Origin of the sequence: Sphaerisporangium rufum (genome assembly GCF_016863395.1) — a bacterium.
Taxonomy (GTDB): domain Bacteria; phylum Actinomycetota; class Actinomycetes; order Streptosporangiales; family Streptosporangiaceae; genus Sphaerisporangium; species Sphaerisporangium rufum.
Window position 1 is genome coordinate 1 of the sequence record NZ_BOOU01000056.1, and the last position, 50610, is coordinate 50610.

At 74.1% G+C, this 50610-nt stretch carries 45 protein-coding genes; 20 read left to right on the plus strand and 25 right to left on the minus strand.

Going from position 1 to position 50610, the window contains the following annotated elements; genetic code table 11:
- Positions 1–124: 124 nt before the first annotated feature.
- From sufD to Sru01_RS21075, 4 genes are all read right to left on the minus strand, one after another.
- A complete protein-coding gene (sufD, locus tag Sru01_RS21060) occupies positions 125–1249 on the minus strand; it encodes a Fe-S cluster assembly protein SufD (RefSeq protein ID WP_203989120.1) in 1125 nt (374 codons plus the stop codon).
- A 2-nt stretch (positions 1250–1251) separates the two neighbouring features.
- Positions 1252–2664 (minus strand): Fe-S cluster assembly protein SufB, encoded by a 1413-nt coding sequence (sufB, locus tag Sru01_RS21065; protein WP_203989122.1) that lies wholly within the window; start codon positions 2662–2664, stop codon positions 1252–1254.
- Positions 2661–3401, minus strand: coding sequence for a helix-turn-helix transcriptional regulator (locus Sru01_RS21070; RefSeq protein ID WP_203989124.1), 741 nt, complete (start codon positions 3399–3401; stop codon positions 2661–2663). Before Sru01_RS21070 ends, sufB begins: the two co-directional genes overlap by 4 nt.
- Before the next feature lie 136 nt (positions 3402–3537).
- Positions 3538–4644: an ArsR/SmtB family transcription factor gene (locus tag Sru01_RS21075; protein WP_239137619.1), complete on the minus strand. Its 1107-nt coding sequence runs from the start codon at positions 4642–4644 to the stop codon at positions 3538–3540.
- Positions 4645–4799: 155 nt separating this feature from the next.
- Between Sru01_RS21075 and Sru01_RS21080 the strand changes: the two genes are divergently transcribed.
- Positions 4800–6002, plus strand: a complete 1203-nt coding sequence (locus Sru01_RS21080) for an MFS transporter (RefSeq protein WP_203989126.1) — start codon at positions 4800–4802, stop codon at positions 6000–6002.
- A gap of 11 nt (positions 6003–6013) precedes the next feature.
- Here Sru01_RS21080 and Sru01_RS21085 read toward each other — a convergent pair whose 3' ends face one another.
- Positions 6014–6793, minus strand: a complete 780-nt coding sequence (locus Sru01_RS21085) for a VOC family protein (RefSeq protein WP_203989127.1) — start codon at positions 6791–6793, stop codon at positions 6014–6016.
- 178 nt (positions 6794–6971) lie between these two features.
- Between Sru01_RS21085 and Sru01_RS21090 the strand changes: the two genes are divergently transcribed.
- From Sru01_RS21090 to Sru01_RS21105, 4 genes are all read left to right on the plus strand, one after another.
- Positions 6972–7886 (plus strand): ABC transporter ATP-binding protein, encoded by a 915-nt coding sequence (locus tag Sru01_RS21090; RefSeq protein WP_203989129.1) that lies wholly within the window; start codon positions 6972–6974, stop codon positions 7884–7886.
- 133 nt (positions 7887–8019) lie between these two features.
- A complete protein-coding gene (locus Sru01_RS21095; RefSeq protein ID WP_203989206.1) occupies positions 8020–8733 on the plus strand; it encodes an ABC transporter permease in 714 nt (237 codons plus the stop codon).
- Positions 8734–8870: 137 nt separating this feature from the next.
- Positions 8871–9785 carry an EamA family transporter gene (locus tag Sru01_RS21100; protein ID WP_203989131.1) on the plus strand — a complete coding sequence of 305 codons (915 nt, stop codon included), beginning with the start codon at positions 8871–8873 and terminating at the stop codon, positions 9783–9785.
- Between the two features lie 484 nt (positions 9786–10269).
- Entirely contained in the window at positions 10270–10512 is a 243-nt protein-coding gene (locus Sru01_RS21105; protein ID WP_203989133.1) for a DUF5999 family protein, read from the plus strand.
- A 456-nt stretch (positions 10513–10968) separates the two neighbouring features.
- Here the strand turns inward: Sru01_RS21105 and Sru01_RS21110 are convergent, their stop codons facing one another.
- Entirely contained in the window at positions 10969–12321 is a 1353-nt protein-coding gene (locus Sru01_RS21110; protein WP_203989135.1) for an aldehyde dehydrogenase family protein, read from the minus strand.
- Positions 12322–12488: 167 nt separating this feature from the next.
- Between Sru01_RS21110 and Sru01_RS21115 the strand changes: the two genes are divergently transcribed.
- Together Sru01_RS21115 and Sru01_RS21120 are read left to right on the plus strand one after the other, a co-directional pair.
- Positions 12489–13595, plus strand: a complete 1107-nt coding sequence (locus Sru01_RS21115; protein WP_203989137.1) for a COX15/CtaA family protein — start codon at positions 12489–12491, stop codon at positions 13593–13595.
- A gap of 6 nt (positions 13596–13601) precedes the next feature.
- The gene (locus Sru01_RS21120) at positions 13602–14309 is read left to right on the plus strand and encodes a SanA/YdcF family protein (protein WP_203989139.1); all 708 of its coding nucleotides are present in this window, start codon (positions 13602–13604) and stop codon (positions 14307–14309) included.
- Between the two features lie 390 nt (positions 14310–14699).
- On the opposite strand, the gene Sru01_RS21125 is transcribed toward Sru01_RS21120, so the two are convergent.
- From Sru01_RS21125 to Sru01_RS21150, 6 genes are all read right to left on the minus strand, one after another.
- On the minus strand, positions 14700–15182 hold the full coding sequence (locus Sru01_RS21125; protein ID WP_203989141.1) for a cellulose binding domain-containing protein: 483 nt from the start codon (positions 15180–15182) through the stop codon (positions 14700–14702).
- A gap of 225 nt (positions 15183–15407) precedes the next feature.
- The gene (locus tag Sru01_RS21130) at positions 15408–16808 is read right to left on the minus strand and encodes a PrsW family intramembrane metalloprotease (protein WP_203989143.1); all 1401 of its coding nucleotides are present in this window, start codon (positions 16806–16808) and stop codon (positions 15408–15410) included.
- Between the two features lie 136 nt (positions 16809–16944).
- On the minus strand, positions 16945–18084 hold the full coding sequence (locus Sru01_RS21135) for an ROK family transcriptional regulator (RefSeq protein ID WP_203989146.1): 1140 nt from the start codon (positions 18082–18084) through the stop codon (positions 16945–16947).
- A gap of 11 nt (positions 18085–18095) precedes the next feature.
- Positions 18096–18968 carry a carbohydrate ABC transporter permease gene (locus Sru01_RS21140; RefSeq protein WP_203989148.1) on the minus strand — a complete coding sequence of 291 codons (873 nt, stop codon included), beginning with the start codon at positions 18966–18968 and terminating at the stop codon, positions 18096–18098.
- Complete coding sequence (locus Sru01_RS21145) at positions 18965–19960, minus strand: carbohydrate ABC transporter permease (protein ID WP_203989149.1); 996 nt, start codon at positions 19958–19960, stop codon at positions 18965–18967. The genes Sru01_RS21140 and Sru01_RS21145 overlap by 4 nt, the downstream gene beginning before the upstream one ends.
- Positions 19957–21327, minus strand: a complete 1371-nt coding sequence (locus tag Sru01_RS21150) for an ABC transporter substrate-binding protein (RefSeq protein WP_203989157.1) — start codon at positions 21325–21327, stop codon at positions 19957–19959. Before Sru01_RS21150 ends, Sru01_RS21145 begins: the two co-directional genes overlap by 4 nt.
- Before the next feature lie 156 nt (positions 21328–21483).
- On the opposite strand from Sru01_RS21150, the gene Sru01_RS21155 reads away from it, so the two are divergent.
- From Sru01_RS21155 to Sru01_RS21165, 3 genes are read left to right on the plus strand one after another with little or no spacing between them, the layout of a single operon-like run.
- Positions 21484–22524: a zinc-dependent alcohol dehydrogenase gene (locus Sru01_RS21155; RefSeq protein WP_203989159.1), complete on the plus strand. Its 1041-nt coding sequence runs from the start codon at positions 21484–21486 to the stop codon at positions 22522–22524.
- Positions 22521–23306: a sugar phosphate isomerase/epimerase family protein gene (locus tag Sru01_RS21160; RefSeq protein ID WP_203989162.1), complete on the plus strand. Its 786-nt coding sequence runs from the start codon at positions 22521–22523 to the stop codon at positions 23304–23306. The genes Sru01_RS21155 and Sru01_RS21160 overlap by 4 nt, the downstream gene beginning before the upstream one ends.
- Positions 23303–24637, plus strand: a complete 1335-nt coding sequence (locus Sru01_RS21165) for an MGH1-like glycoside hydrolase domain-containing protein (RefSeq protein WP_203989164.1) — start codon at positions 23303–23305, stop codon at positions 24635–24637. The genes Sru01_RS21160 and Sru01_RS21165 overlap by 4 nt, the downstream gene beginning before the upstream one ends.
- Here the strand turns inward: Sru01_RS21165 and Sru01_RS21170 are convergent.
- Positions 24589–25524 (minus strand): heme o synthase, encoded by a 936-nt coding sequence (locus Sru01_RS21170; protein WP_373869533.1) that lies wholly within the window; start codon positions 25522–25524, stop codon positions 24589–24591. The genes Sru01_RS21165 and Sru01_RS21170 overlap by 49 nt on opposite strands.
- A 525-nt stretch (positions 25525–26049) precedes the next feature.
- On the opposite strand from Sru01_RS21170, the gene tkt reads away from it, so the two are divergent.
- From tkt to pgl, 6 genes are all read left to right on the plus strand, one after another.
- On the plus strand, positions 26050–28161 hold the full coding sequence (gene tkt / locus Sru01_RS21175) for a transketolase (RefSeq protein ID WP_203989168.1): 2112 nt from the start codon (positions 26050–26052) through the stop codon (positions 28159–28161).
- A 12-nt stretch (positions 28162–28173) separates the two neighbouring features.
- Entirely contained in the window at positions 28174–29283 is a 1110-nt protein-coding gene (tal, locus tag Sru01_RS21180; RefSeq protein ID WP_203989170.1) for a transaldolase, read from the plus strand.
- 79 nt (positions 29284–29362) lie between these two features.
- Entirely contained in the window at positions 29363–30994 is a 1632-nt protein-coding gene (locus Sru01_RS21185) for a phosphoglucose isomerase-related protein (RefSeq protein ID WP_203989172.1), read from the plus strand.
- Positions 30994–32757, plus strand: a complete 1764-nt coding sequence (gene zwf, locus Sru01_RS21190; RefSeq protein ID WP_239137621.1) for a glucose-6-phosphate dehydrogenase — start codon at positions 30994–30996, stop codon at positions 32755–32757. Before Sru01_RS21185 ends, zwf begins: the two co-directional genes overlap by 1 nt.
- 67 nt (positions 32758–32824) lie before the next feature.
- Positions 32825–33721, plus strand: a complete 897-nt coding sequence (locus Sru01_RS21195; RefSeq protein ID WP_203989210.1) for a glucose-6-phosphate dehydrogenase assembly protein OpcA — start codon at positions 32825–32827, stop codon at positions 33719–33721.
- A 157-nt stretch (positions 33722–33878) separates the two neighbouring features.
- Positions 33879–34652, plus strand: a complete 774-nt coding sequence (pgl, locus tag Sru01_RS21200) for a 6-phosphogluconolactonase (RefSeq protein ID WP_203989174.1) — start codon at positions 33879–33881, stop codon at positions 34650–34652.
- Positions 34653–34657: 5 nt separating this feature from the next.
- Here the strand turns inward: pgl and add are convergent, their stop codons facing one another.
- Together add and Sru01_RS21210 are read right to left on the minus strand one after the other, a co-directional pair.
- Entirely contained in the window at positions 34658–35725 is a 1068-nt protein-coding gene (add, locus tag Sru01_RS21205; RefSeq protein ID WP_203989176.1) for an adenosine deaminase, read from the minus strand.
- 72 nt (positions 35726–35797) lie between these two features.
- Positions 35798–36568: a class I SAM-dependent methyltransferase gene (locus Sru01_RS21210; protein WP_203989178.1), complete on the minus strand. Its 771-nt coding sequence runs from the start codon at positions 36566–36568 to the stop codon at positions 35798–35800.
- Between the two features lie 335 nt (positions 36569–36903).
- Here Sru01_RS21210 and Sru01_RS21215 point away from each other — a divergent pair, with 335 nt between their 5' ends.
- Complete coding sequence (locus Sru01_RS21215; protein ID WP_203989180.1) at positions 36904–37506, plus strand: CGNR zinc finger domain-containing protein; 603 nt, start codon at positions 36904–36906, stop codon at positions 37504–37506.
- A 31-nt stretch (positions 37507–37537) separates the two neighbouring features.
- On the opposite strand, the gene Sru01_RS21220 is transcribed toward Sru01_RS21215, so the two are convergent.
- Both Sru01_RS21220 and Sru01_RS21225 read right to left on the minus strand, forming a co-directional pair.
- Positions 37538–38716, minus strand: coding sequence for a serine hydrolase domain-containing protein (locus Sru01_RS21220; RefSeq protein ID WP_203989182.1), 1179 nt, complete (start codon positions 38714–38716; stop codon positions 37538–37540).
- 38 nt (positions 38717–38754) lie between these two features.
- The gene (locus tag Sru01_RS21225; protein ID WP_203989183.1) at positions 38755–39132 is read right to left on the minus strand and encodes a hypothetical protein; all 378 of its coding nucleotides are present in this window, start codon (positions 39130–39132) and stop codon (positions 38755–38757) included.
- A 306-nt stretch (positions 39133–39438) separates the two neighbouring features.
- Here Sru01_RS21225 and Sru01_RS21230 point away from each other — a divergent pair, with 306 nt between their 5' ends.
- Positions 39439–40161 (plus strand): ThuA domain-containing protein, encoded by a 723-nt coding sequence (locus Sru01_RS21230; protein WP_239137623.1) that lies wholly within the window; start codon positions 39439–39441, stop codon positions 40159–40161.
- Between the two features lie 11 nt (positions 40162–40172).
- A complete protein-coding gene (locus tag Sru01_RS21235) occupies positions 40173–41213 on the plus strand; it encodes a Gfo/Idh/MocA family protein (protein WP_203989185.1) in 1041 nt (346 codons plus the stop codon).
- 202 nt (positions 41214–41415) lie between these two features.
- Here Sru01_RS21235 and Sru01_RS21240 read toward each other — a convergent pair whose 3' ends face one another.
- Complete coding sequence (locus tag Sru01_RS21240; protein ID WP_203989186.1) at positions 41416–42447, minus strand: GNAT family N-acetyltransferase; 1032 nt, start codon at positions 42445–42447, stop codon at positions 41416–41418.
- Positions 42448–42688: 241 nt separating this feature from the next.
- On the opposite strand from Sru01_RS21240, the gene Sru01_RS21245 reads away from it, so the two are divergent.
- The gene (locus Sru01_RS21245; protein ID WP_203989187.1) at positions 42689–44326 is read left to right on the plus strand and encodes an amidohydrolase; all 1638 of its coding nucleotides are present in this window, start codon (positions 42689–42691) and stop codon (positions 44324–44326) included.
- 66 nt (positions 44327–44392) lie between these two features.
- Here the strand turns inward: Sru01_RS21245 and Sru01_RS21250 are convergent, their stop codons facing one another.
- From Sru01_RS21250 to Sru01_RS21280, 7 genes are all read right to left on the minus strand, one after another.
- Positions 44393–44740 (minus strand): RNA polymerase-binding protein RbpA, encoded by a 348-nt coding sequence (locus Sru01_RS21250; protein ID WP_203989188.1) that lies wholly within the window; start codon positions 44738–44740, stop codon positions 44393–44395.
- A 77-nt stretch (positions 44741–44817) separates the two neighbouring features.
- Positions 44818–45051, minus strand: a complete 234-nt coding sequence (gene secG, locus Sru01_RS21255; protein ID WP_203989190.1) for a preprotein translocase subunit SecG — start codon at positions 45049–45051, stop codon at positions 44818–44820.
- A 129-nt stretch (positions 45052–45180) separates the two neighbouring features.
- Entirely contained in the window at positions 45181–45966 is a 786-nt protein-coding gene (tpiA, locus tag Sru01_RS21260; protein ID WP_203989192.1) for a triose-phosphate isomerase, read from the minus strand.
- A gap of 7 nt (positions 45967–45973) precedes the next feature.
- Entirely contained in the window at positions 45974–47161 is a 1188-nt protein-coding gene (locus Sru01_RS21265) for a phosphoglycerate kinase (protein ID WP_203989194.1), read from the minus strand.
- Complete coding sequence (gene gap / locus Sru01_RS21270; RefSeq protein ID WP_203989196.1) at positions 47161–48165, minus strand: type I glyceraldehyde-3-phosphate dehydrogenase; 1005 nt, start codon at positions 48163–48165, stop codon at positions 47161–47163. The genes Sru01_RS21265 and gap overlap by 1 nt, the downstream gene beginning before the upstream one ends.
- A gap of 207 nt (positions 48166–48372) precedes the next feature.
- Positions 48373–49353, minus strand: coding sequence for a DNA-binding protein WhiA (gene whiA / locus Sru01_RS21275; RefSeq protein ID WP_203989198.1), 981 nt, complete (start codon positions 49351–49353; stop codon positions 48373–48375).
- A gap of 138 nt (positions 49354–49491) precedes the next feature.
- A complete protein-coding gene (locus Sru01_RS21280) occupies positions 49492–50409 on the minus strand; it encodes a gluconeogenesis factor YvcK family protein (protein WP_203989200.1) in 918 nt (305 codons plus the stop codon).
- Positions 50410–50610 lie beyond the last annotated feature (201 nt).

Below are 50610 nucleotides of genomic sequence, written 5' to 3' on the forward strand. Positions count from 1 at the left end.
CACACGTCGTGCAGGGCGAACACCTCGCCGCCCCGGCGCACCAGCGCCACGGGCGTGCCGGCCACCTCGACGGCGGTCACGCCGCCGTCGGGGACGTCGGTGACCGAGCAGACCTTCACGAACGTCATCGCGCGAGCTCCGCCTCCACCGCGGCGAGCACGCGGTCGCGGATCTCCGGAACCTCGATCTTCTCCAGCAGCTGGGCGAAGTAGCCGCGCACGACCAGCCGGCGCGCCTCGTCGGCCGGGATGCCCCGGGCCTGCAGGTAGAAGATGTGCTCGTCGTCCAGCCGGCCGGACGCCGAGGCGTGCCCCGCGCCGGCGACCTCGCCGGTGAGGATCTCCAGGTTCGGCACCGAGTCGGCGCGGGCGCCGTCGGTGAGGATCAGGTTGCGGTTGAGCTCGTAGGTGTCGGTGCCGGTGGCCTCGACCCTGATGATCACATCGCCGATCCACACCGCGTGCGCCCCGTCGCCCTGCAGCGCGCCGCGGTAGTCGACGTTGCTGCGGCAGTCGGGCACGGTGTGGTCGACGAGCAGCCGGTGCTCCAGGTGCTGGCCGGCGTCGACGAAGTACAGGCCGGACAGGTCGGCGTCGCCGCCGCGCCCGGTGTAGGCCACCGACGGCGACAGGCGGACCAGGTCGCCGCCCAGGGTCACCACGAAGCCGCGGAAGGTCGCGTCCCGGCCGAGCCGCGCGTGGTGGTGCGAGACGTGCACCGCGTCGGCCGCCCAGTCCTGCAGGCTGACCACCTTGAGGGCGGCCCCGTCACCGACGACGAACTCGACGTTGTCGGCGTAGGTGGCGCTGCCCTGGTGGTCGAGGACCACCACGGCCTCGGCCATCGGCTCGACGGCGACCACGGTGTGGCCGTAGGCCGCGCCCGGCTGGGCGCCGCGCACGGTGATCACGGTCGGCCGGGAGGCCACCGCCTCCTTGGGCACCGTGACGACGGTGGCCTTCTCGAACGAGGCGTACGCCTGGGCGCTCACCCGGTCGGCGGGGACGAAGGACCGGCCGACGCGCGGGTCGTCGCGGCCGACGGTCTCCACCGAGACCTCCGGCGCGGCGTCCACCTCGACCAGCACGCCGCCGGTCGCCACGGCGCCGCCGTCGTGCAGGCCGCGCAGCCGCGACAGCGGGGTGAACCGCCACTCCTCCTCGCGGCCGGTGGGCACCGGGAAGTCCGCCAGGTCGTAGGAGCCCGTCGCGTCCAGGGTGGCGGCGCGGGGCTTGGAGTCGAGGCCCATGGTCAGCCCACCGCTCCTTCCATCTGCAGCTCGATCAGGCGGTTGAGCTCCAGGGCGTACTCCATCGGCAGCTCGCGGGCGATCGGCTCCACGAAGCCGCGCACGATCATCGCCATGGCCTCGTCCTCGTTCAGACCGCGGCTCATCAGGTAGAACAGCTGGTCGTCGGAGACCTTGGAGACCGTCGCCTCGTGCCCCATGGAGACGTCGTCCTCGCGGACGTCGACGTAGGGGTAGGTGTCGGAGCGGCTGATCTGGTCGATGAGCAGCGCGTCGCACTTGACGGTGGACGCCGAGCCGGCCGCGCCCTCCTCGATCTGGACCAGGCCGCGGTAGGAGGTGCGGCCGCCGCCGCGCGCCACCGACTTCGACACGATGGTCGAGGAGGTGTGCGGCGCCAGGTGCACCATCTTCGCGCCGGCGTCCTGGTGCTGGCCCTCGCCGGCGAAGGCCACGCTCAGCGTCTCGCCCTTGGCGTGCTCGCCCATCAGGTAGACGGCGGGGTACTTCATCGTGACCTTGGAGCCGATGTTGCCGTCGATCCACTCCATGGTCGCGCCCTCGTAGGCGACGGCGCGCTTGGTGACCAGGTTGTAGACGTTGTTCGACCAGTTCTGGATGGTCGTGTAGCGGCAGCGGGCGTTCTTCTTCACGATGATCTCCACGACCGCGCTGTGCAGCGAGTCGGAGGAGTAGATCGGCGCGGTGCAGCCCTCGACGTAGTGAACGTAGGAGTTCTCGTCGACGATGATCAGCGTCCGCTCGAACTGGCCCATGTTCTCGGTGTTGATCCGGAAGTAGGCCTGCAGCGGGATCTCGACGGTGACGTTCGGCGGCACGTAGATGAACGAGCCGCCCGACCACACCGAGCTGTTCAGCGCGGCGAACTTGTTGTCGCCGACCGGGATGACCGAGCCGAAGTACTCCTTGAACAGCTCGGGGTGCTCCTTGAGGCCGGTGTCGGTGTCGAGGAAGATGACGCCCTTCTCCTCGAGGTCCTCACGGATCTTGTGATAGACGACCTCGGACTCGTACTGGGCGGCGACGCCGGCGATCAGCCGCTGCTTCTCCGCCTCGGGGATGCCGAGCTTGTCGTAGGTGTTCTTGATGTCCGCCGGCAGATCGTCCCAGGACGCGGCCTGCTTCTCGGTGGACCGCACGAAGTACTTGATGTTGTCGAAGTCGATGCCGGTCAGGTCCGAGCCCCAGGAGGGCATGGGCTTCTTCCCGAAGAGCCGCAGGCCCTTCAGGCGCAGGTCGAGCATCCACTCCGGCTCGTTCTTCAGCCGGGAGATGTCGCGCACGACCTCCTCGGACAGGCCGCGGCGCGCCGTCGAACCGGCGACGTCGGGGTCGGCCCAGCCGAACTTGTAATTCCCGAGGCCGTCAAGCTCCGGGCGGTCGGTGACAGTCACCTTCCGGTCTCCTTGCTCGTCTCGATCGCTGTCTGCGAAGGGCTGATGGTCGCGCCCGGGGACGGGCCGGCCCGCTGGGCCGAAAGGGCGCGCGGGCTGACGTGGGTCGTGCAGACCCCGTCCCCGTGGGCGATGGTCGCCAGGCGCTGCACCGGGGTGCCGAGCAGCTCCCCGAACGCCTCGGTCTCGGCCTCGCACAGCTGGGGGAACTCGGCCGCCACGTGGGCGACCGGGCAGTGGTGCTGGCACAGCTGCTCGCCGCCGGACTTGGCCTCGCTGGCCGAGGCCGCGTAGCCGTCGGCGGTGAGCGCCTCGGCCAGCACGCGCACCCGCTGGTCGGCAGGCACCTCGCGCATCGCCGGGGCCAGCCGCCGGACCAGGCCAGTGACCTGTGACCGGGCGAAGTCGGCGACCGCCTGCTCGCCCGCGCGGGCGGCCAGGAAGCGCAGCGCGCTGCCGGCCAGGCCGTCGTAGGCGTGCTCGAAGGCGCTGCGCCCGGCATCGGTGATCACGAACAGCTTCGCGGGGCGGCCGCGGCCCCGCTGGCCGCGGGGCCGGACCGAGCGAGGCTCGATCATGCCCTCGGCGAGCAGCGCGTCCAGGTGGCGGCGCACGCCCGCCGGTGTCAGCCCGAGCCGCTCGCCCAGCGCGGCGGCGTTGATCGGGCCGTGCTCCAGGATCAGCCGGGCCACGCGGGCGCGCGTTCCGCGCTCCGCGCCCTTCTCGGCGTTCGTCATCCCGGTCACGTTTTTCACAACATCAGTGTGCCGTAATTCCTTCCCGCCGGACAACTTGAGTCGGGGTCACCCCGAATGTGGTTCGTCACGCAGGTAAGGCTTACCTAAGCTGGGGGAACGCGGCAGCCGGTGATCGTCAGGGGGCATCGGCGGGCGGATCCGGCCGCTGCGCGCGCACCAGCGCGTCACCGGCGGCAGTGCGATAGTAGAGCACCGAGCGGCCCGCGCGGCGCCGGTGCACCAGCCCGGCGTCCAGCAGCACTTTCAGGTGCCGGCCGACCGATCCGAGGCCCTGCCCGGTCAGCGCCACCAGATGGGTCGTGCTCAGCGGATCGGCCAGCAGCACCAGCACCGCCGCCCGGCCCGGGCCGAGCAGCCGGCCGAGCGCCGCCGGCGCCGGCCGGTCCGGATCGGCCAGCGCGCCCGCGCAGGGATACATGACGGCGAACCGCCCGTCCCGCGAGGAGACCCAGCCGCGACCCGCGGTGACCGGGACGAACAGCAGCCGGGCGCCGGCGAGGTCGCGAGGCGGGTAGTCGTAGGCGTTGATCTGCAGCCGGCCCTCCCCCAGCCAGCGCATGCCCGGCCGCATGCCGTCCAGCGCCGCCACCCAGCCCGCCCGGCCCGCCCGGCCGCTCCGCGCCACGATGTCGGCCTGCAGGATCCGGCGGCGGCGCGGCCAGTACGGCCGCACCGACTCCCGCCAGACCCGCTCCAGCAGCGCGGCGGCGCGCTCGGCGAGGTCGTCGCGGCACAGCGGCGCGGGCGGCGGGCCGCCGAGCGCCACCGCGAGGTCGGCTTGGACCTGCTCCGGCGGGCTCCGCCGGACCCGGGCGACCTCCGCCTCGAACGTCTCCTCCTCGCCGGTCGGCGTGGGGATGAGGAAGTCGGCGATCCACCGAGGGCGCAGTGCCGCCCGGAGCAGCAGCGCGGCCGGCGGGTCGGCGGCCAGCTCCGCCCGATGGGCGGGCAGGTGGGCGGCGAGCCAGCGGCGCTCGGCGGCGTTGGCGGGGGCGACCTTCTGCAGCAGGATGAGGCACGCGGTGACCTCCGCCAGCGGCGACGTCACGAACCGGCTGCCGGCCAGCGTGTCGGCGTTCACCCGCCACCACCCCATGCCGTCCCGCCTTTCCCCGTCCGCGGCCGGGCCCGCGTGGCCGTCCCCCGGCGGCTCCCGCCGCGGCGCCGGCCGCAGGCGGCGGCCACCGGCCGCGCGCACCGCGCCCCGGGGCCCGGAGGTCACCGGGCGTCCCGGGCGTTCCGGAGGTCCCGGACGTCCCGGGCGTCCCGTCGCGACACCGCCTCCCCTCGCGCCGTGGCCCGGCGTCGTCCCCGGAGGGAGTTTCGCATGCCGGCGAAACTTTAGCGCCCCGCCGCGGACACCGGCAGGCTGCGCGCATGCGCACCTACCGGGAACTGTTCGGCGCGCCGGAGTTCGCGCCGCTGTTCGCCACCGTCTCCCTCCAGATGGCCGCGAAGACGGTGAGCGGCCTGGCGGTCGGCACGCTCGTCTACGCGGCCACCGACTCGCCGCTGCTGGCCGCCCTCAGCATGTTCGGCTCCTCTTTCGGCCAGGTGATCGGCGCGGTCACCCTGCTGTCGGCCGCCGACCGGCTGCCGCCGCGTGCCACGCTGGCCGGCCTGGCGGTCGCCTTCGCCGCCGGCACCGCCCTGCTCGCCCTGCCCGGCCTGCCGGTCGGCGCGCTGCTCGCGGTGATCCTGGTGCTCGGCCTGGGCGCGTCGGTGGGCGGCGGGGTGCGTTACGGGCTGCTGGGCGAGATCCTGCCCCCGCAGGGCTACCTGCTCGGGCGTTCGGTGCTCAACATGTCGGTGGGCGCCATGCAGATCTGCGGGTTCGCGGCCGGCGCGCTGGTCATGGCGGTGCTGTCCCCGCGCGGCACGCTGCTGGCCGGCGCCGGGCTCTACCTCGCCGCGGCGGTGGTCGCCCGGGCCGGGCTGCGCGCCCGGCCGCCGCGCGCCACCGGCCGGCCGTCGGTGGCGGCGACCTGGCGGGCCAACCGCCTGCTGTGGTCCTCGCGGCTCCGCCGGCACGTGTTCCTGGCCCTGTGGGTGCCCAACGGGCTGATCGTGGGCTGCGAGGCGCTGTTCGTCCCGTACGCGGCGGGCCAGGCAGGCCTGCTGTTCGCCGCGGCGGCGGCCGGCATGCTGGCCGGGGACACGGTGCTCGGCCGCTTCGTGCCGCCGCACCGGCGGCCCCGGCTGGGTGTGCCGTTGCTCCTGCTGCTGGCCGGGCCGTACCTGATCTTCGCCTTCGGCCCGGCACCGGGGCTCGCCGCGGCGCTGGCCGCGCTGGCCTCCATGGGGTTCGCCGCCAGCCTGGTGCTGCAGGAACGGCTGCTGGCGCTGACGCCCGGCGAGGCGCACGGGCAGGCGCTGGGGCTGCACTCCTCCGGCCAGATGGGCATGCAGGCGGTCGCCGCCACGCTGGCCGGCACGGTGGCCCAGTTCACCTCGGCGCGGGCGGCCATCGTGGTGATGGCGGCGGCGTCCGCGGCGGTCACCCTGCTCCTCGTGCCGGGACTGCGGTCGGCCGCCACCCGGCCGGCCGGGCCGCCGGTGCCGGCCCGGCCCGGTGGCTGACGGACGGACGATCAGTGGGCGAGCAGGCCGAAGGCGGCGCCGAGCGGATCGGCCAGCACGGCGCGGCGGTCGCCGCCGCGGTCCTGCGGGGCGCGCAGCACGGTGGCGCCCGCCCGCTCGGCCGCCGCCGCGGTGGCGTCGCAGTCGGCGACGGTGAAGTGGACCAGCCAGCGGGCGCTCTCCCCGGCCGGCAGCACACCATCGGCCGGGCCCAGCCCGGCGACTGCCTGGCCGTCCAGCGACCAGCCGGCGGCCCGATCGGCGCGGTCGGCCCGTGCCGGCTCGGTGGTACCGCGCCCGCTCCAGCCGAACACCGCCGGGTAGAACGCCTCGGCACCGGCCGGATCGCGGGTGAGCAGCTCGAACCGGCCCGGCGCCACCGGCTCGTCCACCAGCTGGGCGCCGAAGTGCCGCCCGGCCTGCCAGACCATGAAGACCGCGCCCGCCGGATCCTCGAAGACCGCCATGGTCCCGTCGTCGAAGACCTGCATGGGACCGGTGCGCACCAGGCCGCCGGCCTCCTTGACCAGGCCGGCGATCGTCTCGGCGTCCTCGGTGGCCAGGTAGGTGTTCCACCCGGCCGCCGCGGGCGTGCCGAAGATGGCGCCGATGCCGGCGACCGGCTTGTCGCGCAGCCGGAACAGGCCGTAACCGCCGGCCTCCGGCCGCGGGTCGAACTCCGCGCGCCAGCCGAACAGCCGCTCGTAGAAGGCCACCGACGCGGCCACGTCAGGGCTGGCCAGGTCGGTCCAGCAGGGCACGCCGGGCCGGTGGCCGGTACGCGCGGGCATGCGGCGACTCCTCCCACGATCGACTCTCCACGATCGACGCCAGCCTCTCGCGTCCCGCCCGGCGGGCGCCGGCCGGCCGCGCGCCCTGGCCGGACGCGCGGCCAACCTTTACCTCCGCCCGACCGGCGGCCGGCGGCCCGGCGGCGGGAGCGCCGCCGCCGCTCCATAAACTCGACCCATGGACTCCCCAGCCGTGGCGCTCACCGAGCTGGTCAAGCGGTACGGCCGCACGGTGGCGGTCGACGGCCTCAGCCTCACCGCCGAGCGCGGCGCCGTCACCGCGATCCTCGGGCCCAACGGCGCGGGCAAGACCTCCACCGTCGAGATCTGCGAGGGTTTCCGGCGGGCCGACGGGGGCACCGTGCGCGTCCTCGGCCGCGACCCGGTCCGGCAGGCCGCCGAGCTGCGGCCCCGGGTGGGGGTGATGCTCCAGGCCGGCGGCGTCCCGCCGGCCGTGCGGGCCGGCGAGTGGCTGCGGCTGGTCGCCCGGTTCCACGCCCACCCGCTGGACCCGGGTGCGCTGCTGGACCGGCTGGGGCTGGCCGAGCACGCCCGCACGCCGTTCCGCCGGCTGTCCGGCGGCCAGCAGCAGCGCCTGTCGCTGGCGGCCGCGGTGATCGGCCGTCCGGAGCTGGTCTTCCTGGACGAGCCGACCGCCGGCCTGGATCCGCAGGCCCGGCACGCCTGCTGGGCGGTGGTCGAGGAGCTGCGCGCCCGCGGGGTGTCGACGGTGCTGACCACCCACCACATGGACGAGGCCGAGCGGCTGGCCGACAAGGTCGTGATCATCGACCGCGGCACCGTCGTCGCCGAGGGCACCCCCCGGTCGCTGACCGGCGCCGAGCGGCAGCTGCGGTTCCGCGCCCGCCCGGGGCTGGACCTGGACGAGCTGCTCACCGCCCTGCCGGTCGGCAGCACCGCCAAGGAGTCGCCGAGCGGCCACTACGTCGTGGAGGGCCACGTCGGCCCCGAACTGCTGGCCACCGTCACCGCCTGGTGCGCGGCCGAGGGGGTGACGGCCGACGACCTGAGCGTCGAGCGCCGCACCCTGGAGGACGTCTTCCTGGAGCTGACCGGCCGGGAGCTGCGATGAGCCGCCACCGTTCCCCCGCCAGCCCTCAGGCCCCGCCCGCGCCGCCGCGCGCCGGGGCCGCCCGACCGGAAGGGCCCACCCGGTGACCGCCCTGGACTTCACGCCGGCGCCCGGCGCGGCCCCGCTGTCCCGCATGGTGCGGGCCCAGGCGGGCGCCGAGATCCGCGCCGTGCTGCGCAACGGCGAGCAACTGCTGCTCACGCTGATCATCCCGGTGCTGGTGCTGGCCGGGTTCGCGGCGATCCCGCTGCTGGAGGTGCCCGGCCGGCGCGTCGACTTCATCGCCCCCGGCGTGCTGGCGCTGGCCGTCATGTCCACCGCGTTCACCGGCCAGGCGATCGCCACCGGGTTCGAGCGGCGCTACGGCGTGCTCAAGCGCCTCGGCGCCACGCCGCTGCCCCGGTCCGGGCTGCTGCTGGCCAAGACGCTGGCGGTGGTCGCGGTGGAGGCGCTGCAGATCGCGGTGCTGGCCGCGGTCGCGCTGGCCCTGGGCTGGCGGCCGCAGGGTGACCCGCTGTGGGCGCTGGTGCTGGTGCTGGCGGGCACGGCCGCCTTCAGCGGGCTGGCGCTGCTGATGGCCGGCACGCTGCGCGCCGAGGCCACCCTGGCGGCGGCGAACCTGGTCTACCTGGTGATGCTCGGCCTGGGCGGCGTCGTGGTGCCGGTGAGCGCCTTCCCGCACGCGCTGCGGGTGCTGGTCGAGCTGCTGCCGATCACCGCGCTGACCGGCGGGCTGCGCGCGGTGCTCGCGCACGGCGCCGGGCTGCCGGTCCGGGAACTGCTGGTGCTGCTCGCCTGGGCGGTGGCGACCATCGCGCTGGCCGCACGCACCTTCCGGTGGGAGTGACGGCGCCCCGCCGGGTCCGTCCCCCTGCCGCGCTCACCATCCGCTTTCTGCGCGCTCACCACGCCTCCTCCGCGTTCGTCCCGACCCGACCGTCCAGCTGATCGCACCGTGGTGCGAGCCGACCAGGAAGTTCCCCCATGACCGTGCGATCCCTGTCCGCCGCGATCCGGTCGACCGGCGGCGACGGCGCGCCCCCCGGTGACCGGCTCCGGGCGGCGGCCGGCGCGGTGCCCCCGTCCGGCCTGGTGATACTGGGGATCCTCTCGGTGCAGCTGGGCGCCGGGCTGGCCAAGAACCTGTTCACCCAGCTCCCGCCGAGCGCGGTGGTCGTGCTGCGCATCGCCACCGGGGCGCTGATCCTCGCCGCGGTGGCCCGGCCCCGGCTGCGCGGGTACTCCCGGCGCGACCTGGCCGTCGTCGCGGGGTACGGGCTGACGCTCGGCCTGATGAACCTGTCGTTCTACGAGGCGCTGGCCCGGATGCCGCTCGGCCTGTGCGTGACCGTCGAGTTCCTCGGCCCGCTCGCCGTCGCGGTGGCCGGCTCCCGCCGCCGCCGCGATCTGCTGTGGGTGGTGCTGGCCGGGGCGGGGGTCGTGCTGCTGGCGCCCTGGGGTGGCGGCGGTTCGGCGCCGAGCTGGGCCGGGCTGGCGTTCGCCGCGTTCGCCGGAGCCTGCTGGGCCGGGTACATCCTGCTGGCGTCCGCCGCCGGGGAGCGGTTCTCCGGGACGTCCTCGCTGTCCGTCGCCATGATCGTCGCGGCGCTGGTGGCCGCGCCGGCCGGGGTGGCGGCCGGCGGCGCAGCGCTGCTGGCGCCGGGGGCACTGCTGATCGGCGCCGGTGTGGGGCTGCTGTCCTCGGTGATCCCCTACAGCCTGGAGCTGGAGGCGCTGCGCCGGATGCCCAAGCGGGTGTTCGGCATCCTGATGAGCCTGGAGCCCGCCGCGGCCGCGCTGGTGGGCCTGCTGGTGCTCGGCGAGGTGCTGCGAATGCGCGAATGGGCGGCCATCGGCTGCGTGGTGGCCGCCTCGGTGGGCGCCACCCGCACGTCCTGACGGCGACCCACCGGACGCCGCCCCGCTTCGCCCCGCCGGCGCCCCCGCCGGGCCTCGCCGGCCGCCCTCGCTCCGCCCCGCTGCCGCCCTCGCTCCGTCTCTCCGGCCGCCCCCGCTCCGCGCCGCCGACCGCCCATACCGACCGCCCACGCCGCCCACGCCGACCGCTTTCGGTCCGCCGATCGCGGCCCGCGGACCTCGCGCGTCAGGGGACGCGTCCGCCGCCGCCACGGGTCGCGGCCCGGCGTACCCGCTGGCCGGTATGCCGCCGGTCCGGCTGGCCCGACCTCGCGGATGGAGGCCAGCGGCGATGACGCCGGGACGCGACGGCGGCATGGTGGAGGAAGAAAGCGGCTCTCCGGAGCCGGCGGCGAGAGACCCACTCCGGGTCCGGCCGGCTTCACCGGGCGACGCGCACGCGGCCACCGGCCGCGCGCCGGGCACCCGGGGAGGGCCCCGCGATCGAAGGATCGAGGTGGCGATCATGTGCCAGCACGAGATTCCCTGCCCGCCCGCGGACGCGCCCGACCACGACGCCGCGCGGCTGGTGGCGTTCCACCCCGAGCAGGGCTGGGGACTGCTCTGCAACGGCGTGGTCGTCTTCGAGGACGCCGGAGAGCTGCTGCCGGACGGGCGCAGCGTCCCCGCGCAGCGCACTCCGCTCGACCTGCCCGCCGGACGGCCCGGCCGCGACGCCGCCGTCCCGGTCCTGGCCGGCGCCACCTGATCCTTCCCCCGTCTTCCCCTCCCCCATCGGCGGGACCATCCCGGGGCGGCCACCTGAAACGGAGCCGACCACCGGGGCGGTCGCCCGGCCGGCCACCGGCCCCGCGCCACCTCCCCCGGCCGGCATCCGGCCACCCGCCGGCCGGCCATCACCTCCCGCGGCCGGGACCGGGCCGCCCCGCCCGGCCCGTACCAACCCCGCCGGCCCCCGCCGGCACGTCCCGCCACCCCCCGCCGGCCCTCGCCGGTACGCCCCACCTCGCCCCCGGGTCCCGGGGGCGGGCCTCCTCCGCCCGGCCCGTCCCCCTCCCCCGATCTGGACCGGACCTCCCGGCCGGTCCGCCCTGCTCGCCGGGCGCGGCGACGCTCCCCTCGCCGCCGCGCCCGGCCCGCCCGGCCCGCCCCCGCCGGGCGTTCTGCCGCCTCGACGCCACCGCCGGCGGCCGGGCGGGCCAGGTCAGCCGGCCGGGGCCATGGTGACGGTGTGGGTGGAGGTGTAGAAATGCCGCGCGGCCTTTCCCTGCTCGCGCGGGCCCTGGCTGGAGTCCTTCTCACCGCCGAACGGCAGGTAGAAGTCCACCCCGCTGGTCGGGGCGTTCACCTTGACCAGGCCGGTGGCCAGCCGCTCGGACACCTCCAGCGCGCGGTCCAGGTCCCGGGTGTACACCGCCGAGACCAGGCCGTAGCGGACGCCGTCGGCCAGCGCCACCGCCTCCGGCACCGAACCGGCGTCCTGCACCAGGCAGATCGGGCCGAACACCTCGTCGCAGGCGAGCAGGTGCCCGTCCGGGACGGTGTCCACCACGGTCGGCGCGGCGAACCAGCCGGCCCGGTCCAGCACCTCGCCGCCGGCCAGCACCCGGCCGCCGGTGGTGGCGGTGACCACCCGGTCCCGGGCGGCCTCCTCGATCAGCGGGCCGACGGCGGTGCCCGGGTCGGCCGGGTCGCCCACGCCGAGCTTGGCGGTCGCGGCGACCAGTGCCTCGCGCACCTCGGCACCGTTGCCCACGGCGATCACCCGCTTGGTGGCGGTGCACTTCTGCCCGGCGAAGCCGAACGCGGCGGCGGCGATCTGCGCGGCGGCCGCCTCCAGGTTCGCGTCCGGCAGCACGATGGCCGGGTTCTGGCCGCCCATCTCGGCCTGCACCGGGACGCCCCGGCGGGTGGCGGCGAGCGCGACCTTCGCGCCCACCGCCGCCGAACCGGTGAAGGAAACAACGTTGGCCGCCTCGACCAGTGCCGCGCCCTCCTCGGCGTCCCCGGCCACCACCCGCAGCACGCCATCGGGCAGCCCGAGCAGCTCGGCCAGCCGCAGCGCGCAGCCGACCGCCTGCGGGGCCGGCTTGAGCACGACCGTGTTGCCGAACGCCAGCGCGGGCGCGGCCTTCCACAGCGGGATCGCCAGCGGGAAGTTCCACGGGGTGATCAGGCCGGCCACCCCGCGCGGGCGGCGGCGCGTGTAGGCCAGCCCGCGGCCGGAGGGCTCGTGCACGGCCCCCACCGGGTCGTAGACCTGCTGGGCGTAGTAACGCAGGATGGCCACCGAGCGGGCGACCTCGCCCCTGGCCTCGGTGACCGGCTTGCCCACCTCGCGGACGACCAGCCCGGCCAGCTCGTCTGCCGCGCCGGCGACCGCGTCGGCCGCGGCCGACAGCGCGGCCGAGCGCTCGGCGGCGTTGCGCGCCGCCCAGTCCCGGTGCGCCTCCCGGGCGCGGGCGGCCGCGGCGGCGACCCCCGCGGCGCCGGCGGCGGGGACGGCGGCGACCACGTCGGCCGGGTTCTGCGGGGACCTGCTCTCCACGACACTCATCGGTGAGACCTTCCGGCAGCATGAACGATATTCCGGTACATGAAAAGGTAGTCCATGTGGCGGACCAGTGGGCGGCAGGGCCCGGCCGGCGGGCCGCTGCACCCGGGGCACGGCCGGCGGGCCGGGCACCCGGGGCACGGTCGGGACCGCGGCCCCCGCCGCCTAGCATGTGTGCCGTGACCGAAGCAGAACAGCACGCCGGCCGGCCCTCGGGTTCCCCGCTCGACCGGGCGCGGAGCCTGGGCTCCCGCCTGCTCCGGTCCGCCTGGGATCCGACCCCCGGGTCGCTGCGCCGCTGGGCGCTGGCGAGCGTGGTGGCCAACGTCGGCATCGCCGTCACCGGGGCCGCCGTCCGGCTGACCGGCTCGGGCCTCGGCTGCCCGACCTGGCCGCGCTGCACGCCGGGCAGCTTCGTGCCCGCCGCGCACCCCGAGCACTCCCCGGTCAAGATGGCCATCGAGTTCGGCAACCGGCTGCTGGCCTTCGTGGTGCTGGCCGTCGCGGTGGGCTGCGTGGTGGCGGTGCTGCGCATGGTGCCGCGCCGCCGCGGCCTGGTGCGGATCGCGATGATCCAGCCGGTCGGGGTCGCCGTGCAGGCGGTGTGGGGCGGCCTGGTGGTGCGCACCCTGCTGAACCCGGTGACGGTCAGCGTGCACTTCCTGCTCTCGATCGGCATGATCGCCGCGGCGTTCGCCCTGTACGCCCGGTCCGGCGAGGGCGACGCGCCGCCGCGCCGGCTGGTGCACCGCGACATCCGCACGCTCGGCTTCGTGCTGACCGCCGCCATGTTCGTCCTGCTGGTGGTGGGCGTCGTGGTGACGGGCACCGGCCCGCACTCCGGCGACGAGGCCGCCTCCCGCTTCGACCTCGACATCGAGACGGTCGCCCGCGTCCACGCCGACCTGGTGTGGGTGGTGCTGGGCATGACGTTCGCCCTGCTGTTCGCGCTGCACGTCAGCGACTCGCCCGGGCGGGCCCGGCGCGGCGCGCTGGTGCTGCTCGGGGTGGAGCTAGGCCAGGGGGTCATCGGCTTCGTGCAGTACTTCCTCGCCGTGCCGGCGCTGCTGGTCGGGATGCACGTCCTGGGCGCCGGGCTGGTGTGGGTGGCCACGCTGCGGGTGGTCTTCCTGATGCGCTCGCGCGGCCCGGTGCCCGCGGCGGCCGGCGACGCCGTCCTGGGAAATCCGGCGGACGCGCCGCGAACGCCGGCCGATCCGACGGAGGCGGCGGACGCGGCGGATCCGCCGAACCCGGTGCGCCCGCTGGGCGTCTGAGAGGGCATGCCCTCGATTCCACTGCCGCACCGCTGGTCCCGCCGGGCCCGGCGGCGCGCCTTCCAGGCGGCCGTCGCGCTGAGCGTGCTGGCGCTGGCCCCGATGACCTGGGCGTGGCTGGCGAGCTCCGGCCACCGCCGTATCGCGTGGACCGGCCCGGAGTGGGCGCGGGCCGTGCCGGCGGCCCCGGTCGGGCTGGTGCTCGGCGCCGGACTGTGGCACGGCGTCCCGACGCCGATGCTGGCCGCCCGGCTGGACGTCGCCGCGGCCCTGTTCCGGGCGGGCCGGGTGCGGGTGCTGCTGCTGTCGGGGGACAACGGCCGGCCCGGGTACGACGAGCCGACGGTGATGCGTGACCACCTGGTGCGCCGCGGGGTGCCCGCGCGGGCGATGGTGCTGGACTATGCCGGTTTCGACACCTGGGATTCGTGCGTGCGGGCGCGCGACGTGTTCGGGGCACGCCGCGTCACCGTGATCACCCAGGCCTTCCACCTGCCCCGGGCCGTGACGCTCTGCCGCACCGCCGGCCTGGACGCCTTCGGGGTCGGAGACGACTCGGCCGCCCGGTGGCCGGTGCAGACCTGGGTGTACGCGCTGCGGGAGTTCGGCGCGAACGCCAAGGCCGTGCTGGACGCGGTGCTGCTCGATTCACCGGCCCGGTTCCCCGGGCCGCGGGAGACGGCGCTGGAGCGGGCCCTGCGCGCCGGCCGGTGACCGCCGGGCACGGCGAAGCCCGGGCGGGAGGCGGCGGGCAGGCACGTCCGCCGCCGGGCCCCGCCCGGCGAGATATCTGTGGTACGGCCAGGCACCGGCCGTACGGAACATCCCTTCGATGTCCGCGAGCGATGCGCGAGCAAGCCCGCGGACCACGGCAACATACGCGGTCGCCGGGGCAGCGTCCGTGTGGCGTCACCTCCTGCTCGATTCGGAACGGTCAAATGGGAGCGCTCCCAAACGGTGGGCCGGACCCTACCCCGCCGGCGGCCCGGTGCTGTAGCACCGCGTGCGCCCTACGGACCGGCCGCCGGCGAAGACGCAGGTCACCACCGCCTCCGTTCGGCGCGACACCTGAAACTTTCGCCGCGGTCCGGGCCAGGGCGCCGGTCAGCCGCAGGTGACGTCGGTGAACCGGGGGCGATCCTCGCCCTTCTTCAGGGTGGCGGTGAAGCGCGCCGACGCCTTCTTCCCCGGCGCGAGGCGCGGGCTGCTCTCCGGCGCGTGGATCATGCCGACCGGCCCGCTCTGCATCTTCATCCCGTGCCACGCCCGCGTCATGGTGATGCCCATCGGCATCATCCACTGGACGTACCACTGGTTGAGCGGGGCGGCGCCGGTGTTCTCGATGGTCACCTCCGCCTCGAACCGGCCGGGGCGGAACCGGGTGAGGCGCACGCCGGCCTCGCAGGAGGTCACCGGAGGCGGGGAGGCGGCCGGGGTGGGCGGCGGGGACGGCGCGGCGGAGGAGGCAAGGGGGGCGGAGGAGGCCGGGGCGGCGGCGGATCCGCCGGCGCCGGCCGCCGCGCAGCCGCCGGTGGCGGCCAGCGCCGCGAGCGCGGCGAGGGCGACCGCCTGGCGAGTGGTTCTCATGGTGAAGTCCTCTATTCCACTTCGGGGCGCCGCCGCGCGGCAGGCGGCGGACCGGGGCCACACCGGACGGTGACGCCGGCGGGAACACGAAGGAGCACAGAAGAAGCACACAACGGCACGGAACGGCACATGGGGGCATGCGTCAGCGGGTGGCATGGCCCCGCCACCGGCATCCGCGTACCGCGATTGAAACATGTGATCGCCGGGCGGGCAATCGCCGGGCGGTCAGCGGTGTTCCGGCCGACCGTCGCCCCCCGGCCACGGCGGTCCCGAAGGTCCCGGGGGCCCGGGAGGCACCGACGGCGCCGGCCGGTCGCCGGGCGCGCCCTGCCACCCGGCCGGCGGCCGCCGGTCACCGGGCGGCCAGCCGGGCGGGGCGCCCGGCCCCGGCCCGGGTCCCGGCGGGTAGGCGGCGGGCGGCGGGTAGGCGGAGGCGTGCCGGGGGTCGTGCCCGGGCGCGTACCCCGGCGGGGCCGTGCCCTGGGCGGCCGGCGCCTGGTAGGGCGCGGGGACGGGGAAGGCGGACTTGGCGGCGCTCATGCAGGCCAGCAGGTCGCCGCGCCGGTTCTCGAAGTCGTCGGGGGTGATGGTGCCGTGGTTGCCGCGTTCGTGCAGCAGGCCGAGCTCGGTGGCGGCGACCTGGTAGTCGCGCATGGCGCGCAGGCCGGGCGCGCCGCCGTGGGCGCGGGCCCACTGGCGGGCCTGGCGCCGGCCGTGCAGGGTGGACAGCATGTGGATGTCGGCGCCGGTGACCAGGCCGAGGCCCCCGTAGGCCGGCAGGTGACGCTGCAGGAGGCCGGCGATGCGGCGCCGGTCCCGCACGATCAGGCCGAGTTCGGTGAAGAACAGGGCCATCAGCAGGACGTAGGCCAGGGCCAGCCCGAGCAGCCCGGCGTAGGAGGTGAAGCCGTTCCAGATGCCGTGCAGCAGCATCGCGCCGAGCCAGCCCGCCACGATGACGCCGCCGCGGACCGGGCCGCGGCGCTGGGCGGCGTAGGCGACCGCTATGCCGATCATGGAGGTGAACAGCGGGTGGGCGAACGGTGACAGCACGCCGCGAAGCACCACGGTGACCGCCAGGCCCTGCAGGCCGTTCTGGTCCTGGGCCATGATGTAGTAGCTGACGTTCTCGCTCATGGCGAAGCCGAGGCCGACCATGCCGGCGTAGATGATGCCGTCGGTGACGCCGTCCAGCTCGTGGCGGCGCCAGCGCAGCAGGCCGAGCAGGACCAGGCCCTTGATGGTCTCCTCCACCACCGGCGCGCCGAGGGTGGCGACCAGGTCGCGGGCCCCGGCCGGGTCCTGCAGGGCCAGGGTCACGTACCGCAGGCCCAGGCTGTTGAGGACCCCGGCCACCAGCACGGCGATCCCCGCGCCCCACATGAAGGCGAACGCCAGGTCCTTGCGCGGCTCCGGCTCCATCCGGTCCAGGGCGAGCAGGCCGGCCAGCAGCAGCGGCACCGGGGCCAGCGCCAGGGTGAGCGCGATGAAGAACTGGACGGGATCGCCGTTGAAGATGTCGAAGGAGAACGACACCAGGGCACAGATGCCCGCCAGGACGAGCCCGATGATCAGTCCGACGGACGGGCGCTCGTTGAGCGCCCGGCGGGGATCAAGGCCGGTCATGGTGGCGAGCGTAATCGACCGGGCACGAGTTGTCCGCCCGCCCATGATGCGGCTTGTCCGCCCTCGTCACCTGATCACCCCGTCAGACCCCGCCGTGGATATGCGGCATTCCCGGATTACCCGGATCCACACCCGGTCAGCGCAGCGCCGCGTCGACCGCCCCGGCGGAGAGCACCTGGTCGGCCACCAGCGACGCGGTGCCCACCACTCCGGCCAGGTCGCCGAGCCGGCCGGTGACGATCTGCAGATTGCGGGTGACGTAGGGCAGGCTGTGCCGGTAGACGGCCTCCCGGATGCCGGTCAGGTAGTGCTCACCGGTCTCGGCCATGTCCCCGGCCAGCACCAGGACGCCGGGGTTCAGCAGGTTGACGGCGGTGGCCAGCACCACGCCGAGCGTCCGGCCGGCCTCCCCGACCCGGGCGATGGCCGCCGGGTCCGCCGCCTGGACGAGCTCGACCACCTCCCGGCTGCCGGCCACACCGAGGTCGTCGGCGATGGCCTGGCCGGAGGCCACCGAGGCGACGCAGCCGCGCGAGCCGCAGGTGCAGACCCGGTCGCCGGAGTCGCCGGACCGGACGTGCCCGATGTTGCCCGCCGCCTGGTCGGTGCCGTGGTAGATGTCGCCGGCCAGCACGATGCCGGCGCCGATGCCGGTGGAGACCTTCACCAGCAGCAGGGACGGGCAGTCCCGCCAGGAGGCCCGCCACTCGCCGAGGGCCATCGCCTTGGCGTCGTTCTCCACCACGACCGGCACCTCGCGGCCGGCGGCCAGGTCCTCGCGGATCGGGTGGTCGTCCCAGCCGGGCATGGCGAACGACTTGATCACCTGGCCGGTGGCCGGGTCGATCGAGCCGGGCAGGTCGACGCCGACGCCGACCACCCGGGCGTCCTCCCGGCCGGCCGCCTCCAGCAGCCGGCCGAAGGCCTCCTGGACCCGGGCGAGCACCGGCCCGGGGCCGAGCGCGATGCGCAGGGCGAGGCGCTCCACGGCGAGCGGCTCGCCGGCCAGGTCGGTGACCGCGACCGTGGCGTGCGTGGCGCCGAGGTCGGCGGCGAGCACCAGCTGGCCGGGCGAGCCGACGGTCAGCATGGCGGGCGGGCGGCCGCCACCGGAGCGCCCGACACCCGCCTCGCGCAGGTAGCCGGCCGCGATCAGCCGGTCGACGCGGTCGGTCACCGTGGAGCGTGACAGCCCGGTGTGCTCGATCAGCTCCTTGCGGGTCCGGCAGGTGCCCTGCCGGACGAGCTGCAGGGCCTGCCCCGCCGTCAGCGTCACCTAGCTCACCGCTATCCCTTCTCCGCGCCCACGGTCAGCCCCTCGGTCAGCAACCGCTCGCTCGCGAAGAAGATCAGCACGATCGGCAGCGTCAGGACCACCGATCCTGCCATGAGAACGGTGGTGGGGATCTCGATGCTGCCCGCGAGCTGGGACAGCCCGAGCGACACCGTCCAGCTGTCCCGCTTCTCCACCAGGAACAGCAGGGCGAACAGGAACTCGTTCCAGGCGATCATGAAGCTGTACAGGCCGGTGGCCATCAGCGCGGGCTTGGACAGCGGCAGCACCACCCGCCAGATGGTCTCGATCCGGCCGCACCCGTCGATGGACGCGGCCTCCTCCACGCTGGGCGGCACCGACTCGAAGTAGTTGCGCAGCATGTAGACGGTGACCGGGACGGTCTGGGCGATGTAGACCAGGATCAGCCCGATCAGCGAGCCGCGCAGCCCGAGCATGGTGAACAGCACGAACAGCGGGATGGCCAGGATGATCGCCGGGAACAGGTAGACCGCCAGAAACAGGAAGTGCACCTGCCGGCGGCCGAAGAACCGCAGCCGGGCGACGGCGTACGCGCCCGGGATGGAGATCAGCATGGTGACCGCGACGGAGGTGACCGCGACGATCGCGCTGTTGCGGATGAAGGTGAGGAAGCCCTGCCGGCCCAGCACGTCGGCGTAGGTGGACAGCGTGAAGCTCTGCGGCCACAGCGACCCAGGGTCCAGGATGAGCTCCTGGATGTCGCGCACCGAGAGCATCAGCATGTACAGGAAGGGGAACGCGGTCACCGCGAACAGCACCGCGATGACCACCGGCCGCAGCACGCGCAGCACGCCGCGCTCCACGCGGTCCCGGCTGAGCGGCGCCGGCCCGGTCGCCGAGGTCATGCCCGGTCCTCCTTCTCTCCGGCGAAGAACTTCAGGTAGACGGCCAGGAAGACCACCAGCACCGCGGCCAGCACCAGGGCCTGGGCGGCCGAGGCGCCGATGTCGTTGCGGCCGGTCAGGAAGTCGAAGACCCGCACGCTGACCACCTCGGTGCCCGCGCCGCCGCCGGTGAGCAGGTAGACGTCGTCGAACTTGGTGAAGGTGAACACGAACCGCAGCACCGACAGCAGCGCGACCACCCGCAGCAGCTGCGGCAGGACCACGTAACGGAAGCGCTGGGTGGGGGTGGCGCCGTCCACCACCGCGGCCTCCTCCAGGTCGGGCGGCAGGGCCTGCAGCCGCGCCATGATGAACAGGAAGGCGAACGGGAAGTACCGCCAGGCCTCGAAGGCGATCACGGTGAGCAGCGCCACCGGCACCCGGACGCCGAGGAAGGTGCCCTCCTGCTGGGTGAGGAAGGCGATCGGCTCGCCGAGCCAGGTGTTCACGATGCCGTACTGCGGGTTCAGCATCACCTCCCATAGGAAGGCGGCGGCCACCACCGGCGCGACGTAGGGGATCAGGATGGACGCCCGGACGAGCGTGCGGCCGCGAAACCGGTCGCGCAGCGCGAGCGCGGCGACCAGCCCGATCACGATGGACAGCGCGGTGCCGGCGACCGTGTAGATCAGCGTGGTGACCAGCGACGACCAGAAGCCCGGCTGGGCGATGACGTAGCCGAAGTTCTCCAGGGTGTAGTTGCCGAACAGGCCGGTCCGCCGGATGTTGATCAGCCGGGCGTCCTGGAAGGCCAGCATGACCGCCCACAGCAGCGGGACGACCACGACGACCAGCGTGATGATCAGGGTCGGCGACAGCAGCAGCAGGCCGGCCCGCGCCTCCTGCCTGCGCAGCGAGCCGCCGCGGGGCGGGGCGGCCGGCGCCGGCGCGGCGGGGCGGGGGGCGGCGGGCCCGGCGGGGGTGCCGGGCCCGGCGTCGGTACTGCTGGTCATCGGATGCCGCGCTTGATCGTCTCCACCCCGGACTTGGCCTGGGCCGCGGCGGCCTGGCCGGTGAGCGAGCCGGCGACGGCCTCGCTGAGCGCCTTGGGCACCGGCAGCTCGCCCATCGCGGCGCCGACCAGCTTGCCCTGGCCCTGCGGGATGCCCCAGCGGGCGATGGTCTCCGGGCTCTTGCGCAACGCGTCCAGGACCTCGGCCGGGTAGACCTCCGACAGCGGCTTCTTGGTGTCGACGCCGGCCGGCAGCGCGTCCCACTTGTCGGCCAGGGTGGTCCGGGTGGGGAACTTGCCCTCCGGGGCCATGCCGATCCAGCGCTCGTAGCCCTCGTTCATCATGAAGCTGATGAACTTGGCGGCGTTGTCCTTGTTCGCGTCCCGGGTGACCGCCCAGGAGACGATCTCGCCGTACTGGGCCGGCTGCCCGTCCGGGCCCTTGAGCGCGGTGACCACACCGGTGTTCTTGGCCAGCCACTCCTTGTCGCCCTTGCACTTCTCGCAGCTCGGCAGCGCGTCGTTGCGCAGGCCGGCCATCTCGTCGAGGATGAACGACGACCAGATGGTCATCGCGGCCTTGCCGGCGAAGTAGGTGGCCCGGGTGGAGTCGACGTCCTGCTTGCCCTTCACCGAGTAGTTCTTCGCCAGCCCGGCGTAGAAGTCGAAGGCGCGGGCGCACTGCGGGGAGTCCAGGGTGACGTTGCCCGAGCCGTCGACCATCTCGCAGCCGTTGGCCAGCGCGACGTGCTCGAAGCTCTGCGCGGTGAAGGAGTCCTTGGGCGCGACGGCGAGGGTGATGCCGGCGGTGCCGCCGGTGTTCAGCTTCTCGGCGGCGGCCGTGAGGGCCTCGTAGGTGTCCGGTGGCTGCAGCCCGGCCTTCTCGAACAGGTCCTTGCGGTAGAGGATCAGCTGCGCCCACCCGTCGCTCGGCACCGCGAGCGGCTTGCCGCCGGCCCCGTCCAGTTCCAGCGCCCGCTTGGCGAAGGTGTCCCGGCCGAGCCCGTCGATGACCTTGGCGGGGGTCTCGGTGTCGAGGAGGTCGTTGGCCTCCAGCTCCCGCACCCCGCCGAGCGACAGCGCGCCGATGACGTCCGGCAGGTCACCGGCCGCCGCGGCGGCGGTGACGACCTGGCTGAACTGGTCCTCGGCGACCCCGACCAGGTCGACCTTGATCCCGGTCTTCTGGGTGAACTCGGCGGCGATCTCCTTCTGCACGTTCATCCGGTCGGGCAGGTTCTCCTGGGTCCACACCGTCACGGTGCCCGGACCGGCGGCCTGCCCGCCCTCCTCGTCGCCGCCGCCACAGGCGGCCAGAGGAAGCACGAGCAAGGACAGGGAGAGAACGGCGGTGGTCTTCTTCGGCATTGCGACACTCCTGGTAGGGCGGTGAAACGGCCATTACCCCGGTTAAGCCTGGACAACCCATGACATCTCGGCGTCTTAGTGTTGATTACCTTCTTAAAGTAGGTTGTACTTCAATTACAAGAGTCCATCTTTTGCCGGAAAAGGAGACATAAGGTGATGGACGTCGTCACCATCGAGCGCCCTGGCCGGGTCACCGTGACCAGCGAACCGCCCGCCGCGCTGGCTCCGGGCAGCGTGCGGGTCCGCACCCTGTACTCGGGGGTGTCCACCGGTACCGAGCTGACCGCCTACCGGGGCACCAACCCCTACCTCAGCCGGCGCTGGGACCCCGCGCGCCGGTTGTTCATGGACGGCGTCACCCACGCCTATCCGCTGACCGGCTGGGGCTACCAGGAGGTCGGCCGGGTGGTCGAAGCGGCGCCCGACGTCGCCGGGCCGCCCCTCGGCAGCCTGGTGTGGGGCTCGTGGGGCCACCGCGCCGAGGCGGTGCTGCCCGCGGCCGGGCTGGCCGGCCGGGTGCTGCCGCCGGGCACCGACCCGCTGATCGGCGTGTTCGCCCGGGTCGGCGCCATCGCGCTGAACGCGGTGCACGCCGCGGGCCTGCGGCTCGGCGACCAGGTCGCGGTGTTCGGGCAGGGGGTGATCGGGCTGCTGGCCACCCGGCTGGCGGTGCTCAGCGGAGCCCGCGTGGTGGCCGCGGACGCGATCGAGACCCGGCTGGGGCTGGCCAAGCGTTTCGGCGCGGCGATGGTCGTCGACGTGCGGGCCGCGTCCTGCGCCGAGGTGCTGCGGGACGGCTCCGGCGGCGCGGACGTGGCGATCGAGCTGAGCGGCAGCCACGCCGCGCTGCACGAGGCGATCCGCGCGGTCCGCCGCGGCGGCCGGGTGGTGGCGGCCGGTTTCTACCAGGGAGAGGGCACCGGGCTGCGCCTGGGCGAGGAATTCCACCACAACCAGGTGCAGCTGGTCTCCTCGCAGATCGGCGCGGTGCCGGTGACCCTCGCGCACCGCTGGGACGTCGAACGGCTGCAGCGCACGTTCATGGACCTGGCGCTGGCCGGCGAGGTGAACACCGCCGCATTGGTGTCCCACGTGGTGGACGCCGCCGACGCCCCCGAGGCGTTCGCGCGCCTGGACCGCTCGCCCGCCGAGGCGCTGCAGGTCGTGTTCGCCTTCCCGGACGGCGACGCCGGATGAGGCTCGCCGTCCAGGAGAACCTGGTTCCCGGCGACTCGCTGCCGGAGAAGTTCGAGATCGCGCTACGGGCCGGATTCGACGCGCTGGAGCTGCGCGGCGGCGGCGATCTGGCGCTGGAGGCCCGGCTGCCGGAGCTGCGCCGCGCGCTCGCCGGCGGGGTGGTCATGCCGACGATCTGCGTGGACATGACGCACTTCATCGGCGACTTCGACGCCGGGCGGCGCGCCGACGCGGTGCGGCAGCTGAGCTCGCAGCTCGCGGTCGCCGGGGAACTCGGCTGCGTCGGGGTCACCACGCCCGCCTCCTGGGGCCAGTTCTCGCTGCGGCTGCCGCCGTTCACCCCGCCGCGCCCGCCGGAGGAGGACCGCGAGGTGCTCGCCGAGGCGCTGGCCGTCCTCGGCGAGCGGGCCGCCCATCACGGCGTGCTGATCATGCTGGAGCCGCTGAACCGGTACGAGAACCACATGGTCAACACGCTGGCGCAGGCCGCGGCGCTGTGCGCCTCCCCCGCGGTCCGGATCACCGCGGACACCTACCACATGAACATCGAGGAGGACGACCCGTGCGGCGCGCTGGCGGACGCCGCGCCGTACCTGGGCCACGTCCAGGTCAGCGAGTCCAACCGCAACCAGCCGGGCACCGGCCACATCGACTGGGCGGCGCACCTGGCCGTGCTGGACGCCATCGGCTACGACGGGCACCTGGCGCTGGAGTGCCGGCTGCGCGGCGAGCCGGTTGCCGCGCTCACCCGCACCGCCGCGTTCCTGCGCGGGTACCTGTGACCGCCCCGGCAGCCGGACCGGCCGGGACCGCCGCCGACGGGATCCGCCGGGCCGCGGTGCGAGTGCTGGCCGCCGGCTGGCACGGCGCGCACACCGTGCCGTCCCGCGGGCTGTACCCGCACCAGTGGAGCTGGGACTCGGCGTTCATCGCGATCGGTAACGCCCGCTGGGCGCCGCGCCGGGCCCGGCTGGAGCTGGCCACCCTGTTCGGCGCGCAGTGGGCGGACGGCCGGGTGCCGCACATCGTGTTCGACCCGGCGGTGCCGGCCGACGCCTACTTCCCCGGACCGGACTTCTGGGCGGCGCGCGCCCCGTCCGGCGCGGCCACCTCCGGCATCGTGCAACCCCCGGTGCACGCCCTGGCCGCCCGGCTGGTGCACGCGGCCGACCCCTGCCCGGCGTTCCTGCGGCGCATCTACCCGCGCCTGGTCGCCCAGCAGGAGTTCCTGCGCGCCGCTCGGCGCACCCCCGACGGGCTGCTGGTGATCGTGCATCCCTGGGAGTCGGGCATGGACAACAGCCCGGCCTGGGACGGGCCGCTGGCCGCGGTCGCCGCCGAGCCGCTCGGCGCCGCGCGCCGCGACCTGGCGCACGTGGCCGCCGGCGAGCGTCCCACCGACCGGGACTACGGCCGGTACATCGCGCTGGCCCGGGCCTACCGGGACACCGGCTACCGGCGGGCGGGCGCCTTCGCCGTGGCCGACCCGCTGTTCAACGCCCTGTACGCCGCGGCGGAGTCGGCGCTGGCCGAGATCGCCGCCGAATGCGGGCACGACCCCGGACCGCACCGCCGGGAGGCGGCCCGGGCGACCGCGGCGATGGTCGGGCACCTGTACCAGGACGGCCTGTTCCACGCCCGGGACGCGCGGACCGGCCGCCCGCTGCACTCGGGCAGCGCGGCCGGCCTGATCCCGCTGATCCTGCCCGGCCTGCCACCGGAGATCGCCGCCGAGCTGACCCGGGCCGCGCTCGACCGGTTCGGCGTGGCCGGCGGCACGCTGCCCAGCCTGGCCCCGGGCTCGCCCGGCTTCGACCGGGCCCGCTACTGGCGCGGGCCGAGCTGGATCAACCTGAGCTGGCTGCTGTGGCGCGGGCTGCGGCACCGGGCGCCGGAGGCGGCGGACGCGCTGGCCGGCGGGATGCTCGCCGCGGTGGCCCGGTCCGGCATGCGGGAGTACTTCGACCCGGTCACCCTGGCCGGGCACGGCTGCCACGACTTCGCCTGGACCGCGGCCCTGGTGCTGGACGTGCTCGCCGAGCGGGAGGACGCGGCCGGCGGCACTCAGAGCAGCGAGTCGACCGCCACGGCGAGGAACAGCAGCGCCAGGTAGGCGTTGGACCAGTGGAAGAACCGCATCGGGCGCAGCGCCAGGCCGGTCTTGCCCGCCCGCAGCCGGGCGTGCAGCCGGTGCGCCTCCCACAGGCAGACCGCGCCGAGCACGACCGCCGCCGCACCGTACAGCGGGGTGGTGCCGGCCACCGGCCACAGCAGCAGCGAGCAGGCGACGGTGGCCCAGGTGTAGGCGATGCTCTCCAACACCACCCGCCGCTCGGTGGCCACCACCGGCAGCATGGGCACCTCGGCGGCGGCGTAGTCGTCGCGGTAGCGCATGGCCAGCGTCCAGGTGTGCGGCGGCGTCCAGAAGAACACCACGCCGAACAGCACCAGCGGCGCCCAGTCGAGGCGCCCGGTGATGCCCGCCCAGCCGATCATCACCGGCATGCAGCCGGCGATGCCGCCCCAGACGACGTTCTGCGAGGTGCGCCGCTTGAGCAGCATCGAGTAGACGAAGACGTAGAACAGGATGGCGCCGAGCGACAGCCCGGCGGCCAGCCAGTTCACCGCCAGGCCCAGGCCGAGGGTGGACAGCGCGCCGAGCACCACCCCGAAGACCAGGGCGTTGCGCGGCTCCACCGCCGCCATGGCCAGCGGCCGCCGGCGGGTCCGCCGCATGGTCGCGTCGATGTCCCGGTCGATGTAGCAGTTCAGCGCGTTGGCACTGCCCGCCGACAGGGTGCCGAACACCAGGGTGGCGACCGCCGTCCACAGCGGCGGCAGGCCCCCGGCCGCCAGGAACATCACCGGCAGCGTGGTGATCAGCAGCAGCTCGATGATCCGCGGCTTGGTCAGCGCGACGTAGGCCCGCACGGTGGCCAGCGGAGAACGACGGGCGCCGGAGAGGGGGACCGTCGGTGGCTTGGTCGTCAGCACCGTCAAGGCGCTTCCAGCGGGTGCGGGGTCAACGCGTAACCTCTGATCAGAACGGATCCCTGACTGCGGGCCCGGGCCGGCAACATGACACATCACTGTAGTGCGCGGGGCCGTCGGTCCCGGCATCGGGGGCGAATGCCCTGCCCGCCGCACCGCCCGCCGCACCGCCCGCCGCACCGCCCGCCGCACCGCCCGCCGCACCGCCCGCCGCACCGCCCGCCGCGCTGACAGCCGCCTGCCCCTGCCCTGCGGGTCTCCGGGCCGCGCGTCGCCGGGGTCCGGGCCCGCGGCGCCGGCCGGCGTGCGGCAAAGTAAGTGACGCGTATCGCGTTCCAGACCGCGCCCGGCGGGCAGGTCAACAGGAACACCCAGCGCCGGAGAAGTGAAAATCCGCGTCGTACCTCGGATGTCGCGTCGCAGTAACAGTGCGGTGATCCACCCGTTAAGGTCCGGTGTGGGGAGGAAAGCCCAGACCGGCCGGGCCGCCATGACGCGCCGGGCGCGCCCGAAAGCAATGAGGAGATCGAGCAGTTGAGCAGCGAACTCGTGCCAGAACTTGAGTGGGGCGACCTGGACCGCCGTGCCGTCGACGTGGTGCGCGCCCTGGCCATGGACGCGGTCGAGAAGGCGGGCTCGGGACACCCGGGCACCGCCATGAGCCTGGCGCCGGCCGCCTACCTGCTATTCCAGCGTGTCCTGCGGCACGATCCCTCCGACCCCGGGTGGACGGGCCGTGACCGCTTCGTCCTTTCGGCCGGCCACTCCAGCCTCACCCTCTACATCCAGCTGTACCTTTCCGGGTACGGCCTGACGCTGGACGACATCGCCTCGCTGCGCCAGTGGGGCAGCCTCACCCCCGGCCACCCCGAGCACGGGCACACGATCGGGGTGGAGACCACCACCGGCCCGCTCGGCCAGGGCCTCGGCAACGCGGTGGGCATGGCGATGGCCGCCCGCCGCGAGCGCGGCCTGTTCGACCCGGACGCCGCCCCCGGCCAGAGCCCCTTCGACCACCGCATCTGGGCGATCGCCTCCGACGGTGACATCGAGGAGGGCATCAGCCACGAGGTCAGCTCGATCGCCGGCCACCAGAAGCTCGGCAACCTCAACGTCATCTACGACGCCAACCACATCTCCATCGAGGACGACACCGCGATCGCGCTGTCGGAGGACGTCGCCAAGCGCTACGAGGCGTACGGCTGGCACGTGCTCAGCGTCGACTGGACCGAGACCGGCGACTACGTGGAGAACGTGCAGGCGCTGTACGACGCCTACCGCGCCGCCGTCGAGGAGACCGACCGGCCCACGCTGATCAAGCTGCGCACCATCATCGGCTGGCCGGCGCCGAACAAGCGCAACACCGGCAAGATCCACGGCTCGGCGCTCGGCGCCGACGAGGTGGCCGCCACCAAGGAACTGCTCGGCCTGGACCCGGCCAAGAACTTCCAGGTCGCCGAGGAGGTGCTCGCGCACGCCCGCCAGGTGGTGGAGCGGGGCCGGGCGCTGCACGCCGAGTGGAGCAAGGGCTTCGACTCCTGGCGGGACGCCAACCCCGAGCGGGTCGCGCTGTTCGACCGGATGAGCGCCCGCAAGCTGCCGGCCGGCTGGGAGGAGGCGCTGCCGTCCTTCGAGACCGGCAAGTCCGTCGCCACCCGCAAGGCGTCCGGCGCGGTGCTCACCGCGCTCGCCCCGGTACTGCCGGAGCTGTGGGGCGGCTCGGCCGACCTGGCCGAGTCCAACAACACCACGATGGAGGGCGAGCCGTCCTTCATCCCCGAGGAGTACCAGACCAAGGCCTTCCCGGGGAACCGCTACGGCCGCACGCTGCACTTCGGCATCCGCGAGCACGGCATGGGCGCCATCCTCAACGGCATCGCCCTGCACGACGGCACCCGCCCCTACGGCGGCACGTTCCTGGTGTTCAGCGACTACATGCGCCCGGCGGTGCGGCTGGCCGCGCTGATGAAGCTGCCGGTGACCTACGTGTGGACGCACGACTCCATCGGGCTCGGCGAGGACGGCCCGACCCACCAGCCGGTCGAGCACCTGTGGGCGCTGCGCGCCATCCCCGGCCTGGACGTGGTGCGCCCGGCCGACGCCAACGAGACCGCGGGCGCCTGGCGCGCGGTGCTCGAGCACGCCGACCGGCCCGCCGCCCTCGCGCTGACCCGGCAGAACCTGCCGGTCTACGAGGGCACCGCCGATCACGAGAAGGTCGCCAAGGGCGGGTACGTCCTGCAGGACGCCTCCAACGGGCAGCCGGCGGTGATCCTCATCGGCACCGGCAGCGAGGTGGAGCTGGCCGTCGGCGCCCGCGAGCTGCTGGAGGCCGAGGGCATCCCCACCCGCGTCGTGTCCATGCCGTGCGTGGAGTGGTTCGACGCCCAGGACGACGCCTACCGCCAGACGGTGCTGCCGCCGGCGGTGCGCGCCCGGGTCGCCGTCGAGGCGGGAATCGCGCTGGGCTGGGCGCGGTTCGTAGGTGAGGTGGGAGAAGTGGTGAGCCTTGAACACTTCGGCGCCTCCGCCCCGTACAAGACCTTGTACGAGCAGTTCGGCCTGACCCCCGAGCGTGTAGCCGCCGCGGCCAAGGGAAGCCTGGCCAAGACCGGCGCCGACAAGGGCCAGACAACCGGAAACTAGGGAATGCCAGACATGAGTGAGAACCTGAAGGCTCTGACCGACCAGGGCGTGTCGATCTGGCTCGACGACATCAGCCGCGAGCGACTGCGCACCGGCAACCTCGAGTCCCTGATCCGGGACAAGAACGTCGTCGGGGTCACCTCCAACCCGACGATCTTCGCCTCCGCGCTGAGCAAGGGCGACGCCTACGACGTGCAGCTGCGCGACCTGGCGGTGCGCGGCGTGGACATCGGCGAGGCGGTGCGCGCGGTGACCACCTATGACATCCGGTGGGCCGCCGACGTGCTGCGCCCGGTGTACGACGTCACCGGCGGGGTGGACGGCCGGGTGTCCATCGAGGTGGACCCGCGGCTGGCCAACGAGAGCGGCGAGCAGACGCTCGCCGAGGCGCGGGCGCTGTGGTGGCTGGTCGACCGGCCCAACCTGTTCATCAAGATCCCGGCCACCCTGGCCGGGCTGCCGGCGATCACCGACGCCCTCGCCGAGGGCATCAGCGTCAACGTCACGCTGATCTTCTCGCTGGAGCGCTACCGCGCCGTCATGGACGCCTGGCTGACCGGCCTGGAGCGGGCCAAGGAGGCCGGGCTGGACCTGTCGGGCATCGAGTCGGTGGCGTCCTTCTTCGTCAGCCGCTTCGACACCGAGATCGACAAGCGCCTGGAGAAGATCGGCACGCCGGAGGCGCTGGAGCTGCGCGGCAAGGCCGCCGTCGCCAACGCCCGGCTGGCCTACGCCGCCTACGAGGAGGTCATGAACAGCCCGCGCTGGCAGGCGCTCAAGGCCGCCGGGGCGCGGCCGCAGCGCCCGCTGTGGGCGTCCACCGGCGTCAAGAACCCCGACTACGCGCCCACGATGTACGTCGACGACCTGGTGACCTCCGGCACGGTGAACACCATGCCGGAGAAGACGCTGGACGCCGTCGCCGAGGGCGGGCGGATCAGCGGTGACACCGTCCGCTCCTCCTACGAGGCGGCCTGGGACACCATGGCCGCGCTCAAGCGGGTGGGCATCGACTACGACGACGTCGTGCGCGCCCTCGAGGAGGAGGGCGTGGAGAAGTTCGTCGCCTCGTGGAACGAGCTGCTCGGCACCGTCGAGACCGAGCTGCGGAAGGCCCGCTGACACACCGGTGCCCCGCCCGGCCCGCACCGGGCCGGGCGGGGCACCGGCGGCCGGCCTTCGCGAGGAGAGATACAGGGGAATGGAAGCATCGATAACGTTCGGGGACGACGCCCTGGCCGCGCGCGCCGCCGAGGCGGCGCGGGAACTGGCCGCGGCCGGCGTCCCCGAGGCGCTCGCGGCCGGGGATCCCACGCTGTGGGGGCCGGCCGCCGAGTCGCAGGCGGCCGACCGGCTCGGCTGGCTGGACCTGCCCACCACCTCCCGGTCGCTGCTGCCGCGGCTGGCCGAACTCGCCGAGCGGGCCCGCGAGCAGGAGGTGGAACACGTCGTCCTGGCGGGGATGGGCGGCTCGTCACTGGCCGCCGAGGTGATCTGTGCCTCCGCCGACGTGCCGCTGACCGTGCTGGACACCACCGACCCCGCCCAGGTGCGCCGGGTACTGGCCGACCGGCCGGAGCGCACCCTGGTCGTACTGGCGAGCAAGAGCGGCACCACCGTGGAGACCGACGCGCACCGCCGCCTGTACGAGCGGGCCTTCCGGGACGCCGGGATCGACCCGGCCACCCGGATCCTGGTCGTCACCGACCCCGGCTCGCCGCTTGAGCAGACCGGGATCGAGTCCGGGTACACCGTGGTGCAGGCCGACCCGCGGGTGGGCGGCCGCTACAGCGCGCTCAGCGCGTTCGGCCTGGTGCCGAGCGCCCTGGCCGGCGCGGACGTCGCCCGGTTGCTGGACGAGGCCGCCGAGGTGCGGCCGCTGCTGGCGCTTCCCGAGGGCAACCCCGGGCTGGAGCTCGGCGCCGCGCTCGGCGCGGCGGCCCTGGCCGGCCGGGACAAGCTCGTGCTGGACGCCAGCCTGTCGGCCACCACCGGCCTGCCGGACTGGATCGAGCAGCTGGTCGCCGAGTCGACCGGCAAGCAGGGCCGGGGCATCCTGCCGGTCGCCGGCGGCGAGCCGACCGGCGTGCCGGACGAGATCGTCGCGGGCATCGCGACCGACGGCGCGGTGCGGGCCGACGGGCCGCTCGGCGCGCAGTTCCTGGTCTGGGAGTACGCCACCGCCATCGCCGGGCGGATGCTCGGCGTCGACCCCTTCGACCAGCCGAACGTCGCCGAGGCCAAGGACGGCACCGCGCGCATCCTGGCCGAGGCGGGTGAGGGCCCGCTGCCCACCGGCGCCCCGGTGCTGGTGGATGGGCCGGTGGAGGCGTACGGCGACCTGCCCGCCGACGTCAAGGATCTGTCCGGTGCGCTGACCTGGCTGCTCTCGGCGATTCCCGAGCGCGGCTACCTCGCCGTGACGGCCTTCCTGGACCGGGAGGCCGCCTTCGAGGTGCCGGTCCCGCCGGACGCCTCCTTCGAGGTGCTCACCGACATCTGGGCCGCGCATGACGCGGCCACCCTGCAGGGGCTGCTGGCCGTGCGGACCGACCGCCCGGTCACCTTCGGCTGGGGGCCGCGCTACCTGCACTCCACCGGCCAGTACCACAAGGGCGGCCCGCAGGACGGCGTCTTCCTGCAGATCACCGGCGACGTCCCCGACGACCTGCCGGTCCCCGGCCGTCCCTACACGCTCGGCCGGCTCCAGCTCGCCCAGGCCCTCGGCGACCTGGACGCGCTGCGGGGCCGGGGGCGGCCCGCCGTCCGCCTGCACCTGACCGATCGCGAGGCCGGTGTCAGGCACCTGCTCGCCGCCGCACGGGAGGTTTGATGAACGACAGCAAGGGGCCGGGCCCGCAGCCCGGCAACGGACCGACGCCGTCCGGCGATCCGAGCAACTCGACCGACCCGACCGGATCGGCCGGTTCCACGCCACCGGCGGGCGGCGAGCCGGTGGCGCACGAGTTCGACGTCCCGGCACGGGACGGCGGGCCCGAGTCGCTCGCGGCGCAGGACGAGTCGCGGACCGCCGCCCAGGCGGTGGCCGGCACCGCCACCACGATCGAGGTCGCCGAGGCCAACCCGCTGCGCGACCCGCGCGACAAGCGGCTGCCCCGGGTGGCCGGGCCGTGCGTGCTGGTGCTGTTCGGGGTGACCGGAGACCTGGCCAAGCGCAAGCTGCTGCCGGCGATCTACGACCTGGGCAACCGGGGGCTGCTGCCGCCGGGCTTCTCGCTGGTCGGGTTCGCCCGGCGCGACTGGGCGGCCCAGGACTTCGCGCAGATCACCCACGACGCCGTCAAGGAGCACGCGCGCACCCCCTTCCGCGAGGAGGTGTGGAAGCAGATCTGCGAGGGCCTGCACTTCGTGCCGGGCTCCTTCGACGACGACGGCGCCTTCGACGCCCTGGCCATGGCGCTGAAGGAGATCGACGAGACGCGCGGCACCGGCGGGAACTACGCCTTCTACACCTCGACCCCGCCGAAGTACTTCCCGGTGATCATCGAGCAGCTCAAGCGCACCGGGCTGACCCGGCCGCCGGAGGGCGCCTGGCGCCGGGTGGTGATCGAGAAGCCGTTCGGCCACGACCTGAAGAGCGCCCGCGAGCTCAACCGCATCGTCGACTCGGCCTTCAAGCCCGACTCGGTGTTCCGCATCGACCACTACCTGGGCAAGGAGACCGTCCAGAACATCCTGGCGCTGCGGTTCGCCAACACGCTGTTCGAGCCGATCTGGAACCGCCGGTACGTCGACCACGTGCAGATCACCATGGCCGAGGACATCGGCGTCGGCGGCCGGGCCGGCTACTACGACGGCATCGGCGCGGCCCGGGACGTCATCCAGAACCACCTGCTGCAGCTGCTCGCCCTGGTCGGCATGGAGGACCCGACGGCGTTCGGCCCTTCGGCGCTGCGGCGGGAGAAGGAGAAGGTGCTGGAGGCGGTCACCCTGCCGGAGGACCTGTCCCTGGGCACCGCCCGCGGGCAGTACGTCTCCGGCTGGCAGGGCGGGGTGCCGGTCCGCGGCTTCCTGGAGGAGGACGGCATCCCACCGGACTCCCGCACCGAGACCTACGCGGCCGTCCGGCTGGAGATCGCCAACCGGCGGTGGGCGGGCGTGCCGTTCTACCTGCGCACCGGAAAGCGGCTCGGCCGCCGGATGACCGAGGTCGCGGTGGTGTTCCAGCGGGCGCCGCACCTGCCGTTCAGCAAGACCGACACCGAGATTCTCGGGCACAACGCCCTGGTGATCCGGATCCAGCCGGACGAGGGGGTGACCGTGCGGTTCGGCTCCAAGGTGCCGGGCACCGCCATGGAGGTGCGGGACGTCAACATGGACTTCGCCTACGGCGAGGCCTTCCTGGAGTCCTCCCCCGAGGCCTACGAGCGGCTGCTGCTGGACGTCCTCATCGGCGACCCGCCGCTGTTCCCGCACCAGCGCGAGGTCGAGCTGTCCTGGATGATCATGGATCCGATCGAGGAGCACTGGGCGGCCGACGGCTCCCAGCCCGAGGGCTACGACGCGGGCAGCGGCGGCCCGGCGTCCGCCGACGAGATGATGGCCCGCGACGGCCGCGCCTGGCGGCGGCTGTGAGGGGCGGAACCGGCGCGCGTGCCGGTGCCCGCGACGTGACACGGGAGGCGCTGTGACCAGTTTCCTCATGGGGTCGACCACGGCCTCGGAGATCTCCGCGCAGCTCACCCGGCTGCGCCACCAGGTCGGCGCCCCCGCGGTGGGCATGGTGCTGACCCTGGTGGTGGTGTCCGACGAGAGCCGCCAGTACGACGCGGTGCGCGCGGCCTCGGAGGCCTCGCGCGAGCACCCCTCCCGGATCCTCGCGGTCATCCCGCGGGAGCGGGAGGAGGCGACCCGGCTGGACGCCGAGCTGCGGGTGGGCGAGATGACCACCGGCGAGGTGGTGCTGCTGCGGCTGTACGGCGAGCTGACCGGGCACGCCGACTCGGTGCTGTCGCCGCTGCTGCTGCCCGACATCCCGGTGGTGGTGTGGTGGCCGGGCGACGCGCCGGAGATCCCCGGCAAGGACCCGGTCGGCGGGTTCGGGCAGCGCCGGGTCACCGACGCCCGCTCGGCGGCCGACCCGCTGGCGGCGATCCGGCGGCGCATCGACGGCTACTCCCCCGGCGACACCGACCTGGCCTGGACCCGGATCACCCCGTGGCGCAGCCTGCTGGCCGCCGCGTTCGACCAGCCGGTGGGCAAGGTGCGGGACGGGTACGTCGAGGCCGAGCCGGGCCATCCGAGCGCCGAACTGCTCGCGGTGTGGCTGTCGCAGACGCTGGGCGCCGACATCTCGGTACGCGAGTCGCGCGGCCCCGGGCTGACCGCCGTGCACCTGCGCATCTCGGACGGCGAGGTCGTCATCGAGCGGCACGACTCGCGCACCGCGACGCTCAAGCGGCCGGGCCGCCCGGACCGGCACGTCGCGCTGGCCCGCCGGCCCACCTCCGAGCTGCTGGCCGAGGAGCTGCGCCGGCTCGATCCGGACGAGGTGTACGAGGAGGCCATCAAAGGGGTCGCGGACCGCCACCACCGGTGAGGAGGCCCCCGCGCCGCGTCCGCGGACGCGGTACCGGGCGCCGCGCCGGCCGCGGCACGCGAGAAGGCCGCGCCGCACCCGGTAGGCGGCCCGGCCGACCGAGCCCGCGCGGCCCCGGCCGGTGCAAGGAACCAGATCGACGGAACGGAAGAAGCTCGTGAGTGTGCCTACGGTTCTCGTACACCGGGACGCCGGCGTCCTGGCCCAGGCCGTCGCGGCCCGGCTGATCACCCGGCTGGTCGACGCCCAGGCCGCCCGCGGGTCGGCCCACCTGGTGCTGACCGGCGGCGGCATGGGCATCGCCACCCTGGCCGCGGTCGCCGCCACCCCGGCGCGCGACGCGGTCGACTGGCGGCGGCTGGACATCTGGTGGGGCGACGAGCGCTTCCTGCCGGCCGGCGACCCCGAGCGCAACGAGACCGGCGCCCGCCAGGCGCTGCTCGACCAGGTCGGCGTGGACCCGGCCCGGGTGCATCCGATGGCCGGCCCGGACTCCGGTCTCACCCCGGAGGAGTCGGCCGCCTGGTACGCCGAGGAGCTGGCCGCGGCGGCCCGGCCGGAGGACCACGGTCCGGTGCCGTCCTTCGACGTGCTGCTGCTCGGTGTCGGCCCGGACGGGCACGTGGCGTCGCTGTTCCCGGAGATGCCCGCGCTGCACGACGAGCGGCCGGTCACCGCGGTGCACGGCTCGCCCAAGCCGCCGCCGACCCGGATCACGCTGACCCGGCCGAGCATCGCGGCGGCCCGCGAGGTATGGCTGGTCGCCGCGGGCGCCGACAAGGCCACCGCCGTCCACCTGGCGCTGCAGGGGGCGGGTCCGATCCAGGTGCCGGCGGCCGGGGCGCGCGGCCGGGCCGGCACGCTGTTCATGCTGGACCGGGCCGCCGCCGGGAAGCTACCGGCGTCCCTGGTGCGCTCCGCGGCCCGCTGACCGGCTCAGGCCGGAAGCGGCAGGGCGTCGATCTCGGCCAGCACCGCCCGCTTGCCCGCCTCGTCGAGGTACGAGGCGTGCACGGCGTTGCGCGCCAGGCCGGCCAGCTCGGCCGGTCCGAGCCCGAAGGTCTCGGCGGCCACCTGGTACTCCCGGGTCAGCGTGGTGCCGAACATGGGCGGGTCGTCGCTGTTCAGCGTGACGAACAGCCCGGCCTCCAGCATCCGCGGCAGCGGGTGCGACGCCAGGTCGGGCACCTGGCCGGTGCACACGTTGGAGGTGGGGCACACCTCCAGCGGGATCCGGGTGTCGCGCAGGTGTGCCACCAGCCGCGGATCGGCCAGGCAGGAGGTTCCGTGCCCGATCCGCTCGGCGCCCAGCCCGTCGATGACCTCCCAGATCGTCTCGGGACCGGTCATCTCGCCGCCGTGCGGCACGCTGTGCAGCCCGGCCGCGGTGGCCGCGGCGAAGGCGTCGCGGATGGCGTCGCGGTAGCGGGCCCGCGCCTGCTCGATCCCGCCCAGCCCGAACCCCACCAGCGCCTCCGGCGGCTCGGTCAGCGCGTGATCGGCCGTGGCCCGCGCCGCCTCGGTGCCGAACTCGCCGGGGATGTCGAAGATGTAGCCCACCTGGACACCGCCGGCCGCCGCCTGGCGGGCCGCGATGTCCAGCGCCTCGGTGATCGCCTTCTTGGGCATGCCCATCATCTGGTGGGCATACGGGGTGACGGTCATCTCCACGTACCGCACGTTCTGGGCGGCCAGGTCGCGGGCCGCCCCGGTCATCAGCGCCGCGACGTCCTCCGGCTCGCGCACCAGCGCGTTGACCGCCCCGTACACCTCGGCGAAGTGCGGGAAGTCGCGAAAGGCGTAGAACTCGCGCAGCGCCCGCTCCTCGGTGGGCACCGGCCCGCCCGGATGCCGGCGGCTCAGCTCGAGGACCGTCGGCACCGAGGCGGAACCCTGCAGATGGATGTGCAGTTCGACCTTGGGCAGCGCCGCGGCGAACGCGGCGGTGGACTCCGGGGCGGGTACGGCGGCGAACCCCGGGACGGACGGGGTGGTGTCTGTCATGGCGCCGACCCTAGGGAGTGCCACCGCCCTGATGAAAGCGAATAACCGCGAATCTCACACTATTTCGTCAGATTAGCGGATCGCGGCGAGGAGGCGGTCGTGCCCGTGCTGCCAGAGGGTGCCGACCTCGGCGAACCCGGCCGCCCGCAGCGCGCCGGCGTGCGTGGCCAGGTGCAGGGATTCGAAGCCGCTGTGCGCGGACCCGGTGCTCTGGCGCAGCTCGGCCAGCCCGGCCAGCGCCGGGTCGGCGTTGACGCCGTCCCACCACTGCCGCCAGTCCTCGGGCATGTCACCGCCGAACCGCCGCCGGGTCAGCCGCTCGCGCAGCTCGGCCTCCAGCCGGGCCAGCGCGGGGGCGGCGTCCTGGACGCCGAGGTGGTCGGCGTTCAGGAAGAGCCCACCCGGGCGCAGCACCCCGGCCAGCTCGGCGGCCAGCACCCGCAGGCCCTCCTCCGACAGCCAGTGCAGCGCGGTCGTGCTGACCGCCGCGTCGGCCGGCCGGGGCAGCCCCAGGCCGGCGGCCCAGCCCGGCGCGCGCAGGTCGGCCTCGGCGAACCGCAGGCCCGGCCGCTCCCCGTGACCGGCCCGGCCGAGCGCCAGCAGCAGCGGGTCGGCGTCCACCGCCACCACGGTGGCGGCCGGCAGCCGGTCCAGCAGCCGGGCGCTCAGCGAGCCGGGGCCGCAGCCGAGGTCGAGCACCAAGGGGTCCGGCCGGGCCGTTCCCGCCTCCACCGCGTCGATCAGCACGGTGAACCGCTCCTCCCGGTCCGGCAGATATCCCTCCTGCTGCCGGTCCCAGCGCTCGATCCACCGCTGCGCCACCGTGCGCGACACCGTCTCCATGAGCCCTCCCGGTAACTGATCTTTTCTACTTCGACGGTTACGCTAGCCAGCGAGACGTACCTGGTCAATACCCTGTCACCAGTTACGCGAAATCGGCCACCTCGGCCGCCGCCGGGCGGCCATCCCCCGCGGGCGTCCGGCAGGCGACGACGCGGCCCTTCTAGTAGCGGCGCACGGCGAGCCCGGCCGAGCCCGCCGGACGATGCCGGCCGGAGCGGCCGGTATGCCACCGCACGGGTCGGTCCCCGGCACGCCCTGCGCCGGCGCGGCACGACATAGGTGACGGACCATTAGGATTTCACCAGTGACATGATTCGACGGCGAAGGCGGGTGCGATGAACTTCGACGGTCACACCGACACGGTGGTGGCGGTGGCGGTGGCGCTCGTCAACGCGCTGACCGCCGGCGAGAACCGCGGCCGGCCGTACGCGCTGCCGGCGGGCGAGGAATTGCGCACCGCCGCCACCGGGGCGCTGCGCACCGCGGCCGGCCCGCAGGTGCGCACCGGCGCCCGCCGGGCCCGAGAGCCGGTCGGCGACGCCGAGGCGGTCGCCCTGGTGGGGGTGGCCGCCGAGCTGCGGCCGATCTTCGACGCCGTCGCCGCCGGCGACGTGGACACCGCCGCCCGGCAGGTCAACCGGGTGCTGGACCGCACGATGGCCCGCCCGCGGCTGACCCGCCACGACGGCGAGCCCTGGCACCTGCACTTCCACGGCCGCGCCACCGGCCCGGCCGACGACTGGGCCGCCGCCTGCGCCACCGGGCTGGCCGTCGTGCTGGGCGGCGAGCTGCACGACCGGCTCGGCGTGTGTACCGCGCCGCGCTGCGACCGGGTCTACGTGGACGTCTCCCGCAACGGCACCCGCCGCTTCTGCTCCACCGCCTGCCAGAACCGCGTCAAGACCGCCACCTTCCGCGCCCGGGCCGCCCACCGCTGACCCGGCCGGGCGCCTCGGCCCGGCCGGGCCCCTACCGGCTGCGGGTCGCGATCGCCTCCTGGACGGCGCGGACGAGAACGGCGGCCCGATCGTCCGGCGTGCCGTCCGCCACGTTGTTCATCACGTAACCGAAGGCGAGGCCGGTCGCCGGGTCGGCGAACCCGAGCGACCCGCCGAAGCCCGGAAAGCCGAAGGCCCGCGGGCCGAACCAGAACGCGTCCGGGGTCGGCAGGCCGAACCCGGTACCGATCCGCACCGGCACCCGCAGGACGCGGTCGACGCCCCGCGCCCGCTCGGCGGTCGCCGCCGCCAGGGTGCCCGGCGCCAGGATGCGATGCCCGTCCACCTCGCCGATGAGCGCGGCGTAGAAACGCGCCAGCGACCGGGCGGTGCAGATGCCGTTGGTCGAGGGCATCTCCGCGGCCTGCTCGGCGGGGTCGTTGTGGTCCAGCGGCGGGGTGACGGCGTTCATCGCCCGCATCGTCAGCGAAGCCGGGTCGGCGTACGCCCTCATCACCTCGCGCACGGGCTCGGGCAGGGCGTCGAGGTCCATCGGGGCGGGCCGGCCGGCCGGAGCGGTGACGATCCGGCTCACCCGGTGCCGCTCGGTCTCCGGCAGGCCGATCCACAGGTCCAGGCCGAGCGGGGCGGCGATCTCCTTGGCGAGGAACGCGCCGACGCCACGGCCGGTCACCCGGCGGATCACCTCGCCCACCAGCCAGCCATAGGTCAGGGCGTGGTAACCGTGATCGGTACCGGGCTCCCACCACGGGCGCTGGGCGGCCAGCGCGTCGACCATCGGATGCCAGGCGATCGCCTGTGCCGGTGTGATCGGGTGGTCGATGGCGGGCAGGCCGGCCTGGTGGGTCAGCAACCACCGGACGGGGATGCGTTCCTTGCCGTTCACCGCGAACTCCGGCCAGTAGTCGGCGACGGGCGCGTCCAGGTCGAGCTCGCCCCGCTCGGCCAGCAGGTGGGCACAGGCCGCGGTGACGCCCTTGGTGGTCGAGAACACGACCTGCAGGGTGTCGCGGGCCCAGGGGCGGCCGGTCACGGGATCGGCGATGCCGCCCCACAAATCGACGACCTGCCGCCCGTTCAGGTAGACGCCGATCGCGGCCCCCGCCTCCCGTCCGCCGGCCAGGTTGGCGGCGAACGCCGCCCGCACTCCTTCGAATCCCGGGGCGGTCTCCCCGTTGATTTCGGGCATGCGTCATCACCTTCCGTATCGCTGAGCGCCGGAGGGTCCTACCCGCGCCACTTCTCCATGAGCCAGGCGCGGACTTCCGGCTCGGTCATCTCGGGGAACTCCGCGGCGAAGACCGCCAGCGCCCGCTTCGCCTCGTCCTGGTCCAGCCCGCGAGCCGCCGCCACCTTGAGATACTCCTGTCGCGCGGCGGACGGACGGCCTCCGCCGGCGCCGCGTCCGGGCAGGCCGTCGCGCCACCGGACGATCTCGGCCAGCCGATCGGGCCGCCAGCCCGGAGCCCCGTCGACGTCGACGTCGGGTTCGGGAAAGGGATGGTCACCGTCGCGCGGGTAGCGGGCCCGCCACTTGTGCACCGCGTGCCGGGTCACCCCCAGCGCCTCGCCGATGCCGAGGACGCCGAGGAAATGCTCCGTCATGGCGCTCCAACCGTCCGCGGGCCTCCTCCGGGGATCTCATTCCTACCATGTCCGGCCCGCGCCCCCGAGCTCGAACATCGTCTCTAACAGAGACGATGTTAAGCGCCTCTTTCAACATCGTCAACATCAGAGACAAGGTTTCTGCCGCGCCGCGGCGGTGCCTCGCCGGACGGAGGCCCCGCGCCGGAGCGCATCGATCGGCCGGACCGGGCTTCGATCGCCGGGGAATGGTGAGAAATGCCAGTGACCCGATCGCCACGACGGCGGAACGACGTGGGCCCCCCGGCCCGTGAGGAGCTCCCACCCGTGATCAATGTGACCGTATGGAACGAGAACCGGCACGAACGGCGGGAGGAGGCGGTGGGCCGGCGCTATCCCGACGGCATCCACGGGGCGATCGCGGCCGGACTGGCCGAGCACCTGGGCGACCGGGTGCGGGTGCGCACCGCGGTGCTCGACGACCCCGAGCACGGGCTGACCGAGAAGGTGCTGGCCGACACCGATGTGCTGACCTGGTGGGGGCACCAGGCGCACGAGGAGGTCGCCGACGAGGTGGTGGAGCGGGTGCGCGCCCGGGTGCTCGGCGGCATGGGGCTGCTGGTCCTGCACTCCGGGCACTACTCGAAGATCTTCCGGGCGCTGATGGGCACCACCTGCTCGGTGAACTGGCGCGACTCCGGCGACCGCGAGCTGGTCTGGACGGTCGACCCGGCGCATCCGATCGCCCAGGGCGTGCCCCATCCGCTGGTCATCGACGCGCAGGAGACCTACGGCGAGCCGTTCGGCATCCCGCAGCCGGACGAGCTGGTGTTCGTCAGCTCGTTCAGCGGGGGCGAGGTGTTCCGCGGCGGTTGCTGCTACCGGCGCGGGCACGGCCGCGTCTTCTACTTCAGCCCCGGCGACCAGGCCTATCCGGTCTACCACCATCCGGACGTCCGCCGGGTGCTGGCCAACGCGGTGCTGTGGGCGGCGCCGCCCGGCGGGGTGGGCGACCCGCCGCGCAACGTCCACATCCCCGTCGGCCGGTAAGGAGCACCCGGATGGCCTTCACGACCGTGGACGAGGACCGCCCGCTGCGCGCGGTGATCGTCGGCGCCGGGTTCATCGGCGGCCAGTGGGCGCCTGAGCTGCTGGCCCGGCCGGACGTCCGCCTGGTGGGCTGGGTGGACATCGACCCCGAACGCGCCCGCGCCCGGGCCGCCGAGGTGGGGCTGGCCGGGCTGCCGGTGAGCGCGTCGCTGAGCGAGGTGCTGGACGGCGAGACACCGGACTTCATCGTGAACTGCACCGTCCCGGAGGCGCACCGGGAGGTGACCGTCACCGCCCTGGAGCGCGGGGTGTCGGTGCTGAGCGAGAAGCCGATGGCGGTCACCCTGGAGGAGGCGCGGGTGATGGTGGCCGCCGCCGACAAGGCGGAGCGGCTGTTCGCGGTGAGCCAGAACCGGCGGCACCTGGGCGCCCTGGTCGCGTTCACCCGCACGGTGGCCGAACTCGGTCCCCTCGGCATGCTGACCTCGGAGTTCTTCATCCCGCACCACGGCGCCGACTTCCTGTCCGGCATGGCGCACCCGCTGCTGCAGGACATGGCGATCCACCTGTTCGACGCGGCCCGGATGGTGTCGGGCGCCGACGCGGTCTCGGTGTACTGCGAGTCGTTCCGGCCGCCGTGGACGTGGTACCCGGGCGCCTGCTCGGCCACCGCGATCTTCGAGATGACCGGCGGCCTGCGATACACCTTCGCCGGCAGCTGGTCGGCGCCCGGCCTGTCCACCCCGTGGACGGGCACCTGGCGGGCGGCCGGCACCCGGGGCGCCGCGCGCTGGGACGGCGAGGGGCCGGCCACCGTGGAGGGGCCGGCCGGGACGGCGCTGCGATCCTGGCCGCTGCCGCCGGACCCGTTCCCCGACCGGCAGCGCTTCACCGGGCTGGCCGAGCATCTGGCGGAGTTCGTCGACGCGCTGCGCACCGGGCGGCCGCCGCAGGGCGACTGCCACGACAACATCCGCAGCCTGGCCATGGTCACCGCCGCGCTGGAGTCGGCCCGCACCGGCGTCCGCGTCCCGGTCCCCGAGGGCCGGTGACCGCCGGGACGTGCGCCCCGCTGGGCGCACGTCCCCTGGGGCGCTCACGGGGCAGGTCCGGGCGCCGGGCACCGGATGGATCCGCCCGCGGCCCCTCGCGCGGCACCTGGCGGCGACGACCGCGCCCGGCGGCCGGACGGGCATGCCCGCCGGACCCGGGAGTCCCCGAGGTTCCCGGGCCGCGGCGGGGGCCTGGCGCGGGTCAGCCCCGCGGTGCGGGCACCAGCGTGCCGACCGGCACCCGCGCCTCCAGCATGCCGGGGTCCTCGGTCGGCACGGGAGTGACGCCCAGCGACGCCAGCAGGCGGCGCATCCTGGTGTTGTCGGCGAGCAGGGTCGCCTTCACCTCGACGAACCCCAGGTCGCGGGCCTCGTTGAGCAGCATGCGGGCCAGCTCGCCACCGAGTCCCCGCCCCTGCCAGCGGTCCTCGACCAGGAAGGCCATCTCGGCGATGCCCGGATCGGCGGTGAACACCAGGCCGGCCAGCGCCACCACCTGGCCGTCGTGCCCGGCCACCAGGGTGTGGCCACGGGCGCGGTCGCACAGCCGGTCGAACACCCGGGGCGGCAGGGCCGGCATCGAGGTGAGGTAGCGCAACCGGCGGGTGGCCGGCGAGCAGCGGTCGTGCAGGTCGCGGACCGCCTCGCGATACAGCGGGGTCAGCGGGCGCACCTGCACCTCGACCTCGCCGGCCAGCATGACCGAACGCGCGGCCGGGGTGACCTCGCCGGGCGGCTGGGCCAGCCGGACCAGCGCCGCGGCCCGCGCGGCCTCGGTCAGCGTGAACGGCAGTTCCCGCCGGCGCAGCCGGATGGCCCGGCGCGGCGCCACCGGCACGGTCAGCAGCGTCGGATCGGGCAGGTCCGACGGCTCGGTGCCGTACGCCCAGCGCGCGTCGTCGGCGCGCAACAGTTCGGCGAGGATCTCCGGCAGCCGCCACGGCGTGGCGCGCAGCCGGGCGGCGAGCAGCAGTACCCGGGTCGGCTCGTCGGTCAGCTCGTGCGCGGTCGCCGACACCACCTGGACCCGCCGGCCCCCCGCGGCCTCCAGCGCGGCGCGGACGGTGTCGGCGGACGCCGGGATGTCGGCGACGAACTCGTCCACCGTGCCGTCGGTGTCCGGCTGGACGCTCAGCCCGAGGATGTTGCCGCCCTTGGCCGCGAGCGCGGCGGCGAGCGAGGCCAGCCGGCCGGGCCGCTCGTCGACGGTGGTGCGGATCCGCAAGAATGCCATCGCAAAACCCCCTTCTCGCCGTCCAGCATGCCGGGGGACTGTTACACCGCTGCTACGCGGGCATGAGCCGGTGGTTTCTTTACCGCACTGTCCCGATGAACCTTGAATTTCGTGACGGACGGCTAGGCTTCCGGAGATCCTGCGGATCATCGCTTACCCGGCAGGTAGCAGGATATGGATCCAAGATCCGATACGACCGAAAGGCAGGGAGGGACGCCGCCCCGGCGGCACCCGCAGCGAGATGACCGATCTGCTCTTCCGCGGCGGCCGGGTGTTCACCGCCGCCACCGGTCCCGGTGACCCGCCGGGCTTCGCCGAGGCCGTGCTCGTCCGGGACGGGCGGATCGCCGCGGTGGGCCCCGCGGCCGAGGTGACCGCGGCGGCCCGTCCCGGGCACCAGACCGTGGACCTGCGCGGCCGGCTGCTGACCCCCGGGTTCACCGACGCGCACGTGCACCCGATCCAGGCCGGGCTGGAACGGGCCCGCTGCGACCTGGCGGAGATCTACGGCCTGCCCGCCTACCTGGCGCGGGTGGCGGAGTACGCCGCGGCGCACCCGGACCTGACCTGGATCACCGGCGGCGGCTGGGACATGGCCGCCTTCCCGGGCGGGCTGCCGCACCGCTCCCAGCTCGACACGATCGACCGGCCGGTGTATCTGATCCAGCGTGACCACCACGCCGCCTGGGTGAACACCCGGGCACTGGAGATCGCCGGGATCACCGCCGCCACCCCCGACCCCGCCGACGGCCGCATCGAGCGCGACCCCGGCGGCGCGCCGAGCGGCGTGCTGCACGAGGGGGCCATGGACCTGGTCGGCCTGCTCACCCCCCGCCCGACCGCGGCCGACCTGGACGCCGCGCTGATGGACGCGCAGTCGCACCTGTTCTCGCTCGGCATCACCGGCTGGCAGGACGCGATCGTCGGCTCCTACGCCGGTTCGGACGACAACCTGCCCGCCTACCTGTCGGCGGCGGCCGCCGGCCGGCTGCGCGCCCGGGTGGTCGGCGCGCTGTGGTGGGACCGGGCCCGCGGCGCCGAGCAGATCGAGGAGCTGGTGGACCGGCGCTCCCGCGCCGTCGGGTCCTTCTCGGCCGGCTCAGTGAAGATCATGCAGGACGGCATCGCGGAGAACTTCACCGCGGCGGTGATCGAGCCGTACTGCGGCTGCGGGCCGGACCGGCGCGGCCTGTCCTACGTCGATCCCGAGGCGCTCACCGGGCACGTGGCCGAGCTGGACCGGCTGGGATTCCAGGTGCACGTGCACGCCATCGGCGAGCGGGCGGTACGCGAGGCCCTGGACGCGCTGGAGGGCACCGACCCGGCCAACCGCCACCACATCGCCCACCTGCAGATCATCGAGCCGTCGGACGTGCCGCGCTTCGCGCGGCTGGGGGTGACCGCGAACCTACAACCACTGTGGGCCACCCACCACCGGCAGATGGACGAGCTGTGCATCCCCTACCTGGGTGAGGAGCGGGCGTCCTGGCAGTATCCGTTCGCCGATCTGGTGCGCACCGGCGCCCGGCTGTGCGCGGGCAGCGACTGGCCGGTGTCCTCGGCGGACCCGCTGCAGGGCATGCACGTGGCGGTCAACCGGACCGAGCCCGGCGGGTCGGTGCACGCCGGCTACCCGACCGCGGGCACGCCGTTCCTACCGCACCAGCGCCTGGACCTCGCCACCGTGATGACCGCCTACACCGCGGGGTCGGCGTGGATCAACCACGACGACCGGGCCGGCGTCATCGCGCCGGGCAACCGGGCCGACCTGGTCGTGCTGGACCGGGATCCCTACACGCTGCCACCCGAGGAGATCTGGACCACCCGGGTGGCCCTGACGTTCGCCGGCGGCGAGTGCGTGTACGAGCGGGCCGGCTGAGCCGCCCCGGGAGAAACGCGGCGGGCCCCCGCCATCCGGCGAGGGCCCGACCCATGATCTTCCGGTCTACCAGGGCGTACGGTTGTTGCTGCGCAGGCGCTCCAGCGCCTCGGCGAGGATGGCGGCGCCGTCGGTGTCGCTGCGCCGCTCCTTCACGTAGGCCAGGTGGGTCTTGTAGGGCTCGTTGCGCGGCGGGGCGGGCGGCGCGGACTCGTCCTGGCCGGCGGGAAGCCCGCACCGCGGGCAGTCCCAGTACTCCGGCACGGCCGCGTCACTGGCGAAGCTCGGACGCGTCTCGTGCATGTTGGCGCACCAGAACGAGACCCGCACCCGGGGCGCCGCCTCGCCGCGCTCGGCCTCCCCCATCGGACCGGCGCCGACACGACTGCCACGGATCGCGTTGCCACTACCCACGGATGAACTCCTCGCTTGATCGTCCCGCCGCGCGGCGGGATGAGAATCTCGGTGAGGCCCTGCCCCGAAAGGGCCCGCTACGCCGGCTTGAGCAACAGGCCGAGCGCGATGATGCACACGAACCAGACCGAGCCGGTGATGATCGTCAACCGGTCGAGGTTGCGCTCCACCACCGAGGACCCGCCGAACGACGAGGTGAACCCGCCACCGAACAGATCCGAGAGGCCGCCACCCTTGCCCTTGTGCAGCAGCACGAGCAGCACCATGAGGGCACTCGACAGGATGAGGGCGATGGAGATTCCGATAGTCACCGTTGACCTGTTCCCTGTTGCGCGCGCCGTAGCGCGACCTGACCTGCCCGGCGGTCGCCGGGGCGACGATTCGACGTTTCCATTCGAGGGTACGTCGTCATGCCGACTCGCACCTCCCGAACCGCACAGCTAGCCCGACATTTCGCCGAATCGGCAGATTCGCACGAAATCTACTGGGTCGAGGCTCGCGCCACCGACCAGTGCCCCGTCGACATCGGGCTGCGCCATGATACCCGCGATGTTGCTTCCCTTGACCGACCCACCGTAAAGGATACGGACCGCGGCGGCCACCTCACCGTCGTACAGCTCGGCGAGTCGCGCGCGCAGCGCCCCGCAGACCTCCTGCGCGTCCTCGGGCGTGGCGACCTCGCCGGTGCCGATCGCCCAGACCGGCTCGTAGGCCAGCACGATCGTACCGGCCTGCTCGGTCTTCACCCCGTTCAGCGCCGCGTCCAGCTGCGACACCGAGTACGCGACCTGGCCGCCGGACTGGCGGACCGGCAGCCCTTCGCCCACGCACAGGATCGGGGTGATCGAGTGCCGGTAGGCGGCCTGCACCTTGGCGTTGACCACCTGGTCGTCCTCGGCGTGGTACTGCCGGCGCTCGGAGTGCCCGGCCAGCACGTAGGTGCAGCCGAGCTTGGCGAGCATGGTGCCGGAGATCTCGCCGGTGTAGGCGCCGCCGTCGTGCACCGAGATGTCCTGCGCCCCGTACGTGACGCGCAGCTTGTCGCCGTCGACCAGCGTCTGGACGCTGCGCAGGTCGGTGAACGGCGGCAGCACCGCGACATCGGCCCGGTCGTGGTCCTTGTCGGTGAGCGAGAACGCCAGCTTCTGCACCAGGGCGATGGCCTCCAGGTGGTTGAGGTTCATCTTCCAGTTGCCGGCGAACAGCGGCTTGCGGGCTGTGCTCATCGGTGCCTCAGTCCTCCAGGGCGGCGAGTCCGGGGAGGGTCTTGCCCTCGAGGTATTCCAGGCTGGCTCCGCCGCCGGTGGAGATGTGCGAGAAGCCGTCCTCGGGCAGGCCGAGCTTGCGGACCGCGGCCGCCGAGTCGCCGCCGCCGACCACGCTGAACGCGCCGGAGTCGATCAGCGCCTGCGCCACCGCGCGGGTGCCGCCGGAGAACGCGTCGAACTCGAACACGCCCATCGGGCCGTTCCAGAAGACGGTCTCGGCGTCGGCCAGCTTGGCGGCGAACAGCTCGCGGGTCTTCGGGCCGATGTCCAGGCCCTCGCGGTCGGCCGGGATCGCCGTCGCCGCGACCGCCTCGTGCGGGGCGTCCTCGGCGAACTCGGTGGCGGCCAGCACGTCGACCGGGAGCACCAGCTCCACGCCGCGCTTGTCGGCCTCGGCGATGAAGCCGCGCACCTGGTCGAGCTGGTCCTCCTGCAGCAGCGACCGGCCGACCTCGTGGCCCTGGGCCTTGAGGAAGGTGTACGCCATGCCGCCGCCGACGATCAGCCGGTCGACCTTGCCGAGCAGGTTGGCGATGACGCCCAGCTTGTCGGAGACCTTGGCGCCGCCGAGCACGACGGCGTAGGGCCGGGCCGGCTGCTCGGTGAGCTTCTTCAGCACCTCGACCTCGGCGACGATCAGGCCGCCGGCGGCGTGCGGGAGCAGGCCGGGCACGTCGTAGACGCTGGCGTGCTTGCGGTGCACCGCGCCGAAGCCGTCGCCGACGTACAGCTCGGCCAGCCCGGCCAGCCGGCCGGCGAACTCGCCGCGGACCGCGTCGTCCTTGGACTCCTCGCCCGGCTCGAACCGGAGGTTCTCCAGCAGGGCGACCTCGCCGTCGGCCAGGCCCTCGGCGGTCGCGCGAGCCGAGTCGCCGACCACGTCGGTGGCGAACTTCACCGGCCGGCCGAGCAGCTCGCCCAGCCGGGCCGCCACCGGGGCCAGCGAGAACTCCGGCGCGACCTTGCCCTTGGGGCGGCCCAGGTGCGCGCAGACGATCACCCGGGCGCCGCGACCGGCGAGCTCGGAGATCGTCGGCACCGAGGCCCGGATGCGGCCGTCGTCGGTGATGGTGTCCCCGTCCAGGGGGACGTTGAGGTCGGCGCGCACCAGCACGCGCCGACCCTGAACGTCGAGCGAGTCGATGGTCCGCATCAGAGCCGCGCGCCCACCAGCTCGATGAGGTCGGCGAGGCGGTTGGAGTAGCCCCACTCGTTGTCGTACCAGCCGACGACCTTCACCTGGTTGCCGATGACCTTGGTCAGCCCGGAGTCGAAGATGCACGAGGCCGGGTCGGTGACGATGTCGGAGGAGACGATCGGGTCGTCGGTGTAGGTGAGGATGCCGCGCAGCGGGCCGTCGGCCGCCGCCTTGAGCGCGGCGTTGACCTCCTCGACGCTGGTGTCGCGGCCGACCTCGACGGTGAGGTCGGTGGCCGAGCCGGTGGGGATCGGCACCCGCAGGGCGTAGCCGTCGAGCTTGCCCTTCAGCTCGGGGAGCACCAGGCCGATCGCCTTGGCGGCACCGGTGGAGGTCGGCACGATGTTCAGCGCGGCGGCACGGGCGCGGCGCAGGTCCTTGTGCGGGCCGTCCTGCAGGTTCTGGTCCTGGGTGTAGGCGTGGATCGTGGTCATCAGGCCCTTCTCGATGCCGAAGGTGTCGTTGATGACCTTCGCCATGGGAGCCAGGCAGTTGGTGGTGCAGGAGGCGTTGGAGATGATCGTGTGCGCCGCCGGGTCGTAGGACTCGTGGTTGACGCCCATCACGACCGTGACGTCCTCGTTCTTGGCCGGAGCCGAGATGATGACCTTCTTGGCGCCGTTGTCGGCGTGCACCCGGGCCTTGTTGGCGTCGGTGAACAGGCCGGTCGACTCGACGACGACGTCCACGCCGAGGTCGCCCCAGGGCAGCTTGGCCGGGTCGCGCTCGGCGAACGCCTTGATCGCCTTGCCGTCGACGATGAGCTCCTCGGCCGTGCTCTTCACCTCATACGGCAGGCGGCCGAGGATGCTGTCGTACTTGAGCAGATGGGCGAGCGTGGCGTTGTCGGTCAGGTCGTTGACCGCAACGACCTCGATGTCCTTACCGCTGGCCGCCACGGCACGCCAGAAGTTGCGGCCGATCCGGCCGAAGCCGTTGATGCCTACGCGGATGCTCACGGGAACAGATCTCCTCGAACGTCGTACGCCGGCTCTGGTGCCGGCGTCGTGGCGGGCTGAACCTCCGACAACCCTACCGGGTGCTGATTGGTGTAGACCACTGGGCCGCCCTTTACCCGGACGTCCCCGCGGCGGCCGCAGTGCCCCGGCCGGCCGGAGCCGCTCCCCGGCGCGGCGGTACGGCGCCGACGGGCCGGCAGGGGCGGTTCACGGCGCGAGCATGTCGGCGGTCAGGTTCGCGTCGGTGGCGGCGATGCCCAGATCGGAGGCCCGCTTGTCGGCCATGGCGAGCAACCGGCGGATGCGCCCGGCGATGGCGTCCTTGGTGAGCGGTGGGTCGGCGATCTGCCCCAGTTCCTCGAGCGACGCCTGCTTGTGCTCCACCCGCAGCCGCCCGGCGACCACCAGGTGCTCGGGGGCCTCGTCGCCGAGGATCTCCAGCGCGCGCTGCACCCGCGCCCCCGCCGCCACCGCGGCCCGGGCGGACCGGCGCAGGTTGGCGTCGTCGAAGTTGGCCAGCCGGTGCGCGGTGGCACGTACCTCGCGGCGCATCCGCCGGTCCTCCCACTGCAGCACGCTGTCGTGCGCGCCGAGGCGGGTGAGCAGCGCGCCGATCGCGTCGCCGTCGCGCACCACCACCCGGTCCACCCCGCGCACCTCGCGCGCCTTGGCGTGGATCTTGAGCCGGCGGGCCGCGCCGACCAGCGCGAGCGCCGCCTCGGGCCCGGGACAGGTCACCTCCAGCGACATCGACCGCCCCGGCTCGGTCAGCGAGCCGTGCGCCAGGAAGGCCCCCCGCCAGGCCGCCTCGGCGTCGCAGGTGGCCCCGGACACCACCTGGCGCGGCAGGCCGCGCACCGGGCGCCCGTGATTGTCGATCAGACCGGTCTGCCGGGCCAGCGCCTCGCCGTCCCGGTAGACCCGCACGACGTACCTCGATCCCTTGCGCAGGCCGGCGGGTGCCAGGACCATCACCTCCGCCCGGTGCCCGAACACCTCACCGATGTCCTTGATCAGGCGCCGGGCGGTGACGTTGGTGTCGAGCTCGGCCTCGATGACGATGCGCCCGCCCACCAGGTGCAGCCCGCTGGAGAACCGCAGCAGCGTCGAAACCTCGGCCTTACGGCAACACGGCTTGAGCACCGTGAGCCTGCTCAGCTCGTCCTTCACCACACCCGTCATGGCCATGTGCCTGTGTCCTCCCCCAAACAGACCGTCTCATGGTCGCGAAGCAGCCTCGCCGCGTGCCACGGTGGTCGCCCGGGACGGCACGCCGGCGAGCGCCCCCGGCAAGTCTCTCGCACCTTAGGGGTGCCCTGACCAGGATCAACGCTTCCCACGGAAAATCTCGTCCAGGACCGCGGCAAGGCGGAGTGGGTCGTGCCGGGGCGAGCCGTCCGCCGAAGCCACCCCGGCCAGGACCAGCCGGGCGCCCACCGCGTCGGCGGCCTTCTCCAGCGCGTCACGATCGGCGACCGCCCGGTGATCGGCGAGCACCACGTCGATCCGCAGGCCCGGCGCGTGCTCGCCCAGCACGTGCAGATGCTTCTCGGCCGAGAAGCCGTCGGTCTCGCCCGGCTGCGGCGCCAGGTTCAGCGCCACCAGCCGGCGGGCACCGGTGTCGTGCAGCGCCTCGGCGAGCCGGGGCACCTTCAGATGCGGCAGCACGCTGGTGAACCACGAGCCGGGGCCGAGCACCACCCAGTCGGCCGCGCGCACCGCCGCCACCGCCTCCGGGCACGCCGGCGGATCGGCCGGCACCAGCGAGATCGCCTGGACGTTCCCCGGGGTGAGCGCGCAGGCCACCTGGCCGCGCACCACGGTCACCCGGCCGTCCAGCTCGACCTCCGCCTCGATGTCGATGGGCACCGACGCCATCGGCAGCACCCGACCGTGCGCGCCGAGCAGGCGGCCCACCCAGTCGAGCCCCACCACCGGATCGTCCAGCAGCTCCCACAGCGCGACGATCAACAGATTCCCCACGGCGTGGCCGTGCAGCTCGCCCTCGCCGCTGAAGCGGTGCTGGACGACCCTGCTCCAGGTCTGGCCCCAGTCGTCGTCGCCGCACAGCGCGGCCAGCGCCATGCGCAGGTCACCCGGCGGCAGCACGCCGAGCTCGCGCCGCAGCCGGCCGCTGGATCCGCCGTCGTCGGCCACGGTGACCACCGCGGTCAGCTCCCCGGTCACCCGGCGCAGCGCCGACAGCGAGGCGTACAGCCCGTGGCCGCCGCCGAACGCCACCACCCGGGGCGTCCCGCCCGCCGCCTCCGGTCGGGCCGTGCCGGCATCACCCGGCCCGATGGCACCCCGTCCGGTATCAGGATCAGCCGGCCCGGTGGCCCCCGGCACGCCGCCCCCCGACCCGGTGCCACCTGATTTCGTAGCGCCCGACCCGGTGCCACCCGACCCGGTGCCACCTGATTTCGTAGCGCCCGACCCGGTGCC

Bases quoted from the DNA above. Each gene is read 5' to 3' on its own strand.
- Sru01_RS21130 (WP_203989143.1), bottom strand. From the start codon at position 16,808: ATGACCGGCCTTGATCCCCGCCGGGCGCTCAACGAGCGCCCGTCCGTC.
- Sru01_RS21265 (WP_203989194.1), bottom strand. From the start codon at position 47,161: ATGCGGACCATCGACTCGCTCGACGTTCAGGGTCGGCGCGTGCTGGTG.
- Sru01_RS21090 (WP_203989129.1), top strand. From the start codon at position 6,972: ATGGACTCCCCAGCCGTGGCGCTCACCGAGCTGGTCAAGCGGTACGGC.
- Sru01_RS21080 (WP_203989126.1), top strand. From the start codon at position 4,800: ATGCGCACCTACCGGGAACTGTTCGGCGCGCCGGAGTTCGCGCCGCTG.
- add (WP_203989176.1), bottom strand. From the start codon at position 35,725: ATGACAGACACCACCCCGTCCGTCCCGGGGTTCGCCGCCGTACCCGCC.
- Sru01_RS21185 (WP_203989172.1), top strand. From the start codon at position 29,363: ATGGAAGCATCGATAACGTTCGGGGACGACGCCCTGGCCGCGCGCGCC.
- Sru01_RS21240 (WP_203989186.1), bottom strand. From the start codon at position 42,447: ATGGCATTCTTGCGGATCCGCACCACCGTCGACGAGCGGCCCGGCCGG.
- Sru01_RS21245 (WP_203989187.1), top strand. From the start codon at position 42,689: ATGACCGATCTGCTCTTCCGCGGCGGCCGGGTGTTCACCGCCGCCACC.
- zwf (WP_239137621.1), top strand. From the start codon at position 30,994: ATGAACGACAGCAAGGGGCCGGGCCCGCAGCCCGGCAACGGACCGACG.
- Sru01_RS21125 (WP_203989141.1), bottom strand. From the start codon at position 15,182: ATGAGAACCACTCGCCAGGCGGTCGCCCTCGCCGCGCTCGCGGCGCTG.
- Sru01_RS21215 (WP_203989180.1), top strand. From the start codon at position 36,904: ATGAACTTCGACGGTCACACCGACACGGTGGTGGCGGTGGCGGTGGCG.
- Sru01_RS21225 (WP_203989183.1), bottom strand. From the start codon at position 39,132: ATGACGGAGCATTTCCTCGGCGTCCTCGGCATCGGCGAGGCGCTGGGG.
- sufD (WP_203989120.1), bottom strand. From the start codon at position 1,249: ATGGGCCTCGACTCCAAGCCCCGCGCCGCCACCCTGGACGCGACGGGC.
- Sru01_RS21150 (WP_203989157.1), bottom strand. From the start codon at position 21,327: ATGCCGAAGAAGACCACCGCCGTTCTCTCCCTGTCCTTGCTCGTGCTT.
- tpiA (WP_203989192.1), bottom strand. From the start codon at position 45,966: ATGAGCACAGCCCGCAAGCCGCTGTTCGCCGGCAACTGGAAGATGAAC.
- tal (WP_203989170.1), top strand. From the start codon at position 28,174: ATGAGTGAGAACCTGAAGGCTCTGACCGACCAGGGCGTGTCGATCTGG.
- Sru01_RS21195 (WP_203989210.1), top strand. From the start codon at position 32,825: ATGGGGTCGACCACGGCCTCGGAGATCTCCGCGCAGCTCACCCGGCTG.
- Sru01_RS21210 (WP_203989178.1), bottom strand. From the start codon at position 36,568: ATGGAGACGGTGTCGCGCACGGTGGCGCAGCGGTGGATCGAGCGCTGG.
- Sru01_RS21100 (WP_203989131.1), top strand. From the start codon at position 8,871: ATGACCGTGCGATCCCTGTCCGCCGCGATCCGGTCGACCGGCGGCGAC.
- Sru01_RS21155 (WP_203989159.1), top strand. From the start codon at position 21,484: ATGGACGTCGTCACCATCGAGCGCCCTGGCCGGGTCACCGTGACCAGC.
- Sru01_RS21085 (WP_203989127.1), bottom strand. From the start codon at position 6,793: ATGCCCGCGCGTACCGGCCACCGGCCCGGCGTGCCCTGCTGGACCGAC.
- Sru01_RS21110 (WP_203989135.1), bottom strand. From the start codon at position 12,321: ATGAGTGTCGTGGAGAGCAGGTCCCCGCAGAACCCGGCCGACGTGGTC.
- Sru01_RS21105 (WP_203989133.1), top strand. From the start codon at position 10,270: ATGTGCCAGCACGAGATTCCCTGCCCGCCCGCGGACGCGCCCGACCAC.
- Sru01_RS21095 (WP_203989206.1), top strand. From the start codon at position 8,020: ATGGTGCGGGCCCAGGCGGGCGCCGAGATCCGCGCCGTGCTGCGCAAC.
- Sru01_RS21235 (WP_203989185.1), top strand. From the start codon at position 40,173: ATGGCCTTCACGACCGTGGACGAGGACCGCCCGCTGCGCGCGGTGATC.
- Sru01_RS21160 (WP_203989162.1), top strand. From the start codon at position 22,521: ATGAGGCTCGCCGTCCAGGAGAACCTGGTTCCCGGCGACTCGCTGCCG.
- Sru01_RS21070 (WP_203989124.1), bottom strand. From the start codon at position 3,401: ATGACGAACGCCGAGAAGGGCGCGGAGCGCGGAACGCGCGCCCGCGTG.
- Sru01_RS21140 (WP_203989148.1), bottom strand. From the start codon at position 18,968: ATGACCTCGGCGACCGGGCCGGCGCCGCTCAGCCGGGACCGCGTGGAG.
- Sru01_RS21145 (WP_203989149.1), bottom strand. From the start codon at position 19,960: ATGACCAGCAGTACCGACGCCGGGCCCGGCACCCCCGCCGGGCCCGCC.
- Sru01_RS21220 (WP_203989182.1), bottom strand. From the start codon at position 38,716: ATGCCCGAAATCAACGGGGAGACCGCCCCGGGATTCGAAGGAGTGCGG.
- Sru01_RS21120 (WP_203989139.1), top strand. From the start codon at position 13,602: ATGCCCTCGATTCCACTGCCGCACCGCTGGTCCCGCCGGGCCCGGCGG.
- whiA (WP_203989198.1), bottom strand. From the start codon at position 49,353: ATGGCCATGACGGGTGTGGTGAAGGACGAGCTGAGCAGGCTCACGGTG.
- Sru01_RS21115 (WP_203989137.1), top strand. From the start codon at position 12,489: ATGTGTGCCGTGACCGAAGCAGAACAGCACGCCGGCCGGCCCTCGGGT.